Genomic DNA, 56,745 nt, shown 5'->3' with positions numbered 1-56,745 from the left:
TCGGCCGCCGCGACCTGGGTCACGTGGTCGACCATCTGCCGGGCGCGCTCCGGGCCGCCGAACTTGCCGGCCAGTGCCTGCACCAGTGGCAGGGGCTGCGGCACCGGCGACGGGTCGAGCTGGAACGGCCGGTAGCGGACCGTCACCTCGCCCTCGTAGCTGGCGAGGGCCTCATCCAGGCGGCGCTTGCCGATGTAGCACCACGGGCAGATGACGTCCGCGTAGATCTCGATCTCCATGATCGGTGGCAACCTCGCGGTCAGCCGAGTTGTTCCCGGATCTGCCGCTTGAGGCGGCCCAGGATCGCCGTGCCGCCACGGATCCGCAGCGGGCTGATCGCCTGCGCCAGCCCCATCCGCTGATAGAGGTCGTCCGGCACGGCCAGCACCTGCTCGGCGCTCGCCCCGGCCAGCCCCTCGGCGAGGATCCCGGCGAACGCCCGGGTGGTGGGCGCCTCCGGTGGGCAGTCGAAGAGCGTCTCCACTGTGCCTTCCGGGGTCACCCGGGCGCGCAGGAAGAACGCCGTCTGACACTCGGGCACCTGTTCCATGCCCTCGCGCTCCGCGGCGCCCTCCGGCAGCGCCGGGATGACGTCCGCGTACTCCAGGAGCATCTCCAGCACCAGGTCGCGCGGCGCGGCGGCGAACTCGTCGACGATCTCGGCCAGTCGGGCCGGCATGTCAGCCATGCGTCGAGGCTACCGCCGTCGTCCCGAGGGCCCGGTCACACGGTGGGCGACTGCTCGCTGATCTCGCTGAGCGCGCTGGTGGGGTCGAGCTGCATGGCCAGGTCGCCGAGCGAGACGATCCCCACCAGCTTGCGGTCACTGTCACAGACCAGCACCCGTCGGATGCCCCGATCCCGCATGAGCGCCGCCGCCTCACCCGCCGTGCAGTGCTGCTCGATCATGACGACCTCGCGGGTGACGATCGAGCCGATGGTGGTGGCCGCAGGCGAGCTGTTCTCCGCCACGGCCCGCACCACGATGTCCCGGTCGGTGAGCATGCCGGCGAGGCTGGCGCCGTCGGTCACCACCACATCACCGATGTCGGCCTCCTTCATCACCCTGGCCGCCTCGTCCAGGGTGGTCTCGGCCGGCAGGTACACCACCTGCTTGGTCATCACGTCACTGACCCGGTAACCGGTCATGAGAGCCTCCGAAGACGTTTCCACCCGATCCGACAGCACTACCCTGTGACGCGGCAGCTACACCAGGCTCGCACGAGCCTGGCGTACCTCGTGGACGAGTCGATCCACCAGACCGTCCAGCGGTAACTCGGTGCGCCCGTCGCCGGCCCGCTCGCGCAGCTCGACGTACCCCTCGGCGAGCCGGCGGCCGACCACGACGGCCCGGGGGATGCCGATCAGCTCGGCGTCGGTGAACTTGACCCCGGCCGAGACGTGCGTGCGGTCGTCGACAAGCACCCGCAGGCCGGCGGCGGCGAGACGCCCGCCGAGCTCCAGCGCCGCGTCGAGCTGCGGGCCCTTGCCCGCAACCACCAGGTGTACGTCACACGGCGCGACCGCCGCCGGCCAGACCAGTCCCCGGTCGTCGTGGTGCTGCTCGGCCACGGCCGCCACCGCCCGGGAAACCCCGATGCCGTAGCAGCCCATCGTCGGCCGGACCGGCTTGCCGGCCGGCCCGAGCACGTCGACAGCGAAGGCGTCGGTGAAGCGGCGGCCGAGCTGGAAGATGTGCCCGATCTCGATGCCCCGCCGGATGGTCAGCTCGCCGGCGTCGCACTCCGGGCAGGGGTCGCCGGCGCGGACGTCGGCCGCCTCGATGGTGCCGTCCGGGGTGAAGTCCCGTCCGCACACCACGTCGGTCGCGTGTCGGCCCGGCTCGTTCGCCCCGGTCAGCCAGGCAGACCCGGTCACCACCCGAGGGTCGACCAGGTAGCGGATGCCCAGCTTGTCGAGCAGTTGCGGTCCGATGTAGCCGCGAACCAGCTCCGGATGCTCGGCCCACTCCTCGAAGACGGTCACCTGTGCCGGGTGCAGTGCGGCACCGACCCGCTTCAGGTCGACCTCCCGGTCACCGGGCAGCCCGACGACCAGGAGCTCGGCCCGGTCGGCACCCGGCCGACGAACTGACAACACGACGTTCTTCAGGGTGTCGGCGGCGGTCCAGCCGTCCCGACCGCCCAACCGGCGCGCGTTGGCCAACTCCACCAGGCTGGCGATCGTCGGAGTCTCCGGAGTGTCGTGCACCTCGACGGCCGGCTGCGCGCTCGGGTCACCGGCGCTCGGCACCCGGGTGGCCACCGCCTCGGTGTTGGCCGCGAAGTCGCAGGAGGTGCAACCGACGAAGGTGTCCTCGCCGACCGGCGTCGCCGCCAGGAACTCCTCCGACGCGGAGCCGCCCATCGCGCCGGACATCGCCCGCACCACCGTGTAGTCCAGCCCCAACCGATCGAAGATCCGCTGATACGCGGCGCGATGCCGCCCGTACGCCTCCCGCAGCCCCGCCTCGTCCAGGTCGAAGGAGTACGCGTCCTTCATCAGGAACTCGCGGCCACGCAGCAACCCGGCCCGCGGCCGCGCCTCGTCGCGGAACTTCGTCTGCACCTGGAACAGCGTCACCGGGAAGTCCCGGTACGAGGTGAACAGGTCCTTGACCAGCAGCGCCGCCATCTCCTCGTGGGTGGGCGCCAACAGGTGCTCGGCACCGCGCCGGTCGGCGAGGGTGAAGATGTCGTCGCCGTACTCCGTCCACCTGCCGCTGGTGCGATACGGCTCGGCGGGCAGCAGCGCCGGGAAGTGCACCTCCTGGTCGCCGATCGCCACCAGTTCGGCGCGGACGACCTCGGTGATCCGATCAAGCACCAGCTTGCCCAGCGGCAGCCAGGTGTAGCCGCCCGGTGCGGCACGACGGATGTAGCCGGCGCGCAGCAGCAGCCGATGGCTCGGCACCTCCGCGTCGGCCGGATCCTCGCGCAGGGTCCGCAGCAACAGCGTCGACATGCGTAGCAGCATGGGCCGAAGGGTAGAGCCACGCCGACCAGCCGGGCGAGCCCATTCCCCGCGACGCTTGCCCCATGACCTCCGACACGTAGTGGATTCGGGGCGGTGCCGGGCGTTGCTGCGGTGACAGACTGGTCGCCGCAGGCAACGAGCGGCGTGAGGGAGGCGCGGGTGCGCTGGGGCAGTTTTGTCGCGGTCGGGGACAGCTTCACCGAGGGTATGGACGATGCGTACCCGGACGGCACCTACCGGGGCTGGGCGGACCTGGTGGCGACCCGGCTCGCCGCCGACGCGGGGCCCGACTTCCGGTACGCGAACCTGGCCATCCGGGGCCGGCTCTTCCCCAGCGTGGTCGCCGAGCAGGTGCCCTCCGCCGTGGCGATGAAGCCGGATCTGATCAGTTTCGCGGCCGGTGGCAACGACGTGCTGCGGCGCACCTTCGACCCGGACACGCTTGTCGCCCGCTTCGACGAGGTGGTCCGGCAACTGCGCTCGGGCGGCGCGGACGTGCTCCTCTTCCGGTTCGCGGACGTGATGGCCCGACTGCCCGGCCAACGCCTCGTCGCCCCCCGGGTGCAGTTGCTCAACCAGGCGGTCGGCGAGACCGCCGAGCGGCACGGCGCCATCATGGTCGACCTGTACGCCGACGACACGTTCCTCAACCCCATGCTCTGGAGCACCGACCGGCTGCACCTCTCCCCGGCCGGGCATCGACGGGTCGCCGGGCAGGTGTTGAACGCCCTCGGGGTCGGTTGCGACGAGGAGTGGCTGATGGTTCCGCCGCACCCGGCGCCGTCGCCGTGGCTTGCCGCCCGCGCTTCCGACCTGCGGTGGGCCGGTCGGTACCTCGCCCCCTGGGTGAAGCGGCGGTTGACCGGTCGGTCGTCCGGCGACACGGTGACGGCGAAGCGCCCGCAACTCGGCCCGCTCGTCGACTGAGCATGCTCACTCTGCACACGGCGGCCCTGCTGTGCCGCGACCGGGACGGCGAGTCGTTGCCCGACCTCGCCGTACTGGTCAGTGGCGACCGGATCGAGGCCGTCGGCCCGCTGGCCGAGCTGAGTTCGGCGTACGCCAACGCCCGGGTTCGCCGCTGGCCCGGCACGCTGGGGCCGGGTCTGCTGCACGACCGTCCGCTGCCGCCCGCGCCGACCCCACGTGAGCGGGTGCACGCGCTGCTGCGTACCGGGGTGACGGCGGTGCTGGCGGAACACCTGACCGACCCCGCCCTGCGGGCCGCCGCCGAGCGCGGCGACCTGCTGGTGCTGACCACCGCCGTGGCGCCGACCCTGCGGTCGGCTGGGCGGGCCGATCTCGCGGTGCACGGCGTCGACGGGGCCTGCCTGGTGACAGTGGTCGCCGGTCGGATCGTCCATCGTCGCGCCTGAACAGGTCGGGATCTCTCCACTGTGGAACGGGCCGATTGAATCGGGGTCGCCCGATGTCCGCCGTCCTCGATAGCATCCGCTGCCCCCGCTGATCGGAAGGCGGGGACCTCGGGGAAAGGTGGATGAGGGATGACCCTCATACCTGGCACGACGACATCCGCAAGACCGGTCCGGGCACTGCTGGCCATGGGGCTTTCCGTTGCGGTCGCCGCCGGGGCGCTCACGCTCACGACCGCGCCGGCCGCGGCGAACGAGGCGCTCTCCGTCGACGACAACCAGCCGCCGGGTGTGCCGACCGAGCTGCGAACCTCCGACGAGCCGTGCACGACGGCCGAGCCGTACCAGTTGTGGCAGAACGACGACCTGGCGCTCTCCGCCGTCCTGCACGACCCGGACGTCGACGAGAACGGTGGTGCCGACCGGTTGACCGCTACCTTCGCGCTCTGGCCGGTCGACGAGCCGACGGCTCGGATCGAGCGATTCGGGTTCAACGGTCGGGAAGGCGATCGGGAGAGCGGCCTCTTCGAGCGGGAAACGCTCACCCACGACCGGTTGTACGCGTGGCAGGTCCGGGCGGCGGACAGCCAGGCGACCGGCGAGTGGAGTGGCCTCTGCTACCTCCGGACCGACTTCCAGGGCCCGGAGGTCGCGCCGGTCGTCACCTCCACCGACTTCCCGGTCGAGGGCTGGCATCCGGCGCTGTCGGGTCAGTTCACCTTCGACGCGGCGGCGACGCCGGACGCGGTCGGCTTCCGGTACGAGCTGCTCGGCGGCGACGGCGTCCACGCGGTGTCGGCGGACCAGCCCGGCGGCTCGGCCACTGTCACGCTCCGCCCGGATGCGGGGCCCAACACTCTCGTGGTGTGGAGCCTGGACGCGGCCGGGAACAGGTCGCCCGAGGCGCGGTACGAATTCCGGGCCAGTGACGTCGCGCCGATCATCACCGGCAGACTCACCGAGATCGGCGTGCCGACCACGTTCACCGTGCAGCCGCAGATGGCAGGTGTGGTCCGCTACCGGTTCCACCTGGACGGCGACCCCGAGCAGACGGTGGAGGCGGCGGCCGACGGCACCGCCACGCTGACCGTCACCGCGACCCGGGGCGGCAACCGGACGCTCTCCGTGACCAGCGTTACCGCCGATGGCGTGACCGCCACCACAGCGAGCACCTTCGCGCTGTCCACCGCCCCGAAGATAACCGCGACGGTCTATCGGCAGGGCGGCACCAGTGGGGGGCCGGGTGTGCCCGGTGTCTTCACCTTCACCCCGCGCCAGCCTGACGTGGTCAGCTACCGCTACAGCTTCAACACGGTGACCAGCACCGTGGCCGCGGCGGCCGACGGCACCGGATCGGTGACCTGGACTCCGACCAAGGCCGGGCTGACCATGCTCACCGTCTGGAGCATCGACCGGAACGGCACCCAGTCGGGTTCGACGTCCTTCATCTTCTTCGTCGGCAACCTGCCGCCGAGCAACCCGGCCGGCAGCCCGGCTCAGGCCGGCGACCGGTAATCCGCCGCCCGGCCGACCGGCCCACCATCCCGTGCGGGTGGTGGGCCGGTCCAGTTACAGCGGTCGCGGAGGGCGATCCGGCGTACCTTGGGGATCATGTCTGTGCCGAACGATCCCGATCCCCGCCTCCAGTCGTACGCGGACCCGCAGCGGCTGGTCACCACCGAGTGGCTGGCCGAGCATCTGGGCGACGAGGGCCTCGTCGTCGTCGAGTCCGACGAGGACGTGCTGCTCTACGAGTCCGGTCACATTCCCGGTGCGGTCAAGGTCGACTGGCACCTGGAGCTGAACGATCAGGTGACCCGGGACTACCTGGACGCGAAGAGCTTCGCCGAGATGTGTGCCGCGAAGGGCATTGGCCGGGGCGACACTGTCGTCTTCTACGGCGACAACTTCAACTGGTGGGCCGCGTACGCCCTCTGGGTCTTCACGCTCTTCGGCCACGCCGATGTGCGACTGCTCGACGGCGGCCGGCAAAAGTGGATCGCCGAGGGACGCGAGGTGACCCGCGACAAGCCGTCTCGCCCGCGCGCCGACTATCCGGTGCCGCTGCGCGACGACGCGCCGCTGCGGGCCTTCCGTGAGCAGGTCATGGCGCACGTCGCCGCCGGGCGGCCACTTGTCGACGTCCGGTCGCCGGGTGAGTACACCGGCGAGATGCTGCACATGCCGGACTACCCGCAGGAGGGCGCGCTGCGTGGTGGACACATCCCGGGGGCGGTCAGCAAGCCGTGGAAGTCCGCCGCCAACGAGGACGGCACGTTCAAGTCGGCCGACGAGCTGAAGGCGATCTACGCCGACCAGCTCGGGCTGAGCCCGGACGACGACGTGATCGCGTACTGCCGGATCGGCGAGCGGTCCAGCCACACCTGGTTCGTGCTGCGGCACCTGTTGGGCTACCCGCAGGTGCGCAACTACGACGGGTCGTGGACCGAGTGGGGCAACCTGGTCCGGGCACCAGTCGTCAAGGGCGACCAGCCCGGCGGCCTGGCCGTCTGACCAGGTCGTCGTGTGATCGACTCGGGTTTCCTGACGTCGGGCTGTCCCGCTCGCTCGGACACCGCGACATCTACGAGCCCGAGTCGATCACGACGAGGCGACGCGACCCTTGTCAGCTGGCGAGTGCGAACACGCCGCGCAGGTCGCGGACGATGCCGGTGATCTCGCCGGTCTCCGGGTGCCAGCGCGCCAGGGCGGCCGGTTCCAGCCGGAGCAGCACCGCGCCCTTGTTGTCCCAGCCCAGTACGACACAGCAGCCCTTGCTGCGATCCCTGCCCAGGTCGAGCAGGTGGAGCACGGCGCCGGTGCGCGCGTCCAGCACGGCTGCCCCCTCGGCGCCGTCGATCTCGCTGCTGATGATCCAGGCTGCTCGGGCCAGTCGTTCGCCGTGCAGCCAGCCCCGGCCGTAGAACTCGTTGACCTGGTAGGGCGACGGCAGCGCCGAGCGGCTGATCGGCTGTTCGGAGCGGATTTCGCCGTCCCGGGCGGTCCGGGTGCGTAGCTTCAGGCCGGCCCCCTCGCCGTACATGTCGATCAAGGGGGCCTCGCGGCCGGCGGCCGGGTCAGGTGCGATCAACTCCCAGGTCGACACGTCGATCGTGCTGGCCGCCCCGGTGACCCGGTCCACCGCGTACGTCCGGTCGTCGCCCCCGACCAGCACCCGGTCGTGCGCCCACACCACCTGCTCCAGGTAGCCGTCGAGCGGTATCCGGCGGACGGCAGCCGTGGTGAGGTCGATCATGACCAGCTCTTTGGTCTGCGCGAACGCCGCCGACCGGCCGTCCGGCGACAGCACCCCCGGCTTGAGTGCGGGCGCCTCGTTGCCGCCCTCGTCCCGGGTCGGTGCCAGCGTCACCACGTCGAGGCTGCGCACCACGCCGTCGTTGCCGAGCACCCGGACCGGGCCGTTCGCGTGGTACTCCTCGTCCACCGGCTGGAACAGCGCCAGTGCCTGCTGGACCGGTCGCTCGGAGAGCGGCACTGTCGCCGGGTCGCCGAGCTTGGCCAACGGATCGGGCGGGAAGGTCAGCTCGGCGGGCGGTTTCTGCACCGGCCCCGCGTGGGACGGGTCGACGGTCGGGGTGAGCGTGGGGCCGACCGGAAGGACCGGCGCCGGGTCGGCGGGCGGTCGCAGCGCCGCCACGGTGCCGCCACCGACCAGCACCACGGCCAGGGCGACCACTGCGACGGCCCGCCGGGTACGCCGAGTACGCCGAGCCCGCTCCCATCCGGCGGCGGCCGGCTGGCTGGGGAGCACGTCCTCGACGCTGACGGTCAGCAGTCGACGCAGATCCTGCTCGTTCACGGGTTCACCTCCAGGCCGCTGGCCAGATCGGCCGAGCCTCGGCTCGGTCGGGCATCGCGGGCGAGTTCCGGGGCCACCTCGCGGAGTCGGCGCAGCGCCGCGTGGCACTGGCTCTTCACGGTGCCGACTGTCACCCCGAGCGCCTCGGCGGTGGCGACCTCGGTCAGGTCCTCGTAGTAGCGCAACACCAGCACGGCCCGCTGCCGCGGTGGCAGCAGGCCCAGCGCGTCGTGCATCGTCAGCCGTAACGCGCCGTCACGGTCGTGGGCCACCTGGTCCGGCGGCGCGGCGCTGAGCCATTCCCGACGCCGGCGACGCCACCACGACACCGAGTCGCGGTAGAGGATGGCGCGCACGTACGCGGAGGGGTCGCCGTCGCGGACCGAGGACCAGCGCAGCGCCAGCTTGAGCAGCGCGTCCTGGAGGAGGTCTTCGGCCTGATGCCGGTTGCCGCAGATCAGGTAGGCCGCCCGGAGCAGCCGGTGCTGGTGGTTCTCCACGAAGGCGAGGTAGCCGTCGCGTCCGTCGTCCTTCGTCGGCGCCATCCGCCCCCCTCCCGGCCGTCGCGCTGTACGCGTCATCTGGCAGACGCACGGGAGGTGGGAAAAGGTTGGGTCAGCTCGGTGGCGTTCCGGTCAGGTAGCGCTGGAGAGTCGGCGCGATCCAGGCGACCAGCGCTTCCGGCGGGGTGTCCACCATGGGCGGCAGGCGAACGATGTACCGGGTGAAGGCGAGGCCGAGTATCTGACTGGCCACCAGGCCGGCCCGTCGGGCGGTCAGCGCCGGGTCGCTGCCGAACGTGGCCACGGCGGCGGTGAGCTGGTCGGCGAAGATGCCGCGCATGCGTTCGGCCGCGCCGGGGTTGGTGCTGGCGGCCCGCAGCAGCGCCACCAGGGTCTCGTCGCCCTCCCAGCGGGCGAGGAAGTGCCGGACCAGCACCTCGCCGAGTCGAGCGGGCGGCACCGAGGTCAGGTCGGGCAGACGTAGGTCGAACTCGGCCGCCGCCGCGAAGAGCCCCTCCTTGCTGCCGTAGTAGCGCATGACCATCGACGGGTCGATCTGGGCGTCGGCGGCGATGGCCCGGATCGTGGCGCGCTCGTAGCCGTCCGCCGCGAACCGTTCCCGGGCCGCTCGCAGGATCGCCGCCCGGGTGGCGTCGGAGCGGCGGGGCTGGGTCGACTGCGTGGACGGGGTCATGCCAACGACCGTAGGCCAACAGGTGTTGACACGCAATCGGGCGGGCCCTAGCGTTGCCAACACATGTTTGCCAACGGGTGTTGGCAACGGTTTCTGGAGGTGGCCATGAGCACCGACGTCCTGGTGGTGGGTGCCGGCCCCACCGGTCTCGCCACCGCGTTGACGCTGGCCCGGCGCGGGGTCGAGGTGACAGTGCTGGACCGGTTGGCCGTGCCGCCGACGACCTCCCGTGCCGCCGTCGTGCACGCGTACACCCTGGAGGTGCTGGACCGGATCGACGCCGCGGCGCCGCTGATCGCCCAGGCGGTGCGGACGCCGCGTTTCACGGTGCGCGACCGGGACCGGGTGCTGCTGTCGGTGCCGTTCCACGAGTTGCCGTCCCGCTTCCCCTACGCGCTGCTGGTCTCCCAGGCGGTCACCGAGGCCGTGCTCACCGAGAAGTTGGCCGAACTCGGTGTCCAGGTACGACGGCCGTGCCAGCTCACCGGGCTGAGCCGCACCGGTGACGGCATGCTCGCGCAGGTCGACGACGAGGCGCTGCGGGCCCGGTTCGTGGTCGGTGCGGACGGCCTGCACAGCACGGTTCGGCAGTTGGCCGGGATCGGCTTCACCGGCAGCAGCGATGAGGAGTCCTTCGTGCTCGCCGACGTGCGGGTGCGCAGCGTGCTGCCCCGCGACGAGGCGGCGCTCTTCCTCGCCCGCCCCGGGCCGCTGGTCTGGGCGCCACTGCCCGGTGGGGTGGTCCGGTTGGTCGCCGCCGTGGCCACCGCCCCGGCCGAACCGGATGCGGCCTACCTCCAGGCGCTGCTCGACGAGCGCGGCCCGGCGCGACGACCCGACCGGGTGACCGAGGTGCTCTGGGGTTCCCGGTTCCGGGTGCACCACCGGATCGCCGACACCTTCCGAGCCGGGCCGGTGCTGCTGGCCGGTGACGCCGGGCACGTGCACAGCCCGGCCGGTGGGCAGGGCATGAACCTCGGCATCTGCGACGCTGTCGCGCTCGGCACCGCAGTGGCGGACGTGCTCGACGGCGGCCCGGAGACGCTGCTCGACGACTACACCGCCCGGCAGCGGCCGATGGCCGAGGACGTGTTGAGCTTCGCCGCCGGGCTGACCAGGATGGCCGGCGTCTCCCCGGCTCGTCGGCCCGCCCGGGACGTGCTGCTCCGGCTGCTCGGTGCCGTCCCACCGGCCCGCCGACGCATCGCGCTGCGGCTGTCCGGGCTGTCGCATCGGGAGCGGACGCCGGGTTAGCCCGCGCGGCTCGACACAGCGGACGCGGCCGGTCGCAGTGTCCGCCACGCGGCGACGGTGACCAGCGCGAACGTCCCCGCCGCCGTGCCCGCCACCGGCGCCGTGCCGTACGACGCGGCGGCCAACCCGGCGAGCGCCGCCCCGAGCGGTGCGGTGAGCAGACCGACCATCCGCTGGGCCGCGCCGACCCGGCCCAGCAGGTCGCTCGGCACCTGCCGCTGCCCGTACGACGCCCACAGGCTGTTCCATGCCACGGTGCCGGCGGCGAAGACGGCCAGCGCGATCCCGCCCGACACCGGATGCCGAGCCAGCGCGAAGCCGGTCAGCGCCACGGTCTCCACGGCCAGCACCGCACGCAGCGCCGGCACCGTGCCGAGCCGGGCGGCCAGCCGCCCCGCCCCGAGCGCCCCCGCCACGCCCCCGACGATGGCGGCGGCGGCGAACAGCCCGTACCCGGCCGGCGGCACCCGGAGCACGTCCAACGCGTAGAGCACCAGCACCGCAATGATTCCGCTGATCGCCAGGTTGCTCGCGGCGGTGAGCAGCGTGACCCGCCACAGCGTCCGGTGCGCCCGCAGCCAACGCAGACCCTCGACGATCTCGCTCCACACCGAGCCGCGCCGCCGCGCCGTCGCCGGAGTGATGGCGGGAGGCGGACTGAGGGCCAGCACGAGCAGGGCGGCCGCCGCGAAGGTGGCGGCGTCGAGGGCGAACGGGAGGGCCGGGGCGACGGCGAACAGGACACCGGCGGCGGGCGCTCCGAGGAAGCCACCGGCCACCGCCGACCCCGCCTGGAGCCGGCCGTTCGCCCGGGGCAGCGCGTCCGGCGGCACCAACGCGGGGAGCAGCGCGAACGACGCGGAGTCGAAGAGAGTGCCCAACGTGGCGAGCAGGAACGCCGCCACCAGCAGCACCAGCACACTGACCTGGTTGAGCGCGACCACCACTGCCAGCGCCGCCACCACGGCCGCGCGTACCCCGTCGACCAGCGCCATCGTCCGACGATGGTCCCAGCGGTCCGCGTACACGCCGCCGAGCAGGCCGAAGAGCAGCGGCGGCAACTGCCCGGCCACGGTGACCGCCGCGATGATCCGCGGATCGCGGGTCACCGTCGCGGCCAGCAGGGCCAGTGCCGGGGTACGCAGCGCATCCCCGAACCGGGACGAGACGGCCGCGGACCACAGGAGCCGGAAGTCCCGGCCCAGAGCGGAGGAAGTCATGCCGGCGACCGTGCCGGTTCGACCGGGTCGAGGGTCAAGCCGCCGGGCAAAACGGGACCGCACCTGTCGGTGATCATGGGTACGGTGAGCGCCGGCATCGGGACCGGGGAGACAACAGGCGTGGACCACACTTTCCAGGTCGACCTACGTGGCGTGGTTGACCTGCTCAGTCATCACCTCTACGGCAGCCCGCGGGTCTACGTCCGCGAGCTGCTCCAAAACGCGGTGGACGCGATCACCGCCCGACGCAGGACCGAGCCGGACGCGCCGGCGCTGGTACGCATCGAACCCCCGGACAGCACCGGCGACGGCACGCTACGGGTGCACGACACCGGCATCGGCCTGACCGAGGCGCAGGTGCACGAGCTGCTTGCCACCATCGGCCGCAGCTCGAAGCGCGACGAGCTTGGTTTCTCCCGGCACGAGTTCCTCGGCCAGTTCGGCATCGGTCTGCTGTCCTGTTTCCTGGTGGCCGACGAGATCCAGGTGCTCACCCGGCACGGCGACAACCCCACGGTTCGCTGGACCGGGTACGCCGACGGCCGCTACGCGGTAACGGTGGCCCCGCCGGAGGCCGCCCGCGCCGAGCCGGGCACCACCGTCACGCTGGTGCCCCGCCGCGACGCGGACCAGTGGTTCAGCACGGCGACCGTCACCGACCTGGCCCGGCTCTTCGGCGCGCTGCTGCCGGTCACCGTCCGCGTCGGCGACGTCGTCACCACCACCGGGGAACCGCCCTGGCCGACCACGCCGGGTGTGCCACTGGACCGCGCGGCGCTGATCCGGTACGCCCGGGAGACGCTCGGCGTGGACCCGTTCGACGTCCTGCCACTGGCCGTGCCGGAGGCCGGGCTGACCGGTGTCGCCGTCATCCTGCCGACGCCGGTGAACCCGGCGGCCCGGGCCGGGCACCGCGTCTACCTCAAGCGGATGCTGCTCACCGAGAACGCCGACGGGCTGCTGCCGGAGTGGGCGTTCTTCGCGCACTGCGTGGTGGACGCGACCGAGCTGCGCCCGACCGCCAGCCGGGAGGCCCTCTACGAGGACACCCTGCTGACGGCGACCCGGGAGGCGCTCGGCGACCAGGTGCGCGGCTGGCTGGTCCGGTTGGCCCGGCACGACCCGCACCGGCTGGCCGAGTTCCTCCAGGTGCACCACCTCGGCGTGAAGGCCCTGGCGCTGCACGACGACGAGATGCTCCGGCTGGTCGACAGGTGGTGGCCCATGGACACCAACGTCGGCACGCTCACCCTCGCCGAGTTTAGGGAGCGCTACGGCGTGGTCCGCTACGCGGCGAGCCTTGACGAGTTCCGTCAGCTGGCCGCGGTCGCCGCCGCGCAGGACCTGGCGGTGGTCAACGCCGGCTACACGTACGACACCGAGCTGATCGAGCGGCTGCCGGTGGTGGACCGCTCGGTGCTCATCGAGCGGCTGGAGCCGAGCGACCTCACCACCCGGTTCGACGCGCTCGACCCGCAGGTGGAGTTGGCGCTGCGACAGTTCCTCACGGCAGCGCAGCGGGCCGTCGAGCGTTCCGGCTGCGAGGTGGTCATCCGGGCGTACGACCCGGTATCGCTGCCCGCGCTCTACCTGGTCAGCCGGTCGGCGGCGTTCAACGACCAGCTCGCCGCCAGCCGGGACCGGGCCGACGAACTGTGGGGTGGAGTGCTCGACGCGCTCGCCGCAACCGCCCCGCCGGACCGTCCGCAGTTGGTGCTCAACCACCGCAACCCGCTGGTACGACGGGTGACCATGCTGAGCGACCCGGAGCTGGTCGGTCTGGCCATCGAGGCGCTGTACGGGCAGGCGCTGCTGCTCGGCCACCATCCGATCCTCGCCGCCGACGCGGCGTTGCTGAACGATTCCTTCCTCGGCCTGCTCGGCCGGGCTGTCCCGGGACGGGAGTGAGCATGAGCGACGAGGATCTGTGGCGGGTGCTGCGCGGCATCGCCGACATGCCGTACGGAGCGGGGCAGATCGCCGCGCTGGAGCAGTTGCTGCGTCGGGTGGACGCCGCCGACGATCGGCACCTTGCGTTTGTCACCCGGATGCAGGCCACCACCGGCTACATCTACGGCGGTGAGCCGGCCAAGTCCTTCGTGACCTTCTCCTGGTGCCTGTCCGAGTTCGACAGTGACCCGCAGCCGTACCACCAGCGTCACCTGCACAACCTGCTCTGGCACTTCAAGTACATGATCAACGGCCTGCTGAACTTCCCGGAGGTGCCGCTCGACCGCACGTACGCCGTGCTGGACGACATGGAACGCCGCTACCGGGCCGGCGGGCACAGCCTGCAGGCCGTGCACAAGCACCGGTTCCGGGTCGCCGACCACGTGGGCGACGTCGAGGCAGCGGCGCACTGGTACCGGCTCTGGCAGACCACCCCGCGCGACGGCCTGTCCGACTGCGCCGGTTGCGACCCCACGAGCCAGGTGGGCTACCTCGCCGACACCGGGCGGGACGTGGCGGCGGTGGAGCTGGCCGAGCCGGTGCTCGCCGGCCGGCTCAACTGCAACGAGCAGCCGCAGTCGATCCTCACCGCGCTGCTCCTGCCGTACCTGCGGACCGGGCGGACCGAGGAGGCGCGGGACGCGCACCGGGAGGCGTACCGCCGGCTGCGCGGCAACCTCGCCAACCTGTGGGACATCGCGGACCACGTCGAGTTCTGCACGCTGACCGGCAACGAGGCACGGGCGATCGAGCTGGTCGAGCGGCACCTGGACTGGCTGGACCGGCCGCCGTCGCCGGCCGCCGCCATGCACTTCGCGGCGGCGGCTTCCGCCGCGCTGCGTCAGGCCGGCCCGTCGACCGTGTACCGCCGGGCCGCCGAGGGCCGGCCGGCCGCCGAGGTGTCGGCGGCGTCGTTGGCGGACGAGCTGGCCGAGACCGCGACCGGTCTGGCCGCCCGCTTCGACGCCCGTAACGGCACGAGCCACCAGTCGGAGTGGATCGCCAGTCGGCTGGCCGTGCAGGCGAGCGGGGAGCATGTGCCGCTGTCCGCGAGCGTCCGCCGCCGCCCGGCCCGTCCGACCCGTCCGGTCGGGGAGGAGCCCGGCGCACCAGCGTCGTCCACCGAGCGCGCCGAGCGAGGGCGAGGCGGTAAGGGTGAACGACCCGCCGTGACCGTGCCCGCCGACGCCGACCCGGACGATCTGCTGGACCTCGCCGAGCAGAGCTGGGGCCGGCACGACCGGGCCACCTTCCGGGCGGCACTCGTCGCCTTCGACGACCGGTTCGGCTCCGCCGAGCTGCCAGCCCGCACGTCCGCGCACCGGTTGGCGCTACGGGCGTCGGAGCGTGGCGACGAGGACGACATCGATGGTGCGATCACGCTGAATCGGGCGGCGTTGGAGCTGTACCGGGAGGCGGACGACGAGGTGGCCGCCCAGACGGTCGCCGGGCGGCTCGGCGTGTTGTTGACCCGGTCCGACGAGGACACCGAGGAGGGCCTGCTGCTGGTCCGGGAGGCGGCCGACGTCCTGGACCGGCTCGGCGACGCCCAGCAGCGGGCGGCCGGACACGACCGGGTGGCGTTGGTGCTGCTGCACCGAGAGCGTTGGGCGGACGCGCTCGCCGCGCTCGACCGGGTACCGGCCGACGCGGGCGGCGATCGGCACCTGGCGGCCCGGATCGCACTGCACCGGGGGCACCTGCTGGAGCAGTTGGACCGCGTCGACGAGGCCCGCGCCGCCGTCGACGAGGCACGCCGGAGCGGCCGTGAGTTGGGTGTCGGCGAGGTGGTCACGGGCGCCTGCCTGGCGTACGCCAGGCTGGTCGACGACCCGGCGGACGCCGTGGCCGCCTGCGACGAGGCGTTGGAGGCGGCACCGGCGGACGCGGAGCTGCCGGTCCGCGTCACCCGTGCCCGGGCGTTGCTGTCGGCCGGCCGGGCACCGGACGCGGTGGACGACTTCGTCGAGGCGGTGACGCTGTGCGTGGAGCGGGGCGCCGAGGGGGACGCGTTCCTGCGGTGGGAGCTGGCCAACGCGTACCGGATGGTGGGCCGGCTCGCCGAGGCCGCCGAGGTCGCCGAGGAGGCCGTGCTCGGCCTGGATCGGCTCGGCGCCCAGGCGGAGGCCGACCGCTGTCGGCACCTGCTGGCCGGCGTCTACGCCGGACTTGGTGAGATCGATCCCGCGTTGGCCCTGTTGGAGCAGTTGGCCAGCAATCTGGACGGACCGGACAACCTCCCGCACCGGGCACAGGTGCTGGAGGAGGCCGGCGGGATCCTCTACGACGCCGACCGGGACGCGGCGGCGGGCGAGCGGTTCGCCGCCGCGGCTGAGGCGTACCGGCTCGGTGACCTGCCGCTGGACGAGCTGCGTGCTCGCCGGCGGGAGACGTACGCCTGGTTCTGGGCCGACGACCGGGACGCGGCGTCGCGCGCCGTCGAGGTGGTGGACGGGTTGGCGGCGAAGCTGGCCGGGCAGGCCGAACCGCCGGTGCTGTACGAGCTGGCGATGGCGGCCGAGGCCGGAGCGCGAGTGCTCACCGGGGAGGAGCGACTGGACGAGGCCCTGGGCCGGCTCACCGGAGTGCCGGACCGGTTGCGCTCGATCGAGGCGTTCGGCGAGGCCGCCCAGGTGGAGGCCCTGATCGGTGAGTTGCTGCTGCGCCTGGACCGGCCGGCCGAGGCGGAGCCGCTGCTGCGCCGCGTACTCGGTGGGTTGCCGGCCGCGTCGCGGCAGGTCCGCCAGACGGCCTGGCTGCTGGCGCGGGCGCTGGATCTGCTCGATCGGCCCGCGGAAGCCGCAGCGCTGCGCGCGGAGCACGACCTGGACGAGGACGACTGACCTCGGTGGCCGCCCCTGGCCAGGTCAGGGGCGGCCGGGCCCGGGGCGGACGGAACTGACCGGCAACCATCGTGGGCTCCTCGCGGTCTAGGCTTGCCCGGTGACGGTGGAGCAGCAGGCACGGGGTGCGGCGGGTGCGGGCCGGCGCAGGTCCCGCAAGGACGAGATCCTGGAGATCGCGGTAGGTCTGTTCGCGGCGCGTGGTTATCACGGCGTGTCGATGGACGACATCGGCGCGGCCGCCGGGGTCACCGGTCCGGCGCTCTACCACCACTTCGCCGGCAAGGAAGCCATGCTGGCCGCCGCGCTGATTCCGGTCAGTGAGGGGTTGCTGGCCGGTGGGCGGGAACGCGCCGCCGGGCGGTCGGACGACCCGCGTGGCGTGTTGGAGTCGCTGATCGACTTCCACGTCGAGTTCGCGCTGGCCAACCCGGCGGTGATCGCGTTGCACCTGCACGAGCTGGACCGCCTGCCCGAGGAGCCGCGGCGCCGGATTCGTCGCCTGCAGCGGATGTACGTCGAGGAGTGGGTGACAGTGCTCACCGCGCTGCACCCGGGGATGCCCGACGGTGAGGCGCGGGTGCTCGCGCACGCCGCGTTCGGCCTGATGAACTCGACGCCGTTCCTCGGTGGTGAGGTGGACCGGCGACGCCGCGCCGAGCTGCTGCGCGGCGCGACCCTGGCCGCGCTGCTCGCCTGAGCCGACTCGTCAGAACCGTGCCGGTCATGATTCCCTGACATCGTCCCACCATCCGGACGCCGGGAGGAAACATGATCGAGTCACTGCTGGTCGCCAATCGGGGCGAGATCGCCCGCCGGATCATCCGGACCGCGAAGCGGCTCGGCATCCGCGTGATCGCTGTGCACTCGGAGGCCGACGCCGACCTGCCGTTCGTCGCGGAGGCGGACGAGGCGGTCCTCATCGGCCCACCGAACCCGGCGCTGAGCTACCGCAACACCGAGGCGATCCTCGCCGCCGCGAAGTCGACGGGCGCGCAGGCCATCCACCCCGGGTACGGCTTCCTGTCGGAGAACGCCGAGTTCGCCCGTACCGTCGAGGCGAGCGGCCTGATCTGGGTCGGACCCGACGCGGACGCGATCACCGCGATGGGCGACAAGATCAACGCCCGGAACCTGATGGCGGCGGCCGGTGTTCCGGTCGCGCCCGGCACCACCGACCCGGCCGCCGACCTGGACGCCGCCGTGACGGCCGCGGCCGAGATCGGCTACCCGGTGATGGTCAAGGCCGCCGCCGGCGGTGGCGGCATGGGCATGGGCGTGGCGGTCGACGAGGCCGCGCTGCGCACCGAGTACGACAAGGTGCGCGCGTTCGCCGAGCGGATGTTCGGCGACGGTTCGGTGTTGATCGAGCGGTACTTTCCCCGGGTACGGCACGTCGAGGTGCAGATCCTCGGCCTGGCCGACGGCCGGGTGGTGGCGCTCGGCGAGCGGGAGTGCTCGGTGCAGCGGCGCAACCAGAAGCTGGTCGAGGAGTGCCCGTCGCCGGCGGTCTCGCCGGAGCTGCGATCCCGGCTCCTGGCGGCGGCGGTGCGGGCCGGCGAGGCGGTCGGCTATCGCAACGCCGGCACCGTGGAGTGTCTGCTCGACGCAGCCACCGGCGAGTTCTTCTTTCTGGAGATGAACACGCGGTTGCAGGTGGAGCACCCGGTGACCGAGTACGTCTACGGCATCGACCTGGTCGAGGAGCAGTTGCGGGTGGCCTCCGGGTTGGCGCCGACGTTCGACCCGGACGCGTTGACCCCACGTGGCCACGCCGTCGAGATGCGGATCAACGCGGAGGACCCGAAGCGCTTCCTGCCCGGCCCGGGTGTGATCAGGACGTGGGTGGAGCCGACGGGCGAGGGCGTCCGGGTGGACTCCGGCTACACCGAGGGCAACACCGTCACCCCGTTCTACGACAGCCTGCTGGCCAAGCTGATCGTCAGCGGCGCGACCCGCGACGAGGCGCTCGATCGCGCAAAGGCAGCCGTCGCCGCCTTCCAGATCGAGGGTCCGAAGAACAACGTCCCCTTCTTCGCCGAGCTGCTGACCAACGACGAGTTCCTCTCCGGCGCCTACGACACGGGAATCGTCTCCCGCATGCGCTAACGCCCCCGACCCCACTTCGGTGATCAAGAGGTTTCCGTCAGGATTCGCGCCGCGGATGACGCAAACCTCTTGATCAACAGTGGGGTGGCATGCTGGGAGGACCCCCTAAGCACTGCTTTCGTCACAGTGAGGTGACCCCTTATGGCGGACCTGCCGAGTTTCGTCTCGATCCGTGAGGTTGGGCCGCGGGACGGGTTGCAGAACGAGGACCCGATCCCGACCGACGCCAAGGTGCGGCTGCTCGACGCTCTCTCCGGCACCGGCGTACGCCGAATCGAGGCGGTGTCGTTCGTGCACCCCAGGGCGATCCCGCAGATGGCCGACGCCGACGAGGTGTGGCAGCGGGCGGTGAAGGCCGACGGAGTGCGGTACTCCGCGCTGGTGCCGAACACCCGGGGCGCCCAGCGGGCCCTCGCCGCCGGATTCACCGAGATCGAGGTGGTGGTCTCGGCCAGCGACACCCACAACCGGCGCAACGTCAACCGGTCCACCGACGAGTCGCTGGACGACATCGCCGAGCTGATCGACCTGCTGCACGGTGCGTCGGCGCGGGTCGAGGTGATCGTGGCGACCAGCTTCGGCTGCCCGTACGAGGGGGACATCGACCCGCAGCGGGTGGCCGCGATCGTGGACCGGGTCGTCCGCGACGGCGCGGACCGGGTCGCCTTCGGCGACACCACCGGCATGGGCACCCCGCGTCGGGTCCGCGAGTTGCTGACCGCGGTACGCGACAGCAACGCGCACGTGCCGGTCCTGCTGCACTTCCACAACACCCGGGGTACGGCGCTGGCCAACCTGCTGACCGCGTTGGAGCTGGGGGTGACCGAGTTCGACGCCAGCGTCGGTGGCCTCGGTGGCTGCCCGTACGCGCCGGGAGCGAGCGGCAACCTGGCCACCGAGGAGGCCGTGCACATGCTGCACGACATGGGCATCGACACCGGCATCGACCTGCCGGCGCTCATCGAGGTGGCGGAGTTGGCCGAGGAGTTGCTCGGCAAGAAGCTGCCGTCCGGTGTGCTGCGGGCTGGTCCGCGTACCCGGCTGACGCCGCTGCCGAGCTGAGGACGCGACGAAGGGGCCGGCGCACCCGCCGGCCCCTTCCACGTGCCAGGTCGATCAGCTCACTGAGGTGAGCGCGCCCGGCCAGCTGTCGCGGAAGATGTCCGCGCTGCGGTCGGTGGCGCTGAACGTGCCGGCGAAGAGGTTGCTGACCCGGTTCGCCTCGGCGGTGCTCGGGTAGGCGTTGGTGCAGCTGGTGCCGGCGCTGCCGCCGGACATCAGCAGCGCGCAGTTTCCGTTGTAGTTGTCCGGCAGGCCGAGGATGTGCCCGATCTCATGGGTCATGATCCGCAGCACGCTGTACTGGGCGGCCTGCTGGGTGTCGATGTAGACCCGGCCGTTGCCGAGGCTGGTCCGCACGGCGTACGAGCCGCCGCCGGTGATCCGGTAGATGCGCAGGTTGGAGCCGCAGTTGGCGGAGAGCGTCAGGTTGACTGTGGCGTTGTTCCAGATCGAGGCGGCCTGGTTGGCGACGCTGGCGTAGCTTCCGGCCTGGCTGGTGTTGTAGCAGATGGTCATGGCGGCGGACGCGGGCGACGGGTTGGCGACCGTGATGCCGAGGGTGGCGAGTGTCGTCGCGAGCAACGCGACGGCGAGCCGATTGAGTCGTGAGGTCATCGCTGACTCCGATCTGGGAGGAGGGGTGCCAGGAGCCTAGCGATATGTATTCACGTTTTTCAATGTCTTGCTCTCGGCTTCACTGTCTGGTTCGCTCGTAGGTCGCCGACAACCTCGCCGATGCGCTAGCCTAACGATCGTTCAGGTCAGTATGGCGGAGGAGTCGGCGTGACGCTCGACGGTGAGGCACTGGAGCAGCTGCGCAAGCGGGCCCGGTCCGGCGGCGCGGACAAGTACCACGCGGCCAACGCGGCCAAGGGCAAGCTCTTCGCCCGTGAACGGGTCGCGCTCCTGGTCGACGAGGGCTCGTTCGTCGAGGACGGCCTCTACGCCAACACGATGGCCGAGGGGCTGCCCGCCGACGGCGTGGTGACCGGCACCGCCACCATCGACGGCCGACAGGTCTGCCTGATGGCCAACGACTCCACAGTCAAGGCCGGCAGCTGGGGCGCCCGCACCGTCGAGAAGATCATCAGGATCATCGAGCGGGCGTACGGCGCCGGCGTGCCGATGGTCTACCTGGTCGACTCGGCCGGCGCCCGGATCACCGACCAGGTCGATCTCTTCCCCGGCCGGCGTGGCGCCGGCAAGATCTTCTGGAACCAGGTCCGCGCCTCGGGCTCGATCCCGCAGGTCTGTGCGCTGTTCGGCCCGAGCGCCGCCGGTGGGGCGTACATCCCGGCGTTCTGCGACGTGGTGGCGCTGGTCGACGGCAACGCCAGCATGTACCTCGGCTCCGACCGGATGGTCGAGATGGTCACCGGCGAGAAGACCACCCTGGAGGCGATGGGCGGGGCGAAGGTGCACACCGCCGAATCCGGCGTGGGGCACTTCCTCTGCAAGACCGAGGCCGACGCGCTCGACGTCGTGAAGACCTACCTGTCGTACCTGCCGGCGAACTGGACGCAGGGGCCGCCGACCGCACCGGCGGTCGCCGCGCCCGCGAAGGCCGACCTGGCCGCCCTGGTGCCGGCCAGTGAGCGGCAGGCGTTCGACATGCGGCGGTACGTCAAGGGCCTGCTCGACGAGGGTTCCTTCTTCGAGATCCAGGCGCTCTGGGCCAAGGAGTTGACCATCGGCTTCGGCCGTCTCGACGGTCAGGTCGTCGGCGTGGTCGGCAACAACTCGATGTTCAAGGGCGGCGTGCTCTTCGTCGACTCGGCCGACAAGGCCACCCGGTTCGTGCAGCTCTGCGACGCGTTCAACGTGCCGCTGCTGTTCCTCAGCGACGTGCCCGGCTTCATGGTCGGCAGCGCCGTGGAGAAGCAGGGCATCATCCGGCACGGCGCCAAGATGATCACCGCGATCTCCGAGGCGACAGTGCCGAAGATCTGCGTCGTGGTCCGCAAGGCGTACGGCGCCGGTCTCTACGCGATGGCCGGCCCCGGGTTCGAGCCGGACGCGACGATCGCACTGCCGACCGCGAAGATCGCCGTGATGGGCGCCGAGGCTGCCGTGAACGCGGTCTACGCCAACAAGATCGCCGCCATTGCGGACGAGGACGAGCGGGCGGCCTTCGTCGCCGCCAAGCGGGCCGAGTACGAGCAGGACATCGACGTCGTCCGGCTGGCCAGCGAGCTGGTGGTGGACGCCATCGTCGAGCCGCACGACCTGCGCACCGAGCTGGTCCGTCGATTCGCGGCGGCGCGTACCAAGGATCGGCACTTCTCCCGCCGTCGGCACGGCGTCACCCCGGTCTGATCATCGGCTCAGGCCCGCACAGCGACCCGCCCCCGGCGTCACGAGCGCCGAGGCGGACCGTCCTTACAGGAGGATGAGATGGACTTCCGGCTCACCGACGAACAAGCGGCGCTGCGCGAGAGCGTGCGGGAATTCGCCCGCGAGGTGATCGCCCCGGTCATCGCCGAGCACTACGAGCAGCACACCTTCCCCTACGAGGTGATCCGGCAGATGGGCAAGATGGGCCTGTTCGGTCTGCCCTTCGCCGAGGAGCACGGCGGCATGGGCGGCGACTACTTCGCGCTCTGCCTGGCCCTGGAGGAGTTGGCCCGGGTCGATTCCAGCGTGGCCATCACGTTGGAGGCGGCGGTCTCACTGGGCGCGATGCCGATCTACCGTTTCGGCACCGAGGAGCAGAAGGCGACCTGGCTGCCCCGGCTGCTCAGCGGCGAGGCGCTGGCCGGCTTCGGTCTCACCGAGCCGGGCACCGGCTCGGACGCCGCCGGCACGCAGACCCGGGCGGTGCTGGACGGCGACGAGTGGGTGATCAACGGGTCGAAGGCGTTCATCACCAACTCGGGGACCGACATCACGGCCATGGTCACTGTCACAGCGGTGACCGGCACGAACCCGGACGGCTCCAAGGAGTTGTCGGCGATCATCGTGCCGACCGGCACGCCCGGGTTCGCCGTCGCGCCCGGATATTCCAAGGTGGGCTGGACCGCCTCGGACACCCACGAGCTGACCTTCGACGACTGCCGGGTGCCGGCCGCCAACCTGCTGGGCGCCCGGGGTCGGGGTTTCGCGCAGTTCCTGCGGATCCTCGACGAGGGCCGGATCGCCATCGCCGCGCTCGCCGTCGGCCTCGCGCAGGGCTGTGTCGACGAGTCGATCAAGTATGCGAAGGAGCGGCACGCCTTCGGCCAGCCGATCGGCGCCAACCAGGCCATCCAGTTCAAGATCGCCGACATGGAGCTGAAGGCACACACCGCTCGCCTGGCGTACTACGACGCCGCCGCACGGATGCTGGCCGGCGAGCCGTTCAAGCGGCAGGCGGCCATCGCCAAACTGCACGCCAGCACGATCGCTGTGGACAATGCCCGGGAGGCCACCCAGATCCACGGCGGGTACGGCTTCATGAACGAGTACCCGGTGGCCCGGTTCTGGCGAGACTCCAAGATCCTGGAGATCGGCGAGGGCACGAGTGAGGTGCAGCGCATGATCATCGCTCGGGATCTGGGCCTCTGAGTGGCCCAGCCGAACTGATCGGCCGGTCGTCCCGGACGGACTGTCCGTACGGCTGTCGGATTTCGGCGAGCGGGCGTCAGTAGCCCGACGTTCGACTGCCGACGGTCGGAGTCCATCCGTACTCTTCGTGCCCATGACTCCGGATCATGACTGGTCGCGGAGCCCGGCCGGACGTACCACTCTGCCGGAGCTGCTCCGCGGGCATCGACGCGCCGCCGGCCTCACCCAGGCCGAGCTGGCGTCCCGGGCCGGGGTGGGTGTGCGGACGGTGCGTGACCTGGAGCGTGGCCGGTCGATCCGCCCACAACGCACCACTGTCGAGCTGCTCGCCGGGGCGCTGGCGCTGACCGGCACCAGCCGGGCGGTGTTCCTGGCCGCGGCCCGCGGTGCCGGTGCCGAAGCGGCCTCGCCGGACGCCACCTCGACGGCGTTCGCGGTCGGCGGCAACGCCACGTCGGCGGCCGCACCCGCCGACCCGTCGGTCGCGCTCCCGCCGCCGGTCGCGTTGATCGGCCGGGAGCGCGACCTCACCGAGCTGGCCGGGATGCTGACCGCGGAGCGAGGGCCCCGGTTGGTGAGCCTCGTCGGGTTGGCCGGCGTCGGCAAGACCGCCCTGGCGACGTCGGTGGCGCACCTGGTGGCCGCCGCCCACCCGGCCGGTGTCGCCGGGGTGCTGGTGGGCGAGGGCGCGGACGGTCCGGACGTGCTCGCCGCATCGATGTCAGTGCTCGGCGTGGCGCGCCTGCCCGAACTCGTGGCGTTGCTCGCCGGGCGGCCGACGCTGCTGGTGATGGACGCGGTGGAGCGCGCCCCGGGCCCGGTGGCCGCGACAGTGCACCGGTTGCTCGGCGCACTGCCCTCGCTGCGGGTGCTGGTCACCGGGCGACACCCGGTCGGGTTGCCAGGCGAGCGGGTCTGGCCGGTCGCGCCGCTCGACGTGCCACCACCGGAGGCCGAGCACTCCGGACTCGAATCGTGGCCGGCGGTCGCGTTGTTCACCGCCCGGCTCGCCCAGGTCCGCCGTGAGCCACCCACCCCCGTCGAGCTGCCCGCGCTCGCCGCGTTGGTGCGCCGGTTGGGCGGGCTGCCGTTGGCCATCGAGCTGATGGCCGCCCGGGGCCGTCTCCTCGACCTCACCGAACTGCTCGACCGGTACGGCGACCGGGTGCTCGACCTGGCCACTCCCGCCGACGCGTCCGCCCACCCGGCCTGGGACGCACCGGAGGCTCTCGGCAGTCGGACGAGCGGACCCGACACCCGTGCGGCGGCCTCGGTCGCCGTCACCCTGCGGGACGCGGTGGCGTTCAGCTACCGCCTGTTGGCGTCGGACGAGCAGGCCGCGCTGCGGCAGCTGGCCGTCTTCGGTAACCGGTGGTCGGTCGAGTTGGCCGAGGAGATGCTCGCCGACGAGGCCGACCGGGACGGCGCGGTGGCGATCGACCCGGTTCCACTGTTGGACCGCTTCGTCGAGTTGGGGCTGCTGAGCGTACGCGGCACCGGGTCGTTCCGGTTCCGGCTGCTCGACGCGGTCCGTGACTACGCCGTCGAGCAGGCGGCCGGTGGAGGTGAGCTGACCTGTATCCGGCGTCGACACGCGGAGGTCATCGCGCGCCTGGTGGCCCGTACCGCCAGCGACCTGATCGGCCCACGGCTACCCGACGCGGTGCACCGGCTGGACGAGATGAGCAGTGACATCAGCTCGTCGTTGGCCCACGCGGCTACCGACGACCCGTTGACAGCGCTACGGCTGGCGGCCTGTCTGACCCGCTGGTGGCGGTTCCGCGGACGCGACGTCGCCGGGCGGCAGTGGCTGCGGCGGCTGCTGGCGGACCCGCGGACCGCCGACGCCGATCCTCTTCTGCGTGGCTGGGCCGCACTCGGGGTCGCCCGGCTGGCGACGGAGCACGGCGCGGGTGCCGAGGAGTTGTCGACGGCCCGTGCGGCGTTGGACACCTTCCGGCAGGCCGGCGACGTCACGGGGGAGTTGGAGGCGCGAAACGTGCTCGGCACCCTGCTGATCTCCGTGGGGCGGCAGGACGAGGCTCGCGAGCAGGCCGAGGCGCTGCTGCGGTTGGCAGCCCGCAACGGGCGGACCCGGGACCTGGCGGTGGCCCAGAACAGCCTCGCCTGGCACGAGATCCGCGCGGGCGATCTGGCCGCGGCCCGCCGCCGGCTCGCCGCGGTGGACCGACTCGCCGCCGAGAGTGGGGAGCAGCGACTGCGGGTGCTGGGCTGGGCCAATCGAGCCGAGGTCGCCCGACTGGAGGGCTGGTACGCGGACGCCATCGATCGTGGCCGGCGGGCGATCGCGGCCCTGTCCGAGCTGGGTGATCCCGGGCGTCGCCGTCGGGTACTCGGGACCGTCGGGCTGGCGCTCGCCCAGGACGGGCGGGCCGCGGAGGCGACCGAGGTGCTGACCGAGTTGCGCGCCGGGGGCATGGAGGCCCTGCCGGCGCGGCCGGCCGTCCCGCGACCGCGCTCGGACGACGCGGCGCTGGCCTGGGGTGGCCCGGAGGCCGGGCTCTGTGCGCTGATCGAGGGGAACCTGGCGCTGCACCGGGGCGACCGGGAGTTGGCTGCCGAGTGGTTCGCGGCCGCCGCCGACCATGCGGGGCAGGATCGCCGCGACGTGGTGGAGGCGCTGGTCGGGCTGGCTGCGAGCACCGCGGACCCGTCGGTGCTCGATCGACTGGACCGGGTCTGTGTGGAGGGCGGCATCCGGCTGTTGCCGCAGGAGTCGGGCCTGCTCTACGCGCTGATCGCCGCCCGGGGCGGACCGGCTCGGTAGCCTGCGCTTTCTCCGAGTCGATCGCGACGGGAGAGTGGCGCGGACGAAGAGCCCCCTTGGTGCTACCCCTCGCTGATCGCCCGCGCCGTCACCCCCCGGTGATCCCCGGTGCAGGAAGCCTGCCACCGATGCGGTGGCAGAAAGTCGGCTTGGACCGAATCCTCCAGCTTGGCTGGGTCAGTTCTGCCGGTCTTTCTGCCGCTGCCGCCGCCCGACGGCGGGTGCTGATCAGTGCCGTCGGGTGGCGTTGTCGGTGGCGGCGACCTGCTCCGGGCTGACGTCGTCACTGCCTGCGGTGGCGCACGGATGCGCGGCGTCGCGGACCCGCCGCAACCCGTCGAGGAGGGCCGCCAGCGCATCGGGGTCGAGCTGCCCGGTGAACCACTGCTCGATCATCTGCAGATGCCCGGGCAGCGTCTCGTTCAGACGTTGCATCCCGGCGGCGGTGACCACCGCGTACGAGCTGCGTCGGTCGTTCGGGCAGGCCCGGCGGGTGAGCAACCCGTCGCGCTCCATCCGGTCGACCACCCGGGTCACTCCGCTGGTCGACAGGGAGGTCTGTGCGGCGAGGTCGGTCATGCGTAGTTGGTTGCCCGGCGAGCGGGCCAGTCGGGTGATGACCTCGAACTCGACCGCGGAGAGGCCGTGTTCCTCGAGTTGGGCGTTGAACCGGGCTGACAGCCCGGCGTGTGCCTCGAAGAGCAGGCCGACGGCGGTGATCCGGGGATCGTCGAAGACGTTGGTCACCCGTTCATCATACCAGTGCTTGACACGGGGAATGTTGCAACAGTTATAGTTGCTCAAGCAGTCGTTGGGCTACTAAACAATCTCCTGGAGGACAGCACCATGACCAGCAGCATCGATGCGGTTACCCGCGACTGGGACAGCCTCACCATCCCGGCGGCCGGCACCTACGCGCTCGACGTGGCGCACAAGCGGGTCGGCTTCGTTGCCCGGCACATGATGGTGAGCAAGGTTCGCGGTGAGTTCAACGAGGCCACCGCCACCATCACCGTCGCCGAGGACCCGCTGCAGTCGTCGGTCGTCGCCACCATTCAGGCCGCCAGCGTCGACACCACCCAGGCCGACCGGGACGCTCACCTGCGCAGCCCCGAGTTCCTGGACGCCGAGAAGTTCCCGACGCTCGAGTTCCGCAGCACCGGGGTCAAGTCCCGTCGCGGCAGCGAGTTCGTGCTCACCGGTGAGCTGACCATCAAGGACGTCACCCGCCCGGTCGAGCTGGAGGTGGAGTTCGAGGGTGTCGGCCGCAGCCCGTTCGGCCAGGACATCTTCGGCTTCTCCGCGAGCACCGAGATCGACCGCGAGGAGTTCGGCCTGACCTGGAACGTCGCCCTGGAGACCGGGGGCGTGCTGGTCAGCCGCAAGATCAAGATCGAGATCGAGGGCGAGGCCGTCCGTCAGGCCTGATCCCCAGGGATCGCCGGAGGGTCAGGTGGGGGAATCCTCCCGGCGATCCGGTACGCAGGGCCCGCGCCGCACGTCGGCGCGGGCCCTGCGTCGTTCCCGCTGGTGGTAATTGTCACGGGTTGTTCGCACCGCAATCGGGTCCAGTCGGTCGACGACGGGGTACAGATGGCGCCACGAGCGCGTCCTCCCGGTCGACGTCGCATCACTGCCGTCGGCCTCTGGCCCCGGTCAGGTGGGCGCTCTTACCGTGGATGCTTCACAAAGCGCTTCCGGGACGGCATGATCCCGACCGCGCCGGCCGTCGGGAGGACACATGGGCAGGGACGTCTCAGAGGGCGCCTTCACCCGGGATGATCGCGTCCGATATCGGCAGAAGGTGCGGCGGTGCCTGGACGTCTTCGCCCTGATGCTTGACGACTTCGGCTTCGACGCCGACCGGCCGATGACCGGCCTGGAGATCGAACTCAACCTGGTCGACTCGGCCGCCGAGCCGGCGATGCGCAACGAGGAGATCCTCGCCGACATCGCGGACCCCCTCTTCCAGACCGAGTTGGGGCAGTTCAACCTGGAGCTCAACGCCGAGCCCCGACTGATCGAGGGCACCGGCTTCGCCGACTACGAGCACGACCTGCGCGGCAGCCTCTCCCGGGCCGACGAGCGCGCCGCCAGGTCCGACGCGAAGATCGTCCTGGTCGGCATCCTGCCCACCCTCACCGAGGGGCACCTGGTCGAGGACAACCTCTCCACCAACGAGCGTTACCGGGTGCTCAACGACCAGATCGTCGGCGCCCGGGGCGAGGACATCGAGCTGGACATTCGCGGCGTCGAGCAGTTGCGCACGCACACCGACTCGATCGCCCCCGAGGCCGCCTGCACGAGCCTCCAGTTCCACCTCCAGGTCGCCCCGGACAGCTTCGCCGACTACTGGAACGCGTCCCAGGCCATCGCCGGCGTGCAGGTGGCGGTCGGGGCGAACAGCCCCTTCCTGTACGGCCGCCAACTGTGGGCCGAAACGCGGATCGCGTTGTTCCAGCAGGCCACCGACACCCGCCCGGACGAGCTGAAGGCCCAGGGCGTACGGCCGCGGGTGTGGTTCGGCGAACGGTGGATCACCTCGATCTTCGACCTGTTCGAGGAGAACGTCCGGTACTTCCCGCCGCTGCTGCCGATCTGCGAGGACGAGGACCCGGTGGAGGTCCTGCACGCCGGTGGTGTGCCACAGCTCGGGGAGCTGCGGTTGCACAACGGCACCGTCTACCGCTGGAACCGTCCGGTCTACGACATCATGAACGACCGTCCCCACCTGCGGGTGGAGAACCGGGTGCTGCCGGCCGGTCCGACCGTGGTGGACATGCTGGCCAACGCGGCCTTCTACTTCGGGCTGGTACGCGGTCTGGCCGAGGCCGACCGACCGATCTGGAGTCAACTCACCTTCAGCTCCGCCGAGGAGAACTTCCACGCCGCCGCCCGACGTGGCCTCGACGCCGTGCTGCACTGGCCCGGGCTCGGCGACGTGCCGGTCACCAAGCTGGTCCTGGACCAGCTGCTGCCCACCGCCGCCACCGGCCTGGACGGTTTCGGTGTCGCCCCGGCGCAGCGGGACCGGCTGCTCGGCATCATCGAGCAGCGCTGCCGTACCGGCCGCAACGGCGCCGTCTGGCAGACCGAGGCGGTCTGGGCGGCGGAGCGGCACCAGGGCATGGACCGGACGGCCGCGCTACACCACATGGTCCAGCGCTACGCCGAACTCCAGCGCACCAACCAACCCGTCCACACCTGGCCAACCACCTGACCCCACCCACCCAAACCCCCACCCCGAACGCGTTGATCATGAAGTTATTGCCATGACACGCCGAGTGAGGTGGCAATAACTTCATGATCAACAGGTTGGTTCGGGGGGCCAGGGTGGGTTGGGGGTGGGGTGGGGGCTAGTCGGTGGTGGGGCGGGTGGGGCGGCGGGCTGCTCGGGTGCGCCGGCTGGTGGCGGTGAGGTCCGCTGCCGCTGTTGCTTCGGTGGGACGACCGGCCGGATCGGCGAGGTCCGGGTCCGTACGCGGGGCGGGAACCTGCGGCGCGGTGGTGACGTCGCCCGGCAGCGAGCCCGTCCGGGGCGTCTGCGCTGGGGCGTCGGCCCTCCTGCGCCGCGCTGCGGTTCCGGCCGTCGAGGCTGAGGTTGCGGCCGTCGGGCCGGGAACTGCCGGCGCGGGCTCGGTCTCGGCGACCGGGGCCGGGTCGGCCACCGTGTCCCGAGCGACCGCACTCGGCTCGGCCGAACGGCTCTGTTGGGCCGGGCGGTGCCGTTCGCCTCGCTCGCCGAGGCGGGCGGCCAGCACCGAGCCGCCGATACCGGCGATCACCGCGTACGGGGCGATCAGCTGGGTGGACAGCTGTGCGGGGCCCAGCGTCGACCAGTGCGGCAGGGTGGTCAGGTAGGCGAGCGCGACGAGCACCGGGCCCGCCGCGCCGGAGGCCGCCGCACACACGCGGTGCCCGCCCGAACGGGCGGACCGCCGGGCGGCCAGTACGCCGATCAGCAGCGCGGGCACCAGTGCCAGCAGCGCACCGGGCCAGTAGAGCTGGCCCCCGATCCAGTACCGGGCGTGGTCCGGGTCGAACTGCCAGGTGCCGAGTTGCGCGCCGGTCAGCCCTCGTCCGACGCGTACCCCGTCGATCACGGAGATCACCGCGAGCAGCCAGAGCCAGGCGGCCGTCGCTGTCACGTTGACCGCGGCGGCTCGGGAGCGAAGCGCCCAGATCGCGACGAGGACGCCGATCAGGATGCCCAGCGTCGCCTGTACGGCGGCCGTCCGTTGCGGAGCGCCGGTGTCCGCGCCGGTCGCGACCCGCGCGGGTACCGCGATCAGCAGCACCGTGACCAGCCCGCCCAGCCCGGCGCCAAGCGCCAGGGCCACCCGGCGCAGCAGGCCACCTCGGTCGTGGACCGGCGGCTCGGCGACCGGTGGTGGCGTGCCCGCCACCTCAGGCCGGCCGGTGTCGACGGCCGGTGAAGGCCCGTCGACCTGGCTCTCGTGCTCCGGCCTACGGTCGTCGAGCTGCTGGCCCTCGTGGCCGGCAACACCGTCGGGCGACGTTTCCGGAGAGGTCACGGTCTTCGCCGGGGCGCTCCGTTGGTGCAGCCGCTGCGCGCAGACCGCGCCGAGGACCGTCGAGCTGGCGGCGAGCCAGGTGGCCCAGGCGAGGCCGTCCGCCCAGGCTGTATCGGTCGCACCGGCATCGGTGGGCGTCCAGGTGATGACGCCGAGCCCGTAGCCGAAGCCCAGTTGTGCGGCACCTGCGCCGGCAGCGACCCCGATTGCCGTCGCGATCGACACTCCCCAGCCCTGTCTGGCCATGCCGGGCAGCGTAACGTCCCGTCGTCGGCGCGGCGAGTCGCAAAGACCCGCCGGTGTGGACCGCCGGTGCGGGCGGATTGGGCGGCGGGCGGTACGGTCGCCGGTGATGAGGCGGTGGGCGTAATGACGGACACGAACACGGGCCAGCAGAATGCCGCCGGTGGCGGTGCGGGCCGGGCCAGCGTCGTGCTCGGTGGTGGGTTGGCGGCGGTCCTGCTCGCCGCCGTGGGCGCGACCGGCGGCTGGTTGCTGGCCGGCGAGGACGACGCACCCTCTGGTGACCCGCTGGCCGTTGCGACCACGGCTGGCGCGTCGACCACCCGGGCCACCGCACCCCGACCGAGCAGCGGCCGGCCCACACCGTCGGCGGTCCAGACCTCCGCCACCTCGACCAAGGGGGCCGGCCTGACCGTGCCGCCGGTGATCGGCACCGACTTCGAGCAGGCCCGGGACACGCTGCGCAAGCAACGGCTGGGTTGGCGGCTGGTCTTCGGTGGCGGGGTCGGCCGTACGGTCGAGAGCACCACACCGGACGTGGGCACCGAGGTCGCCCGGGGGACGACGGTGCAGCTACAGGTCGCCGGGCCGGCGCCGGCCGCCGAGGTGCCGGACGTGGTCGGCAAGAGTTGCGCCGACGCCGCCGACGAGTTGGTCGACGAGGGCCTCTACCCGCGCTACCTCAGCGGACGTACTGGGAAGGTCAGCCGGCAGGAGCCCGCCGAGGACGGCCCGGCCCGGTGGAACGACCAGGTCAGCATCTGGTGTGGCTCCGACGGCCAGCCGACCACGAAACCCACGCCCTGATTCCGGGCCGGCGGGTTCGAGCCTCCCGGCCCGTACCCGCCGTTCTGTCCCGCCGACAGCCGGCGCGGCTCGGCACGCTGATCCCCACCCATGGCGGTGTGGGCGACTAGGTTGGCGGTCGAGGGCCATGACGCCCGTCCGGGTTCGGGAAAGGACGTGCGATGAGCGACGACCGCCAGGAGCCGCCCGCCGGCGAGCACGACGACGACCGGACCCGGCCCCTGCCCTCCGCCGCTGACCGGCCGGCCCCGACCGGGCCCGCCGCCGACCGTCCGGCCCCGCCCGGCCCCGCCGTCGACGGCCCTGAGCCGACGCAGCCGACGCCAGCCGCCGCCGACCCGGACGAGACGGCACCGATCGACCGGACTGTCCCGGCTCGTCCCGACCTGTCGCCCGACCAGACCATGCCGATCGACAGGTCCGCCGGCACCGGGCCGGGTCCGCCGGCCGACCGGACGGCGCCGATACCGCCAGCCTGGTCCGGTCGGGCCGAGGTGCGCTCGCCCCGACCGGATGACCCCGGCGGTGAGTGGTACGTCGAGGAGCAGGGCGGTCGGCGGTGGTGGTTGCCGATCCTCTGGGGCGTACTGGCGCTGTTGCTCGCGGCCCTGCTCGGGGGCGCGCTCTGGTTGGTGCGTGGCCAGCAGGAGGACGACCGCGACGATCCGGGGCCCACGCCGTCCCCGCCACCGACCAGTGCCCCCAGCACCCCGCCGACCAGTGCAGCCGCCACGTCGGCGGCGCCCACCAGTGAGTCGCCGAGCAGTTCGCCGACCACTGACGCGCCGGACGAGCTGCCGGTGCCACCGCTCGCCGGCCTGCCGCAGGCCACCGCCGAGGGGCTGTTGGCTCGGCTCGGCCTGGCCTACCGGGTGGTGTACCGCCCGTCGGAACTGCCACCCGGGACGGTGGTGGGCACCGAGCCGGAGGCGGGCACGTCGGTGTCGACCGACGACGAGGTGTTGTTGATCATCTCGCAGGCCGAGCCGCCGACCGGGGCGAGCCCGACCACGCCGAGCACTACTGTGACGAACACGCCGTGACCGCTGGTCACCACATCCGGCGGCGGGTGCCGACGAGACCGATGCCGGCCAGGGAGATGGCGAGGCCGAAGATGCCGGACCAGAAGAGGGAGCGGCGGATGTCCGTGGCGCTGTGTCCGGCCGGAGCGGCTTCGGTGAGTTCCTGGGGGCCGTCGGACTGGCCGCCGGCACCAAGGCCGGACACCGGCCCGGTCGGGTCGGCACCACCAGCGCGGTCGGCCGGGGTGCCGGTGTCGATCCAGCCAGGTTCCTCGTAGACCGACTGGCCGTCGCCGGTCGGTGGGTCGGAGTCGAGCACGGTGATCTCCGGTGCGGGCACCGGTGCGGTCAGCCGGGTGGACGACATCGCCGGGTCGCGGACGAGGACCAGGAGTGTCGCCATCGCCCCGAGGAGGGCGAGGAGTCCGAAGGCACAGGCGATACGGGAGCGGTGGTGCCGCCGCAGGGCGGGCTGATTGACCATGACCATCCCAGGGTCAGGGTCCTGGACGAGCGGGTGGAACGGTGCCGGGGTGGGCGTACCGATTCTATGGCGGCGGCACGCCCACCGGCGGCGGTTCGGGTCGGTCAGCCCACCCGGAGCGGGGTACGCGCGACCGGGCGGCGGGCCCGCACTGTGTGCGGACGGGGTTCGGGGGCGGCCTGCAGTTGCTGCAGCCCTTCCCGCTGGACGAAGATCGACCGTCGGGTGACCGCGTCGCCCGCGGCGTTCAACTCGTAGCCGTCGAGCCAGAGCCAGCCGTCATAGGTCGGCCAGTCGAGCACCCGGATCACCCGGAACTTGATCGGCCTGAGGAACTGGACACTCGCCGCGCGTGTCACGTGCAGTACGTCACCGGTGCGGGGAAGCACATGGGCTCCTGGGGAGGATCGGCCGGCGGTTGCGCCGGCGGTGCCTGAACGGGGGACGTCTCGGCCGGTGACGGGGTCGTGCCTCGTGAACCGGTGGTGCGGATGGCGGTGGTCGGGCCGTACCCCGCTGGTGACGTGCCGCCACCCGACCACCACCCGGTTGCTTCCGGGAACCGCGCCCGCCGCCGCAGCTTGCCGGCTTGCAGCGGCGGGGTCCTTACCCCGGAGCAGGTCGCGTTGTCGTCGGCCGGGCCCGCGCCGTGCCCGGCTTCCCCGAAGCGGTGGGGTCACCACTCCGAGGGACCGAACGGAGACGCTGAGTGATCCGTGCCATACGGACAGAGTGCATCAGGGACGTGCTTCATGCAAGTTGCACGTCGACTTTTGCCGATACGTGAGCGTGTCGCGCGAAAGGCCTATTGAAGCCATCCGCGTCCGGGCGGCAGACTGGGGGCCGGTTTCGCCCGTCGCGGCCGGCCGAGGACCGGCACCACCCCTTCGTCGCGAACGCTCGCCGGTCGACGGTCGCGCCCCCGGCGGGTGTCACCAGTGGCGCGTTACCGGAGGTAGCCCGAGTGGGGTCGAGCAGCCAGCGGCGGGGACCAGTGACTCACGGTCACGGGTTGCACGATGAGTGAGCGGCGCAGTCCTACCATCAGACGGCGGCGGCTCGGGGCCGAGCTGCGCCGCCAGCGGGAGTCCGCCGGGATCACCATCGAGGTGGTCGCCGAACAGTTGGAGTGCTCGGCGTCGAAGGTCTCCCGGATCGAGACCGGGCACACCACGGCCACCCCACGCGACGTGCGGGACATGCTGCGGATCTACGGCGTCGTCGGCGCCGAGAGCGACGAGCTCGTGCAGATCGCCCGGGAAGCCCGCCAAAAGGGCTGGTGGCACCCTTACAGCACGGTGCTCGTCGGCGCGTACGTCGGGCTGGAGGCGGCGGCGAGTTCGATCCGGGCGTACGAACAGCAGGTCGTTCCGGGTCTTCTGGAGACCGAGGAGTACGCCGGGGCCATGATCCGTGCCGCTCGGCCGGACTTCACCGCCGATCAGGTGCATCAAAGAGTGCGTGTCCGTTTGGGTCGTCAGTCGTTATTGACCCAGGACGATCCGGTCGATCTGTGGGTGGTGCTCGATGAGGCGGTGGTAAGTCGGCCGGTGGGCGGGGACGAGGTGATGCGCGGTCAACTCAAGCGGTTGGTCGAGGTGGCCGAGTTGCCGAACGTGACGCTGCAAATCCTGCCCTTCGAGGTGGGTGCGCATGCCGGCATGGACGGCACGTTCACGATCCTCAGCTTCCCTGAGCCCGGTGATCCGGATGTTGTGTACGCGGAGAACGCCACGGGTGGGCTTTTCCTCGAGAAGAGCGACGAACTACAGAAGTACAGCTTCATCTTCGATCACATCCGCGCTGCGGCCATACGTCCGGAGGAGTCCGTCGCACACATCGCAAAACTGGCAGAGGAGCCGTTGTGGAAATGGCGACCAAAGGGTTCCCCGTGGACCTGACGCAGGCAGCATGGTTCAAGAGCTCGAAGAGCGGGCCGAACTGTGACAACTGCGTGGAGGTGGCGTACGTGACGGGGGCGGTCGGAGTGCGGGACTCGAAGGACAAGGCGGGCCCCGCCCTGGTCTTCGCACCGGGTGACTGGCACTCCTTCGTTGCCGGCACCCGGGGTGGTGTGTTCGGCGCGGTCTGACCGACTGGTCAATGGAGTCCCCGTCCGGTTCGCCGGACGGGGACTCTGCCGTGTCCGCGGTGGGCGCGGCTGACTGTCGCGTCGCGGCGGGGTCGACGAGGTTCCGTCGGGATTCCCGTCGCCAGAGCGTCCCCGTCTCGTTGAACCGGTCGGTACGGCGCTGGTCGACGACCCGCCGCACCGACCCGCAACCGAGCGAGTAGGCGAGACGGATGACGACGATCGGTTCAGAAAACCTCACCACCGGTCCGGCGAAGCCGGAGCGGTTCGGTGGCAAGTACCGCGGCGCCCGTCGGGACACGGTTCTGACCGAGGTGGTCTCGACCGACCAGGAGTTGAGCGGGCGGGAGGGTGCCTCCGAGACGACGGATCCTCCGCTCTCGCTGCCCTCGCTGGACCCGAACCCGCTGATCGAGCCGTCGTTCCCGCCGGCGGGCTGGCCGATGCAGCCGCCCGAGTCCCTGGCGGACCATCCGTTGCTGCGTGGTCTGCTGATGGAGTTGCCGCCGAAGGGCACCGTGCCCTCGCAGGATTGGCTGGACCGCTGGTTCGAGGCCACCAGGTCGATCCTGGAACTGCTATACGTGCAGAGCGCCAGCCGCCCGCGTTGACCCTGCGACGGCGGGCTGGGCCCGCTCCGCGAAGCGGTTGTGGCGTAGCGCGTGCCGGACCCCGATGGCGATCACCGCGAGCGCGCCCACTGTGATCGCAGGCCCGGTGACGCCGGGGTCGGCTCCGAGGTCGGAGCCGGTGGCGGCGATCAACGCCGGCACCGTGGCCAGGGCGGTGACCTGTAGTGGCAGCCCGACGAGCGGGTGGGCTGCGGCGGCGCGCAGCCCGTGCGGCGCGGGGGTGGCGGGGGCGCTGGCGAACGCGCCCGCACCGGCCCACAGCCGGCGGATCCGTCGTACCGAGCAGACCGTCGCCACGAGCGCCGGGCCGGCGGCCAGGGTGAGCCCGGCGGCGGCCCGGTCGACCGGCGAGGTGCCGGCGCTGAGCAGCCCGCCGCCGAGCACGGTCGCGGTGAGCGCCACGCCGGTGAGGGCCAGCACCAGCAACCATCCGGTACGCCGACGCAGCATGCGGGTGTTGCGCAGCCGGGGAAGGCCGTCGGCAACGACGCCGGCGGCCAGCCAGACGGCGGCGACCGGGAGCAGGATGGTGAGCTGACTCTCCATGCTCGAGAGTCTTTCCCGAATCCTGGCGAGGCGAATCCGGGCGCGTCCCCCGTTCGCCCCGGACGCCGGGTCCGTAGGGGGTCATCACTCGAAGGTATGGCCGTTTCGACATGTTCAACTGACCGACGGCTGACTTACCCTCAGCTAGATCGGCGAGTGTCGATTGATGTTGGGACCGGTGGTCACGTTCCACTGCCGGTCAGAGGGAGGTAGGAGATGGGTCTTCCACGAAGGTCCGTACTGATCGGGGTGGCCGCGGCGACCGTGCTGGCCGTCGGCACCCCAGCCCTGGCCGCCGAACCCGTGGGTGTGGTTCGGGCCGCCGGCGGAGCCACCGCCGTGCCGGACAGCTACATCGTCGTACTCAAGGACAGCGCCGTTGCCCGGGACCGGGTCGGCGACACCGCGAAGCGGCTCTCCGGCCGCCACGGCGGCACTGTGGCCCGCACCTACGGCGCGGCGCTGCGCGGCTTCGAGGCCAATGTGAACGCGAGCGCGGCGGCGCGGATCGCCGCCGACCCGGCGGTGGCGTACGTCGAGCAGAACCACACCGTCTCGATCTCCGGCACGCAGGCCAACCCGCCCTCCTGGGGCCTCGACCGGATCGACCAGCGCAACCGGCCGTTGGACAACTCCTACACCTACCCGAACACGGCGAGCAACGTGCACGCCTACATCATCGACACCGGCATCCGGTTCTCCCACAACGACTTCGGCGGCCGGGCCACCTCCGGCTACGACGCGGTGGACGGCGGGTCGGCCGACGACTGCAACGGGCACGGCACGCACGTGGCCGGCACCGTCGGCGGGTCCGCGTACGGGGTGGCCAAGGCCGTCCAGCTCGTCGGCGTACGGGTGCTGAACTGCTCCGGCAGTGGCACCAACGCCGGTGTGATCGGCGGCGTCGACTGGGTCACCGCGAACGCGATCAAGCCGGCGGTGGCGAACATGAGCCTCGGCGGCGGCGCGAACAGCTCACTGGACAACGCCGTCCGCAACTCGATCGCCTCGGGTGTCACGTACGGCCTGGCGGCCGGCAACGACAACGGCGCCAACGCCTGCAACACCTCGCCGGCGCGTACCACGGAGGCCATCACGGTGGGCTCGACGACCAGCTCGGACGCCCGGTCGTCGTTCTCCAACGTCGGCACCTGCCTGGACATCTTCGCGCCCGGCTCGTCGATCACCTCGGCCTGGTACAACAGCAACACCGCCACCAACACGATCAGCGGCACCTCGATGGCCACCCCGCACGTGGTCGGAGCGGCGGCCCTGGTGGCCAGCGCCAACCCGAGCTGGACCCCGGCTCAGGTCCGCAACCAACTGGTGGCCAACGCCACCCCCAACGTGGTGAGCAACCCCGGCTCAGGCTCACCGAACCTGCTGCTCTACGTCGGCACCGGCAGCACCCCGCCGCCGCCCACCGGCTGCACCGGCACCAACGGCACCGACGTGTCGATCCCGGACGCCGGCTCGGCGGTGACCAGCTCGATCACCATCTCCGGCTGCGGTCGCAACGCCTCCTCGACCTCCACCGTCGCGGTGAACATCGTGCACACCTACCGCGGTGACCTGGTCATCGACCTGCTCGCCCCGGACGGCAGCTCGTACCGGCTGAAGAACAGCAGCACCTCGGACAGCGCCGACAACGTGAACGCCACGTACTCGGTCAACGTGTCCGGTGAGGCCGCCGACGGCATCTGGCGACTCCAGGTGCGGGACACCTACTCGGTCGACACCGGCTACATCAACACCTGGACCCTGACCGTCTGACCGGTCTGTGACGACCGAGGCCCCACCCGGCACGCCGGGTGGGGCCTCGCGTCGTACGGATCGGGCTCAGACCGAGAAGGTGGCCGGCCGCTCGGTGGCCGGGGCCGGCGGGCGGGCCTTCCACAGGCCGATCTTCTGCGCGGCGAGCCGGCTCAGGTAGACCGGGTTGAGGATGACGTAGCGGCGCCAGAGCCGCTTCGGCTCCAGACCGAGGCGCCAGAACCACTCAAGACCGACGCGCTGCATCCACGGCGGGGGCTGGCGCAGCAGCCCGGCGTGGTAGTCGAAGGCCGCGCCGACCGCCATCAGCGGCATGTCGAGCAGCGGCCGCATGGCGTACGCGAAGACCTCCTGGCGCGGGCAGCCGAGCCCGACCAGCACCAACCGGGCGCCACTGGACCGGATCCGGTCGGCGATCTCGGCGTCCTCACCGGGCTGGACGGCACGGAACTTGGACGGCTCCACCCCGGCGATCTTCAGAGCTGGGAACATCCGCTCCAGAGCCGGGATCAACCGGGCGAGAGTCTCCTCGGTCGAGCCGTACAGGTAGACCGGTAGCCCCTCGTCAGCGAAGCGCGACAGCACGTGCAGGGTCAGGGTCGGCCCGTACACCCGGTCGCTGAGCCCGGCGTGGTGCAGCAGGTTGAGTGCCCACCGCACCGGCTGCCCGTCCGGCGTGACCACGTCGAAGGAGTTGAGCCGCGCGTTGTGCGCCGGGTCGAGCACCCCGGTCATCACACCGTGCACGGCCAACGCGGTCAGCGCGAGGGAACGCCGCTCGTGTGCCGCGGTCACCACCGCGTCGGTCGCCGTGGCGTAGTCGGTGGCGTCGACCAGGACGCCGAGCACGTTGCGCTTCGTCCGGGCGGTCATGGCTGGGCCACCCACTTGTCCACGTTGGCCTCGTAGATTTCCCGCAGGATCATCGGCACGTCGTAAGTGATCTTCCAGTCCGGATACTGCGCCTCGAACCGGGCCATGCTGCTGACGTACCACTGGTGGTCGCCGGTGCGGTTCTGCTCGACGTAGTTGATCCGCGCCTCGCGGCCGGTGATCTCCTCCGCGATCCGGAACGCCTCGATGTGCGAGGTGTTGGAGTGCCGGCCGCCACCGAGGTTGTAGACCTCCGCGGATCGCGGGGCCCGGAAGAACGCCTCGAACGCGGTCAGCACGTCGTGCGAGTGGATCGCGTCCCGCACCATCTTGCCCTTGTAGCCGAAGAGGTTGTACGTCCGGCCCTCCATGACGCAGCGCATCAGATAGGCCAGGAACCCGTGCAGCTCGGCCGCTGAGTGCGCCGGGCCGGTCAGCGTGCCGCCCCGGAAGCAGGCGGTCTTCATGTCGAAGTAGCGCCCGTACTCCTGGACCATCACGTCCGCGGCGACCTTGGAGGCGCCGAAGACCGAGTGCAGCGAGTGGTCGATCGACATCTCTTCGGTGATGCCCTGGTACCAGCGGTGGTCCTCGGGCAGCTCGTACCGGGTCTCCAGCTCGATGAGCGGCAGGCTGTTGGGCCGGTCGCCGTACACCTTGTTCGTCGAGCAGTGGATGAACGGCGCGTCGATCGCGTGCCGGCGGGTGTTCTCCAGGATGTTGAGCGTGCCGCCGGCGTTCACGTCGAAGTCCGTGTACGGCTCCTTGGCTGCCCAGTCATGGCTCGGCTGGGCGGCGCTGTGGATCACCACGGCGATGTCCGAGCCGTACTTCTTGAACACCTGCTCCAGGCCGTCCCGGTCCCGGATGTCCACCGCGAAGTGGGTGTACGCGCTACCCAGGTCACGGCCGAGCCGTTCCAGGCTCCACGAGGTGGAGCCGTCCTCGCCGAAGAAGTACCGGCGCATGTCGTTGTCGATGCCGACGACATCCAGACCGAGGCCGGCGAAATGCCGGACCGCCTCGGAGCCGATCAGACCACCCGACCCTGTCACCAACGCGACACTCACACGCCACTCCTGGTCCATCGGAGGCAGAATCCATCGGAGCATAGCGTGACGTCCAGCACGCCCCGATATGACGGAAGGGCCCCGCATGAAGCGGAGCCCTCGTCGGTGGTGGGGATGGGGGGAGTTGAACCCCCACGCCCTTTCGGGCACACGGACCTGAACCGTGCGCGTCTGCCATTCCGCCACATCCCCGTGGCACAACCCGGAACACTCTAGCCGCCCGGCCCCGCTGTCTCCAACGGGCCTCGGGAATACTACGCTGTCCCTGACGCTCGCCACGAGCGATTACCGTTCGTGGCGGACGAAAGATTAGCACGACAGTCGCGGCCCTTCCGAACGGGTCGAGAGCAGCCGGCCGAGCGGCGTGTGAGCTGCGCGCGCGCCGGCCGGATACCATCATGTCCTCGGGACCCGAGGAGGAGCCGGTGAGCGTGCTGCAACGCTTCGAGAAGCGTCTGGAAGGCCTGGTCGAAGGGGCCTTCGCCAAGGTCTTCAAAGGGGTGGTCCACCCCGTGGAGATCCTCAACGCCATGCAGCGGGAGGCCGAGGCGCACAAGGCGATCCTGGCCGGTGGGCGCACGTTGGTGCCCAACCGCTACGTGATCGATCTCTCGCCGTTCGACCACAGTCGGCTGGCGCCGTACGCCGCCGCGCTGGCCCAGGAGTTGGCCCAGTCGCAGGCGGAATTCATCGGCGAGCAGGCGTGGACGGTCTACGGCGACGTGATCGTCGAGATCGAGCGAGGCGAGGGTCTGGACACGGGCATGTTCCGTGTCACGGCCGAGGTCTACACCGGCGGCGAGGTCGCCCCGGTGTCGGCGCCCGGCTACGACGCCGGCCCGCCCGCCTACCCCGCGTACGACCAGGGCGGTGGCTACGGCCCGCCGCCCGGGCACGGTGGCGGTCGCAACGTGCGGCTGGTCTCCGGCGACGGTCGCACCTATCCCCTCCAGATGGGGTCGACGGTGATCGGTCGCGGCGACCAGGCCAACCTGCGTCTGCCCGACGTCGGCATCTCCCGGCGACACGCCCGGCTGGATTTCGACGGCGGCCAGGTCGTGTTGACCGACCTGGGTTCGACCAACGGCACCATGGTGAACGGGCAGCGGGTCTCCGCCGTCGCGCTCAACCCCGGTGACATGGTCCAGCTCGGGACGACGACGCTGACCTTCCGCGTGGACGGCTGACCCGCCTTGCCGGAACTGGTCATCACCGTTGCCCGGTTCGGGTTCCTGATCCTGCTGTGGATCTTCGTGTTCACTGTGGTCGGCGTGATCCGCCGGGACCTCTTCGCGGGCGCCCGGTCCGGTCGTCTGGTGGCCGCACCACGCGCGGTGGGCGCCTCGACGGGGCAGGCGGCCAAGCCGGCGAAGGTGAAACGGGGCAGAGCGGCGCACCAACTGGTGGTGACGGCCGGTCAGCTGGCCGGCACCAAAATCACTCTCGGTGAAGCGCAGATCACCATTGGTCGAGCTGAGGACTCCACCCTGGTCATCACCGACGACTACGCCTCCGCGCGACACGCCCGGCTCGTGCCGCGTGAGGGGCAGTGGTACGTCGAGGACCTCGGCTCGACTAACGGCACGTACCTCGATCGCGCTAAGGTCTCCGGACCAACCCCCGTCCCCCTCGGCGTGCCGATCCGGATCGGCCGCACTTCCCTCGAATTACGGCCATGACTCTGACCCTGCGCTATGCGGCCCACAGCGACCGCGGTCTGATCCGAGACGGCAATCAAGACTCCGTCTACGCCGGGCCGCGGTTACTCGCCGTTGCCGACGGCATGGGCGGTATGGCCGCCGGTGACGTCGCCAGCAACATCGTCATCGGTGCCATGGCGCCGCTCGACGAGGACGTCCCGGGGGACGCTCTCGTCGATGCGTTGCGTTCGGCCGTGGGCACCGCCAACCAACAACTCCGCGACACGGTGGACGCCAACCCGCAACTGGAGGGGATGGGTACCACGCTGACGGCGACCCTCTTCACCGGCAGCAAGCTGGGGATGGTCCACATTGGCGACTCGCGGGCCTACCTGCTGCGCAAGGGCGAGTTCGCGCAGATCACCAAGGACGACACCTACGTTCAGATGCTGGTCGACGAAGGCCGCATCAGCGCCGAGGAGGCGAGCAGTCACCCGCAGCGGTCGCTGCTCACCCGCGCCCTCGACGGTCGGGACATCGACCCGGAATACTCGGTCCGCCAGGTCATGCCCGGCGACCGGTACCTGATCTGCAGCGACGGCCTCTCGGGTGTGGTCAGCGCCGAAACCATCGGCGAGACCCTGCGGGAGTACACCGACCCGCAGCAGTGCGTCGAGCGGCTGGTGCAGCTCGCGCTGCGTGGCGGTGGGCCGGACAACATCACGGTGATCATCGCCGACGCCACGGACCAGGACATCGTCGAGGCAACCCCGATCGTGGGCGGCGCCGCCGCCCGGGACCGCGGCATGGCGACCTCCGCCGACGACTCGACTCCGGCCGCCCGAGCCTCGGCGCTCTCCGCGCCGCGTCCGGCCGCGCCCGAGGAACCGGCGGCCTCCGACGATGACGCCGACCGGCCGAAGCGACGCCCGGTCCGGACCGCCGCCATGGCGCTGGCCCTGCTGGTGATCGTCGGCGGTGCGGCGTTCGGTGGTTGGACGTACACCCAACGGCAGTACTACGTGGGAGCCACCGAAGAGGGCCAGGTTGCCGTCTTCCGCGGTGTCCAGGGTCAGATCGCCGGGATGGACCTGTCCAGCGTGCACCGCCGCAGCGGCACCCGCCTGGACGACCTCACTGTCGCCGCACAGGACACCGTCAAGGTCGGCATCCGGGCCAAGAGTGAGCCGGACGCCGAGCGTCAGCTCGCCGAGCTGACCAGCGACACGCCGAGCAACCCCAACCTGAAGCCGCTCTGCCCGCTCGACCCGACCGCCGCCGGGGTCACCACGCCGACGCCGACGCCCACCCCGATCGGTTCGACGCCGACCCCGAACGGCAGCCCGAGCGCCAACGCGTCGCCGACCCCCAACGGGGTTGTCAGCGCAAGCCCGACCGTCGGTGCCACCACCGCTCTCGGTGGGGCCGGCGCGACCACCACACCCGACGTCACGCCCTCCGACTCGGCCACGCCGGCGCTCGACACGGCCGGCTGCCGGTCTCCTGAGTGAGCGTCGGCTGAGATCCTGAGGACTCCACCCGTGACCGTAGCGGCCACACCGGCACCCTCGCCCGCCACCGCGGGCGAGCAATCCGGCGTACGCCTGGCGCGGTCGCGCCGCAACGCCGAGCTGTACCTGCTGTTGCTCGCGATGGTGCTGGTGGCCGCGTACGGGGCGACCGTCGAGGCGAACCTGCTGGACACGGTCACCCCGGACTTCTGGATGCCGGCCGCCGCGCTCGGCGCGGTCTTCCTCGGCCTGCACCTGGTCATCCGGTTCCTGGCCCCGTTCGCCGATCCGGCGCTGCTGCCGGCGGTGGCCCTGCTCAACGGGCTCGGGGTGGGCTTCCTGCGCCGGATCGACCTGGGCGATGCCCCGGTGACCGAGCGGGAGAGCCTGGCCGTCTTCGCGGGGCAGGGCGGGCGTCAGCTGGCCTGGACGCTCGGTGCGGTGATCCTCGCCGCCGGCCTGCTCGTGATCATGCGAGACCACCGGTCGATCTCGCGGTACGCGTACACCCTGGGGTTGGCCGGCATCGTGCTGGTGATGATCCCGGCGGTGCTGCCGTCGAGCATCTCCGAGATCAACGGCGCGAAGCTCTGGGTCCGGGTCGGCAGCTTCTCCATCCAGCCGGGTGAGTTCGCCAAGCTGGCGCTGCTGGTCTTCTTTGCCTACTACCTGGTACGCAAGCGTGAGGTGCTGTCGCTGGCCAGCCGGCGCTTCCTCGGCATCGACTTCCCGCGTGGCCGCGACCTCGGGCCGGTGGTCGGCGTCTGGCTGATCAGCGTCCTGGTGCTGGTCTTCGAGAAGGACCTGGGCACCTCGCTGCTCTACTTCGGCATGTTCGTGGTGACGCTCTACATCGCCACCGAACGGGTCAGCTGGCTGCTGATCGGCCTGGTCCTGTTCTTCGGCGGCGCGTACCTCGCCTATGTCCTCGGCTCGACTGTCGGCGGGCCGTTCGCCAACTTCTACGTGCGGGCGGAGATCTGGCTCGACCCGTTCGCCGACCCGACCGACAAGGGCTACCAACTCGTGCAGGGCCTGCTCGCCCTGGGCACGGGCGGGCTCTTCGGCGCGGGGCCGGGCGGCGGTCAGCCGGACATCCTGCCCGAGGTGCAGAACGACTTCATCTTCGCCGGCATCGGTGAGGAGATCGGCCTCTTCGGCCTCTCCGCGCTGCTTGTCGTCTACCTGCTGATCGTGGAGCGCGGGTTGCGCGCCGCGCTCGCGGTACGGGACTCGTTCGGCAAGCTGCTCGCCGGCGGTCTGGCGTTCACCCTCGGCCTCCAGGTCTTCGTGATCGTCGGTGGGATCAGCAAGCTCATCCCGCTGACCGGTCAGACCACCCCGTTCCTGTCCGCCGGCGGGTCGTCGCTGATGGCCAACTGGCTGCTCATCGCGGTGCTGCTGCGAGTCTCCGACGGCGCCCGCCGACCGGTGACCGGGGGCAGCGGGGGCAAGGCGGTCCGACCCAGCGGTGGCCCACCCGAGCAGCTGCACGGTGCTCCCACGGAGGTGATCAAGCCGTGAACGCACCGCTGCGCCGTGTCGGCGTCGTCGTCATGGTCCTGTTCGGCCTGCTCTTCGCGAACCTCAACTGGATTCAGTTCCAGAAGGCCGACGAATACCGCACCAGCGACTACAACGGTCGGGTCCAGGTCGCCGACTACAAGCGCAAGCGCGGCAACATCGAGGCCGGCGGCACCGCCCTGGCCACCAGCAAGGAGACCACCGGCAAGCTGAAGTTCCAGCGCTCCTACCCGGGTGGCCCCAAGTACGCCCACGTGCTCGGCTACAAGCCGGTCAACCTGGCCGACCAGGGCATCGAGCAGGTGGAGAACGACTTCCTGGCCGGCACCAGCGACCAGCTGATCGGCGACCGGTTGAAGGACATGTTCACCGGCGACGACACCGGCGGCGGCAACGTGCTGCTCACGCTCTCCAAGCGGGCCCAGGACGTGGCGTACGACCAGCTGGGCAACAACGAGGTGGGCGCGAAGCGGGGCGCGGCGATCGCCGTCGACCCGCGTACCGGCGCCATCCAGGCGCTGGTCTCCATGCCGAGCTTCGACCCGAACCCGCTGGCCAGCCACGACACCAACCAGGCAACCGCGGCGTACAACAAGCTGGAGAAGGACCCGGCCGAACCGCTGAAGAACCGCGCGCTGGCCGAGACGCTGCCGCCGGGCTCCACCTTCAAGATCGTGGTGGCCGCGGCGGCGCTGGAGAACGGCGTCACCAAGACCACCCAGATCCCGGCCGGTCCCAGCTGGACCCCGCCGACCTCCGGCGAGCCAATCCGTAACGCCGCCGCCTCGATCTGCCCCGAGCGACAGGTCACCCTGCTGAAGGCGGTAACCGAGTCGTGCAACACCGGCTTCGCGCAGCTCGGCGTGCGACTCGGCGCCGACATCGTCAAGGAGAAGGCCCGGCAGTTCGGCTTCGAGCAGGAGGACCTGACCGTCGGCCAGCTCGGCGAGGGCGGCCTGCCTACGGCGGCAAGCCGGACCGGGGACATCCAGAACCCGGACGGCAGCACGGACCCGGCCGCGCTGGCCCAGTCCTCGATCGGTCAGAACAACGTCCGGATGACCCCGCTGGAAGGCGCGATGATCGCCAGCGCGGTCGCCAACAACGGCAGTCAGATGCGGCCGTACCTGGTGCGGCAGCTGCTCGCTCCGGACCGGACCACCAGCTACTACACAGCGAAGGCGCGGGAGCTGCGTCAGCCCGTCGAGCCGCAGGTCGCCACCGACCTGCGCGAGATGATGGTCAGCGTGGTCCGGAACGGCACCGGCAAGAGTGCCGCGATCAGCGGCTACACGGTCGGCGGCAAGACCGGCACCGCCCAGTCCGCCCCGGATCGGCCCGACCACGGCTGGTTCATCGGCTTCGCCCTCGACAAGAACGGCAACCCGGTCTCCGCGGTCTGCGTGATGCTGGAGCAGGCCGGCCCCGGTGGTAGCGCCGAGGCGGCTCGGATCGCCGGTCAGATCATGAAGGCCGCCATCGCCGACCCAGGGGGTCGCTGACATGCTCAGCCCCGGCGTGCAGCTCGGCAACCGCTACCGTCTCGACGAGCGGATCGCCAGCGGCGGCATGGGCGACGTCTGGCGCGGCACCGATCAGGTGCTCGGCCGGACAGTCGCGGTGAAGAGCCTGCTCCCCGCCCTGCTCGACGACCCGGACTTCGGTGAGCGGTTCCGCGGCGAGGCCCGCACCATGGCCACCATCAACCATCCCGGCGTGGTGGACGTCTACGACTTCGGCAACGACCAGCAGATCGCCTTCCTGGTCATGGAGTACGTCGAGGGTGACGCCCTGTCGTCCACGTTGAGCCGGGTCGGCCGGCTCACCCCGGCCCGGACGATGGCCCTCGTCGCGCAGGCCGCCGACGCACTGCACGCCGCGCACGAGAAGGGCATCGTGCACCGCGACGTGAAGCCGGGCAACCTGCTGGTCCGGCCGAACGGCACGCTGGTGCTCACCGACTTCGGCATCGCCCGCTCCGACATGGTCGGCCAGCTCACCGCCGCCGGCTCGGTGCTCGGCACCGCCTCGTACATCTCGCCGGAGCAGGCCACCGGCGGCGTGGCCACCCCGGCGTCCGACGTGTACGCCCTCGGCGTGGTCGCCTACCAGTGCCTGGCCGGTCGGCGGCCGTTCGAGGGCGACAACCCCCTCGACATCGCGATGCGGCACGTCCGGGAGACGCCCCGGCCACTGCCGGCCGACATCCCTCCGCAGGTGCGCGCCCTCGTCGAACGGGCGTTGGCCAAGGACCCGGCCGCCCGCTGGCCCAGCGCCGCCGCACTCGCCGGGGTCGCCCGTCAGCTCAAGGCAGCGCTCTCCCAGCAGGCCCGGGCCGGCGCCAACTCCGGGCCGGTCTCCGCAGCGCCCGCCTCACCCGCCGCGCCCGGTCGGGCCCAGGTGCCGCAGGCGCACCAGATGCGTCCGCCGACTGCCCGCCCGCAGGTGGCCGGAGCGAGGCCGACAGCTATCGCACCCGCCCAACAGCCACGCCCCACCGCCGTCGCGCCGGCCGTCCAGCCCGTCCGGCCGCAGGGCGCACCCAACGGCTACCCGCGCGGTGCGGCAGCAGTGCCGTCCGGGCCGCCCCGGCAGGAACACCAGCCGGCGTACGTCCGGCAGGCCGGCCCGGCGACGCCGGCACCCCAGCCCCAGCGGTCCCGGCCGGGAATGGTGCTTCTCGCCATCCTGCTGGCCGTGCTGGTCCTGCTCTGCTCTGGCGTGATTTCCTACAACCTACGGAAGCAGTCGCAGGCCGGTGCATCGGCCGGGCTGGCGCCGCGCACCGTGGCGTCCGGCGCGCTACGACTCGACGGGCGCGACGATCCGACCCGGACGTCGTACCGTCGAGAGGTACGACTCCAGCCGGGCAACGGCGGGACGACGACGAGCGAAGGACGACAGACGCGATGACAGCGCAGGCCCGCCTGCTCGGTGGCAGGTACCAGGTCGGCGAGCTGCTCGGCTATGGCGGCATGGCCGAGGTGCACCGTGGTCGCGATCTCCGGCTCGGTCGGGACGTCGCGATCAAGATGCTCCGCACCGACCTCGCCCGGGACGCGACGTTCCAGATGCGGTTCCGCCGGGAGGCGCAGAACGCCGCCTCGCTCAACCACCCGGCCATCGTGGCGGTCTACGACACCGGCGAGGAGACCGCGCCGACCGGTGAGACGCTGCCGTTCATCGTCATGGAGTTCGTCAACGGGCGGACCTTGAAGGAGGTCCTCGGCGCCGAGGGCCGACTGCAACCGCGCCGTGCGCTGGAGATCTGCGCCGACATGTGCGCGGCACTGGAGTTCAGCCACCGGCACGGGATCATCCACCGGGACATCAAGCCCGGCAACGTGATGCTCACCCAGACCGGCCAGGTCAAGGTGATGGACTTCGGCATCGCCCGGGCGCTGGCCAGCGGTGCGACCACCATGACCCAGACCAGCGCGGTCATCGGCACTGCCCAGTATCTTTCCCCGGAGCAGGCGCGCGGCGAGGCCGTCGACGCCCGCTCCGACGTGTACGCGGGCGGCTGCGTGCTCTTCGAGCTGGTCTGCGGGCACCCGCCGTTCGTCGGGGACAGCCCGGTCAGCGTCGCGTACCAGCACGTACGGGAGACGCCGCCGACGCCGAGCGACATCAACCCGGACGTCACCCCGGCCGTCGACGCGATCGTGCTCAAGGCGCTGTCGAAGAACCCGCTGAACCGCTACCAGAGCGCTGGCGAGATGCGGGCCGACCTGCTCCGCGCCGCCGCCGGCCGGCCCGTGCTGGCCACCCCGGTGCTGCGCGAGGCGGAGACGGTGGCGATGGCCCCGGCCGGCGGTGGGGGCGGCTATCCGCCTTCCGGCCGTGGGCCGCAGACCGGGCAGATCCCGGCCCGGGTGGGCGACCCGCGTCAGCGCAAGGCGTCCTCCTGGCTGATCGCTACGTTCAGCGCGGTCGGCGTGCTGGCAGTGATCGCCCTGGTCGCCGCCCTGCTCTGGAACATGCAGCAGGACGAGGACCTGAAGTCGGTGCCCACCCTCACCGGTAAGACCCGGGAGGCGGCGATCACCGAGATCAACAATCTCGGTTTCAAGCCGCAGGTAGGCGACCCCGTCCTGGCAAATGACTGCACCAAAAACACCATCGCGAAGCAGAGTCCTGCGCCGGGCACCCGGCTGAAGCAGGCGGACACGGTGACCATCCAGATTTGCGACGGCAAGCCGGATGTGAAGATCCCCCCTGGCCTGGTCAACTCCCAGATCGAGAACGTGAAGACCCAACTTGAGGGTCTGGGGTTGACGGTCGAGGAGAAGAAGGTCGACAACCCCGCTCAGGAGGGGATTGTCACCAAGGTGACTCCGCCGTCGGGGACGACCGTGGCGCAGGACAGCAAGGTCGTCGTCGAGATCTCCCGGGGCAACGTCAACAAGGTGCCCAACGTGATCAACTCCACCCGGGACGAGGCCGCCGAGGAACTCCGCGAGGCGGGTTACAAGGTCCAGTTCCGCGATGGTGAAGAGGTGCCGGCCGATCAGGCCGGTCGGGTCCAGAAGCAGAACCCGGTGGGGGGCACCGAACTGGCCAGGAACAAGACGGTCACCATCGAGATTGGTATTCCCGAGCCGGAGACCGACCCGACGCCGACGGTCACGCCGACGACCACGCCGACGGGCACGCCGACCCCTCCCGGCAGCGGGGGCGGCATCGGTCTGCCGTTCCCACCCGCGCCGGGCCGGCCCCAGGACTAGGCCACCCGCGGGCATCGGCATGACGGAGACGGAAGCGTCCCGGGCCGGGCCGATACGGCGGTGGCCTCGCCGCCTTCGCCGCGTGGCCGTCTCGGGCCTCGTCGTGCTGGTGCTCGCCAGTTCCCCGTGGCTGTGGACGACGCTCGCCGCACACGGCCACCTGTACACCGCTGCCGACGCGCCGGCCGCCGACGTGGTGATCGTGCTCGGCACCGAGGTGGCGGCCGATCGGCAGCGGCCGGGTGACCGTCTCGCCGGCCGCCTGGACACCGCCGCCGAGCTGGTGAACAGCGGGCGGGCCAAGGTAGTCCTGGTGTCGGGCGACGGCGGTGGCGCGTCCGGCGACGAGCCGGCGGTGATGACGACGTACCTCGCCGAGCGCGGCGTCGAGAGGCGTCGGGTGGTGGCCGACCCGTTCGGCCTGGACACCTACGACAGTTGCGCGAGAGCGCGCGAGGTGTACGGCGTCGAGCGGGCCCTGATCGTCACCCAGTCGTACCACCTGTCCCGGGCGGTGACGCTGTGCCGGCAGCTCGGCGTCGATGTCGACGGGGTGACCGCCCGCTGCGACGGCTGCGGCGCCGCCCTGCTCGCCGAGAAGTCGGTTCGGGACTACTTCGCCAGTGGCAAGGCGGCCTGGGACGCGGTACGCGACCGACCGCCTGCGGTGCGTTCGCCCGTGAGTTCCGCGGTCGAGGACGCGCTGCGGGGCTGACCCGGCCGGTGCGGGGTCCCGATGATCCGGTGACCGTGCTCTGACGTCCGGCCTCAGGCGGTGGCGAAGGCCGCCCGACGGCGGGCGTCCACCTCGGCGGCCAGCGCGGGCGCGCGCTCCAGCGCCTCGCGGTGACCGCAACTGGCCAGCCAGTTGGCCAGCATCAGGTGACCGCCCTCGGTGAGCACCGACTCCGGGTGGAACTGGACACCCTCGATGGGCAGCGTCCGGTGCCGCATCGCCATCACCACGCCGGATCCGGTCCAGCCGGTGACCTCCAGCTCGTCCGGGAGTGTCTCGGGCAGCACGGCGAGCGAGTGGTACCGGGTGGCGGTGAACGGGTCGGGCAGACCGGCGAGTACGCCGACCGAGTGGTGTCGTACCTCGGAGGTCTTGCCGTGCAGCAGCTCGGGGGCGCGTGTCACTGTCGCCCCGAAGGCTTCGCCGATCGCCTGATGGCCGAGGCAGACACCGAAGATCGGTAGTTGGCCCGCGTACTCCCGGATGACGTCGAGGCAGATGCCGGCCCGGTCCGGGCTGCCCGGCCCTGGTGACAGCAGGATGCCGTCGGCGCCAACAGTGCCCACCTCGGCGACGTCGATCTCGTCGTTGCGGCGGACCTCGCAGTCCACGCCGAGCTGGCCCAGGTACTGCACCAGGTTGAAGACGAACGAGTCGTAGTTGTCGATCACCAGGACGCGCATGGTCACCTGCTCGGGGAGGGGGGCGCGGGGTTGTTCTGATCGGTGTCGTACGGCAGCTCGTGCTCGTCGCCGGCCGGCGTCTCCCCCGTCACCGGGTCGCCGCCGCCACCCGTCTCGGCGGGTACGCCGGACTCGACCTGCACGTCGTCGAAGGGCAGCAGGGGTTCGGCCCACGGGAAGGCGACGTACCACAGCAGGGCCACAGTGGCAGCCACCAGGAGCACCGAGCCGGTCAACTTTCCGACCACGCCGAACGGCAGCTTGCGCCAGATGAACGCGTACATCGGGTCAGCCTCCCAGCTCCGCCGGGCGGCCCGCTGACTTGGGTTGGGTGCGGTCCAGCTCGGCGTGGATGATCAGGCGCTGGTAGTTGTCGAACTTCGGGTTGCAGGTGGTGAGGGTGAGCATCCGCTTGGTCGCCTTCTTGTCCGGTTCACCGGGCACCGGCGCCACCACCTCGACCTGGGTCGGCCGGACGATCCGGGACTGCGACACCCGGTAGACGTACCAGTCGGTCTTGCTCTCGACCACTATCGGGTCGCCCTCATTCAGCTCGTCCAACCGCCAGAAGGTGGCCCGGTTGCGGTGGCCGGCGACGGAGAAGTTGCCCACCTGGCCGGGGAGCGCACTGGTCGGGTAGTGGCCGGGGGCGAAGCGGATGTCCTGCTGAGTGACGCCCTCGACGACGACCCAGTTCTTGTCGAGCTTGGGGATGTAGAGGCCCGCGAGCGGCTTTCCGCGTACCGGCGGGGACGGCTTGACGCTCGGGCCGACCGACGGGGCCACCGTCGGGTCGTCGGTCGGGCCCCACTCCTGGGCCAACTGGTTGTTGAGGTCGTTCTGGTGGGCGTCGACGATGGCCGACTTGCCCCAGACCTCGTAGCCGGCGAATAGCAGGACCACCAGACCGAAGGTGATCAGGATTTCGCCGGAGACGCGGACGCCGGTGCGCAGTCGCGAGCCGAACGACGGGCGGGTCAGCTCGGAGTAGACGCTCTTGTAGCCGTCGCCGGTCTGGTGCGGCCGGAGTTGCACCACCCGCTCGCCGCGTCGGGGTTGGGGAGGGTCGGCGGGGTTGGCGCCGGTCGGCTCGTCCGGGACGGCGGTGCGAGGGACGGCACCCATCAACGCGGTCGAGTCCATTGTCGGCGGCCTGGTGGCAGGAGTGGTGGGCACTGCCGGAATCAACGCGGTGGCGGCCGGGTCGGCGCCGCGATCCCCGCCAGCGCTCGGCGGGACCCGGCCCGGCCCGGTCGGCGGGAAGCCTTCCGGCCCGGCCGCTGCGACGCGCTCGGGGGCGGCCGGGGAGACCGGGGTGGCCGGAGAGCCGGTGGGTCGGCCGGGACGGGCGGTGACCTGCGGAATGTACGCGGTCGGCGAGTCGGCCAGCGGCGGCGTCGAGGGCCCGGAGGAGACAGGCCGGCTCGGCGTGCCGGAGGCCGCCGGTCGGGTCGGCATCGGCATCCCGCCGGGCGTGGCCGGGCGCGTCGGTGCGACACCTGGTGGGTTGCCGGTGGACGGCGGGCGGGTCGGTCCGGCGCCGGGCGCTGTCGGTCGGGTGGACGCGGCGCTGGGGGCGGGGGGCCGGGTCGGGGCGTTGCCGGGGGCAGCGGGCCGAACCGGGCCCTGGTTGCTGGCGGTCGGTCGGCCGGCGGTGCTCGCGGGGGGAACTCCGGCGCCGCCGTGCGAGCTCGGCCCGGCAGCCGCGCTGCCCGGCCAGGGCGGCGGCGCTTCGGCACCCGGGCGGCCCGGGGTCCCGGTCGGCTCGGGTCGAATGGCGCTCGGCGGCGGCTGCTCGGCGCTCGGCGGCTGCTGGGTTCGTGGCGGCTGCCCGGCTCGTGGCGGCTGCAGCACCGGCTCGGGCCAGTTGATGGCCGGGGTCGGTCGGTCCGGTGCCGACTCGGGCCGGTCGAACTTGGGCAGGAAGGCGGTCGGCTCGTCGGTCTGGTCCCGGTGTCGCCCGTCGCGTCGCTCGTCCGGCCCGCTCACTTGGGCACCGTAGCCGAGCGTAGGGCGGTGGAATCCTCGAATGCGGGAACTCGCACCGTGGAGACCGTCTCGTTGTAGCCAAGCTGGTAGTCGTCGACCGCGTCCTTGAACAACCGGACTCCCTGAGAGCTGGCGAGGGCCTGCTGGAGGGCAGCGGGATCGCCGATCGCTACGATCTTGAACGGTGGGGAGTACACCCGGCCGTGCAGTAGCAGGGTGTTACCGACGCAGCGTACCGCGCTGGTGGTGAGCACGCGGACATTCATGATTGACATGGCCTCGGCTCCGCCGGCCCAGAGCGCGTTGACCACCGCCTGTACGTCTCCCTGATGCACCACCAGGTCGTCGTTGCTGGCGTCCGACTGCGTCTGGTCGAGCTGGGGCGCATCGTTCAGCTCGACTGTGACCCCGGGCCCGCTGAGGGCGGTGAACCCGGCGTCCTGGACGCTGCCCTGGGCGCGATTCTGCTGAGCCTTGATCGGGGCGTCCGACCCGGCGAGTGTGTTGGTCCGTTGCTCGACCTCGCCGCGCAGCGTGGCGGCGCGGCGCTCGCTGGCGGCGACCTGTTCGCGGCGGTCCTCGATGAGCTGGTTGAGCTGGGGGCGCCGGTCCTCCCGGAGAGCGGTGCCGCCCGCGGTGGTCGCGGTGGTGGTGAAGAGCAACCCGGCCGCCGCGGCGATCAGGGGCACCCCGATCGACCAGCCCGGACGGCGTTGGCGCGGTCGCCGGGGCAGCAGCCCGGCGGCAGCCCGTCGGAGGACCTTCTGCCAGGAGGTTGCGCCGGATGTGTACTCCACCGAGCGTTCCTTCCGCGTGTCGGGGATCGGTCCGTGCCGGCTGGGCCGGTGATGCGAACAGTCCCGCCTCTTTCGGTCACTCCGTGCACCGGCCTGACCCCATTCGTGGTCCAGGCGGCCAATCGGGACTACGCTAGCTCTCGAACATTATTGGCCATGGACCGTCGCCCCCGCGCCCGGTTGTCAGGCCGGACGAGGTCGTCACCCCTCTGGAGAGCGCCGTGCCCAAGTCTCAGGTCCGTAAGAAGAAGGTGTACACCCCGCCGACGGACGTCCGTCCGACGACGGCGTCGTCGTCGTCGCGCAAGCCTAGCCCGGTGTGGTTGCCGATCACCGCGGTCGCCTTGATCGTCGTCGGGATCGGCTGGCTGGTGCTCTACTACCTGTCCGAGCAGGAGTACCCGGTCATGGCGTGGGGTTACTGGAACCTCGCCGTCGGCTTCGGTGCGATGGTCGCCTCGCTGGCGTTGCTCTCTCGCTGGCGCTGATCCGAGCAGACCGTCGCGTCGGCGGTCCCACGTCACCCCGTCGAGCCCCTGCCCAGCAGGATCGGGTGGGGCCCCCTATGGTGTGCGCAGGCAGCGCGGCCTACTGCGAGATGACTCACGTTACCGCTGGGTAACCTTCGCGTAGGCTGCACTGCATGACCGAGCAGAGCGAGGTCATCAGGCAGCAGACCGGGGAGGCCAACTCGATGGGCAGCGTCCAGATCGTCACCACGATCCTCGCGGTCGCCATCACCGCCGTGGCGGTGTGGCTTGCGGTGCGTGCGGTCCTGAAGATGGTGGCAGTCATCCGGCTCGGGCAACCCGCGCCGGAGCGGTTCTCCGACAAGGTCGCCCGCGCCAGGACGATGCTGGTGGAGACGGCCGGCCACACCCGAATGCTCAAGTGGGGCGTGGTGGGCGCCGCGCACTGGTTCGTGATGGTCGGCTTCGTCGTGCTGTCGCTGCTGGTGCTCGAGGCGTACTTCGAGGTGGGCACCACCGACGGCGGTCTGCCGATCATCGGGCACTGGACGATCTTCGGTCTGGTCACCGAGATCATCGGGGTGCTGAGTCTGGTCGGCATCCTGGTGCTGATGGCGATCCGGCTGCGCAACCGGCCGACCCGCCCGGGCGGGCGGTCCCGGTTCACCGGCTCGACCATGTGGCAGGGCTACTTTGTCGAGTGGATCGTGCTGCTGGTCCTGATCTTCGGCTTCGTGATCCGGGGCTTCAAGGTCGCCACCGACCACTTCGAGTTCCCGTTCTGGGCCACCCCGGTCAGCCACGCGGTCGGTGCGGTGCTGCCCGACTGGGCGGACGGCGTCAGCGTCGCCGCGGCCACCAAGATCATTATTTCGATGACGTGGCTGATCGTCATCTCCCTGAACGTCACGATGGGCGTCGCCTGGCACCGTTTCCTGGCGTTCCCCAACATCTTCTTCAAGCGGGAGCCGGCCAAGCCGGCCGGCTCCGGTCTCGGCGCGCTGCGCCCGATGACGAGCCAGGGCAAGCCGCTCGACTTCGAGGAGGCGGACCCGGAGAAGGACCAGTTCGGCGTCGCCCACGTCGAGCAGTTCAGCTGGAAGGGCCTCCTCGACTTCAGCACCTGCACCGAGTGCGGTCGCTGCCAGTCGCAGTGCCCTGCCTGGAACACCGGCAAGCCCCTGTCGCCCAAGCTGCTCATCCTGAGCCTGCGCGACCACGCGTACGCGAAGGCGCCCTACCTGCTGGCCGGCGGCGGCAAGGACCTGACCGGCGAGGAGAAGGCCACCCAGGCGCAGCTGGCCCACCTGGACGTGCTGGCCCTCGCAGAGGCCGACAAGCCGTTGATCGGCACCGCCGAGGAGGGCGGTGTCATCGACCCGGACGTGCTCTGGTCCTGCACCACCTGCGGCGCCTGCGTCGAGCAGTGCCCGGTGGACATCGAACACGTCGACCACATCGTCGACATGCGCCGCTACCAGGTGCTGATCGAGTCGAGCTTCCCCTCCGAGGCCGGCGTGATGCTGCGCAACCTGGAGAACAAGGGCAACCCGTGGGGCGCCCCGCAGAACACCCGCGAGGACTGGACCAAGGGCCTGGACTTCGAGGTGCCCCGGGTCGGCGAGGTGGACGACTTCGAGTACCTGTTCTGGGTCGGCTGCGCCGGCGCGTTCGAGGACCGGGCCAAGAAGACCACCCGCGCGGTGGCCACGCTGCTCAACGAGGCGGGCGTGAAGTTCGCGATCCTGGGCGAGGGCGAAACGTGCTCCGGCGACCCGGCACGACGGATCGGCAACGAGTTCGTCTTCCAGATGCTCGCCCAGCAGAACGTGGAGACGCTGAACGAGGCGTTCGAGGGCCGGGACAAGGCCAAGCGCAAGATCGTCGCGACCTGCCCGCACTGCTTCAACACGCTGGGCAACGAGTACGGGCAGCTCGGCGGCGAGTTCGAGGTGGTCCACCACACCCAACTGCTCGCGCACCTGGTCGCCACCGGCAAGCTCACGCCGGTGCAGCCGGTCGACGGCGGCGTCACCTACCACGACCCCTGCTACCTGGGTCGGCACAACCGCGTCTTCGCGGCCCCCCGGGAGGTCCTCGGCGACGCCATCGCGGGCGACCTGACCGAGATGCCGCGGAACAGCGAACGCTCCTTCTGCTGCGGTGCTGGCGGCGCCCGGATGTGGATGGAGGAGAAGATCGGCAAGCGGATCAACGTGGACCGCGTCGAGGAGGCCATGGCCACCGGGGCGAAGACGGTAGCGGTCGGCTGCCCGTTCTGCTCGACCATGCTCAGCGACGGGGTCAACGGCAAGGGCGCCGGCGAACAGGTCGAGGTGATCGACGTGGCCAGCGTGCTGCTCCGCTCGGTCAAGCCCGAGCAGCCGCAGGGCGGCAAGGAGACCGCGCCGATCGGCGGCTGAGACGCGTACCCCTGGGATTTGTTCATCGACGGC

51 protein-coding genes and 1 tRNA gene (1 of these 52 only partly in view) are annotated in these 56,745 nt (G+C 71.3%); 31 read left to right on the top strand and 21 right to left on the bottom strand.

Annotation, left to right across the window (positions count from 1 at the left end; translation table 11 throughout):
• The 4 genes in view from PSH03_RS00260 to PSH03_RS00245 are tightly spaced (at most 57 nt apart) and all read right to left on the bottom strand, a layout consistent with a single transcriptional unit that may run on beyond the window.
• A protein-coding gene (locus tag PSH03_RS00260; RefSeq protein ID WP_238687910.1) for a DsbA family oxidoreductase crosses the window boundary here: on the bottom strand, positions 1–239 show its 5' end (the start). The gene continues 403 nt to the left of window position 1, outside the view; only the first 239 of its 642 coding nucleotides appear in the window; it begins with the start codon at positions 237–239; the stop codon falls past the left edge of the window.
• Positions 240–259: 20 nt separating this feature from the next.
• A complete protein-coding gene (locus PSH03_RS00255) occupies positions 260–688 on the bottom strand; it encodes a SufE family protein (RefSeq protein ID WP_124858574.1) in 429 nt (142 codons plus the stop codon).
• Positions 689–723: 35 nt separating this feature from the next.
• Positions 724–1,149, bottom strand: a complete 426-nt coding sequence (locus PSH03_RS00250; protein ID WP_030487636.1) for a CBS domain-containing protein — start codon at positions 1,147–1,149, stop codon at positions 724–726.
• Between the two features lie 57 nt (positions 1,150–1,206).
• Positions 1,207–2,976: a proline--tRNA ligase gene (locus tag PSH03_RS00245; RefSeq protein WP_238687909.1), complete on the bottom strand. Its 1,770-nt coding sequence runs from the start codon at positions 2,974–2,976 to the stop codon at positions 1,207–1,209.
• 159 nt (positions 2,977–3,135) lie between these two features.
• On the opposite strand from PSH03_RS00245, the gene PSH03_RS00240 reads away from it, so the two are divergent.
• The 4 genes from PSH03_RS00240 (at position 3,136) to PSH03_RS00225 (ending at position 6,863) form a co-directional block, all read left to right on the top strand.
• Complete coding sequence (locus PSH03_RS00240) at positions 3,136–3,903, top strand: SGNH/GDSL hydrolase family protein (RefSeq protein WP_238688000.1); 768 nt, start codon at positions 3,136–3,138, stop codon at positions 3,901–3,903.
• Positions 3,904–3,905: 2 nt separating this feature from the next.
• On the top strand, positions 3,906–4,352 hold the full coding sequence (locus PSH03_RS00235; protein ID WP_238687908.1) for an imidazolonepropionase-like domain-containing protein: 447 nt from the start codon (positions 3,906–3,908) through the stop codon (positions 4,350–4,352).
• Between the two features lie 129 nt (positions 4,353–4,481).
• Positions 4,482–5,864, top strand: a complete 1,383-nt coding sequence (locus PSH03_RS00230; RefSeq protein WP_238687907.1) for a gluzincin family metallopeptidase — start codon at positions 4,482–4,484, stop codon at positions 5,862–5,864.
• Positions 5,865–5,960: 96 nt separating this feature from the next.
• Positions 5,961–6,863: a sulfurtransferase gene (locus PSH03_RS00225; protein ID WP_238687906.1), complete on the top strand. Its 903-nt coding sequence runs from the start codon at positions 5,961–5,963 to the stop codon at positions 6,861–6,863.
• Positions 6,864–6,975: 112 nt separating this feature from the next.
• Here the strand turns inward: PSH03_RS00225 and PSH03_RS00220 are convergent, their stop codons facing one another.
• The 3 genes from PSH03_RS00220 to PSH03_RS00210 all read right to left on the bottom strand — a co-directional run bounded on the left by PSH03_RS00220 (position 6,976) and on the right by PSH03_RS00210 (position 9,366).
• Positions 6,976–8,169, bottom strand: a complete 1,194-nt coding sequence (locus tag PSH03_RS00220) for a hypothetical protein (protein WP_238687905.1) — start codon at positions 8,167–8,169, stop codon at positions 6,976–6,978.
• Positions 8,166–8,714: a SigE family RNA polymerase sigma factor gene (locus PSH03_RS00215; RefSeq protein WP_238687904.1), complete on the bottom strand. Its 549-nt coding sequence runs from the start codon at positions 8,712–8,714 to the stop codon at positions 8,166–8,168. The genes PSH03_RS00220 and PSH03_RS00215 overlap by 4 nt, the downstream gene beginning before the upstream one ends.
• Before the next feature lie 70 nt (positions 8,715–8,784).
• Complete coding sequence (locus tag PSH03_RS00210; RefSeq protein WP_238687903.1) at positions 8,785–9,366, bottom strand: TetR/AcrR family transcriptional regulator; 582 nt, start codon at positions 9,364–9,366, stop codon at positions 8,785–8,787.
• Positions 9,367–9,471: 105 nt separating this feature from the next.
• Here PSH03_RS00210 and PSH03_RS00205 point away from each other — a divergent pair, with 105 nt between their 5' ends.
• Positions 9,472–10,620 carry an FAD-dependent oxidoreductase gene (locus tag PSH03_RS00205; RefSeq protein ID WP_238687902.1) on the top strand — a complete coding sequence of 383 codons (1,149 nt, stop codon included), beginning with the start codon at positions 9,472–9,474 and terminating at the stop codon, positions 10,618–10,620.
• On the opposite strand, the gene PSH03_RS00200 is transcribed toward PSH03_RS00205, so the two are convergent.
• Positions 10,617–11,840, bottom strand: coding sequence for an MFS transporter (locus PSH03_RS00200; RefSeq protein WP_238687901.1), 1,224 nt, complete (start codon positions 11,838–11,840; stop codon positions 10,617–10,619). The genes PSH03_RS00205 and PSH03_RS00200 overlap by 4 nt on opposite strands.
• 120 nt (positions 11,841–11,960) lie before the next feature.
• Here PSH03_RS00200 and PSH03_RS00195 point away from each other — a divergent pair, with 120 nt between their 5' ends.
• The 5 genes from PSH03_RS00195 (at position 11,961) to PSH03_RS00175 (ending at position 19,804) form a co-directional block, all read left to right on the top strand.
• On the top strand, positions 11,961–13,748 hold the full coding sequence (locus PSH03_RS00195) for an HSP90 family protein (RefSeq protein WP_238687900.1): 1,788 nt from the start codon (positions 11,961–11,963) through the stop codon (positions 13,746–13,748).
• Positions 13,749–13,750: 2 nt separating this feature from the next.
• Positions 13,751–16,633, top strand: coding sequence for a hypothetical protein (locus PSH03_RS00190; RefSeq protein WP_238687899.1), 2,883 nt, complete (start codon positions 13,751–13,753; stop codon positions 16,631–16,633).
• Between the two features lie 100 nt (positions 16,634–16,733).
• A complete protein-coding gene (locus PSH03_RS00185; RefSeq protein WP_210782166.1) occupies positions 16,734–17,333 on the top strand; it encodes a TetR/AcrR family transcriptional regulator in 600 nt (199 codons plus the stop codon).
• A gap of 71 nt (positions 17,334–17,404) precedes the next feature.
• Complete coding sequence (locus PSH03_RS00180) at positions 17,405–18,742, top strand: acetyl-CoA carboxylase biotin carboxylase subunit (protein WP_238687898.1); 1,338 nt, start codon at positions 17,405–17,407, stop codon at positions 18,740–18,742.
• Between the two features lie 141 nt (positions 18,743–18,883).
• Positions 18,884–19,804, top strand: coding sequence for a hydroxymethylglutaryl-CoA lyase (locus PSH03_RS00175; protein ID WP_238687897.1), 921 nt, complete (start codon positions 18,884–18,886; stop codon positions 19,802–19,804).
• Between the two features lie 54 nt (positions 19,805–19,858).
• On the opposite strand, the gene PSH03_RS00170 is transcribed toward PSH03_RS00175, so the two are convergent.
• Positions 19,859–20,419 (bottom strand): snapalysin family zinc-dependent metalloprotease, encoded by a 561-nt coding sequence (locus tag PSH03_RS00170; protein ID WP_210782173.1) that lies wholly within the window; start codon positions 20,417–20,419, stop codon positions 19,859–19,861.
• Between the two features lie 168 nt (positions 20,420–20,587).
• Between PSH03_RS00170 and PSH03_RS00165 the strand changes: the two genes are divergently transcribed.
• From PSH03_RS00165 to PSH03_RS00155, 3 genes are all read left to right on the top strand, one after another.
• Positions 20,588–22,120: an acyl-CoA carboxylase subunit beta gene (locus tag PSH03_RS00165; RefSeq protein WP_210782174.1), complete on the top strand. Its 1,533-nt coding sequence runs from the start codon at positions 20,588–20,590 to the stop codon at positions 22,118–22,120.
• Positions 22,121–22,198: 78 nt separating this feature from the next.
• A complete protein-coding gene (locus PSH03_RS00160) occupies positions 22,199–23,347 on the top strand; it encodes an acyl-CoA dehydrogenase family protein (RefSeq protein WP_210782176.1) in 1,149 nt (382 codons plus the stop codon).
• Positions 23,348–23,480: 133 nt separating this feature from the next.
• Positions 23,481–26,135 carry an ATP-binding protein gene (locus PSH03_RS00155; RefSeq protein ID WP_210782178.1) on the top strand — a complete coding sequence of 885 codons (2,655 nt, stop codon included), beginning with the start codon at positions 23,481–23,483 and terminating at the stop codon, positions 26,133–26,135.
• Between the two features lie 228 nt (positions 26,136–26,363).
• On the opposite strand, the gene PSH03_RS00150 is transcribed toward PSH03_RS00155, so the two are convergent.
• Positions 26,364–26,882, bottom strand: coding sequence for a MarR family winged helix-turn-helix transcriptional regulator (locus PSH03_RS00150; protein WP_210782180.1), 519 nt, complete (start codon positions 26,880–26,882; stop codon positions 26,364–26,366).
• Between the two features lie 99 nt (positions 26,883–26,981).
• Between PSH03_RS00150 and PSH03_RS00145 the strand changes: the two genes are divergently transcribed.
• Both PSH03_RS00145 and PSH03_RS00140 read left to right on the top strand, forming a co-directional pair.
• Complete coding sequence (locus PSH03_RS00145) at positions 26,982–27,563, top strand: YceI family protein (RefSeq protein ID WP_210782182.1); 582 nt, start codon at positions 26,982–26,984, stop codon at positions 27,561–27,563.
• 313 nt (positions 27,564–27,876) lie between these two features.
• Positions 27,877–29,355 (top strand): glutamate-cysteine ligase family protein, encoded by a 1,479-nt coding sequence (locus PSH03_RS00140; protein WP_210782184.1) that lies wholly within the window; start codon positions 27,877–27,879, stop codon positions 29,353–29,355.
• A 136-nt stretch (positions 29,356–29,491) separates the two neighbouring features.
• Here the strand turns inward: PSH03_RS00140 and PSH03_RS00135 are convergent, their stop codons facing one another.
• A complete protein-coding gene (locus PSH03_RS00135; protein WP_238687896.1) occupies positions 29,492–30,916 on the bottom strand; it encodes a hypothetical protein in 1,425 nt (474 codons plus the stop codon).
• Between the two features lie 123 nt (positions 30,917–31,039).
• On the opposite strand from PSH03_RS00135, the gene PSH03_RS00130 reads away from it, so the two are divergent.
• Both PSH03_RS00130 and PSH03_RS00125 read left to right on the top strand, forming a co-directional pair.
• Entirely contained in the window at positions 31,040–31,720 is a 681-nt protein-coding gene (locus PSH03_RS00130) for a PASTA domain-containing protein (RefSeq protein WP_210783103.1), read from the top strand.
• Positions 31,721–31,881: 161 nt separating this feature from the next.
• Positions 31,882–32,763, top strand: coding sequence for a PASTA domain-containing protein (locus PSH03_RS00125; RefSeq protein WP_238687895.1), 882 nt, complete (start codon positions 31,882–31,884; stop codon positions 32,761–32,763).
• 7 nt (positions 32,764–32,770) lie between these two features.
• Here the strand turns inward: PSH03_RS00125 and PSH03_RS00120 are convergent, their stop codons facing one another.
• The gene (locus tag PSH03_RS00120; protein ID WP_372494694.1) at positions 32,771–33,226 is read right to left on the bottom strand and encodes a hypothetical protein; all 456 of its coding nucleotides are present in this window, start codon (positions 33,224–33,226) and stop codon (positions 32,771–32,773) included.
• Positions 33,227–33,330: 104 nt separating this feature from the next.
• Positions 33,331–33,615: a hypothetical protein gene (locus tag PSH03_RS00115; protein WP_091396374.1), complete on the bottom strand. Its 285-nt coding sequence runs from the start codon at positions 33,613–33,615 to the stop codon at positions 33,331–33,333.
• A gap of 630 nt (positions 33,616–34,245) precedes the next feature.
• On the opposite strand from PSH03_RS00115, the gene PSH03_RS00110 reads away from it, so the two are divergent.
• The 3 genes from PSH03_RS00110 to PSH03_RS00100 all read left to right on the top strand — a co-directional run bounded on the left by PSH03_RS00110 (position 34,246) and on the right by PSH03_RS00100 (position 35,929).
• Positions 34,246–35,127, top strand: a complete 882-nt coding sequence (locus PSH03_RS00110) for a helix-turn-helix domain-containing protein (protein WP_091396372.1) — start codon at positions 34,246–34,248, stop codon at positions 35,125–35,127.
• Positions 35,097–35,318 carry a DUF397 domain-containing protein gene (locus PSH03_RS00105; RefSeq protein ID WP_091396369.1) on the top strand — a complete coding sequence of 74 codons (222 nt, stop codon included), beginning with the start codon at positions 35,097–35,099 and terminating at the stop codon, positions 35,316–35,318. Before PSH03_RS00110 ends, PSH03_RS00105 begins: the two co-directional genes overlap by 31 nt.
• 212 nt (positions 35,319–35,530) lie before the next feature.
• Positions 35,531–35,929 (top strand): hypothetical protein, encoded by a 399-nt coding sequence (locus PSH03_RS00100; protein ID WP_238687893.1) that lies wholly within the window; start codon positions 35,531–35,533, stop codon positions 35,927–35,929.
• On the opposite strand, the gene PSH03_RS00095 is transcribed toward PSH03_RS00100, so the two are convergent.
• Entirely contained in the window at positions 35,897–36,496 is a 600-nt protein-coding gene (locus PSH03_RS00095; RefSeq protein ID WP_238687892.1) for a hypothetical protein, read from the bottom strand. The genes PSH03_RS00100 and PSH03_RS00095 overlap by 33 nt on opposite strands.
• A 216-nt stretch (positions 36,497–36,712) precedes the next feature.
• On the opposite strand from PSH03_RS00095, the gene PSH03_RS00090 reads away from it, so the two are divergent.
• Positions 36,713–38,269 carry a S8 family peptidase gene (locus PSH03_RS00090; RefSeq protein ID WP_210783093.1) on the top strand — a complete coding sequence of 519 codons (1,557 nt, stop codon included), beginning with the start codon at positions 36,713–36,715 and terminating at the stop codon, positions 38,267–38,269.
• 66 nt (positions 38,270–38,335) lie between these two features.
• On the opposite strand, the gene PSH03_RS00085 is transcribed toward PSH03_RS00090, so the two are convergent.
• From PSH03_RS00085 to PSH03_RS00075, 3 genes are all read right to left on the bottom strand, one after another.
• Positions 38,336–39,142 carry a WecB/TagA/CpsF family glycosyltransferase gene (locus tag PSH03_RS00085; RefSeq protein ID WP_210783091.1) on the bottom strand — a complete coding sequence of 269 codons (807 nt, stop codon included), beginning with the start codon at positions 39,140–39,142 and terminating at the stop codon, positions 38,336–38,338.
• Positions 39,139–40,254, bottom strand: coding sequence for an NAD-dependent epimerase/dehydratase family protein (locus PSH03_RS00080; RefSeq protein ID WP_238687891.1), 1,116 nt, complete (start codon positions 40,252–40,254; stop codon positions 39,139–39,141). The genes PSH03_RS00085 and PSH03_RS00080 overlap by 4 nt, the downstream gene beginning before the upstream one ends.
• A 64-nt stretch (positions 40,255–40,318) precedes the next feature.
• A tRNA-Leu gene (locus PSH03_RS00075) sits at positions 40,319–40,404 on the bottom strand.
• Positions 40,405–40,610: 206 nt separating this feature from the next.
• Here PSH03_RS00075 and PSH03_RS00070 point away from each other — a divergent pair.
• The 8 genes from PSH03_RS00070 to PSH03_RS00035 all read left to right on the top strand — a co-directional run bounded on the left by PSH03_RS00070 (position 40,611) and on the right by PSH03_RS00035 (position 50,329).
• Positions 40,611–41,399, top strand: coding sequence for an FHA domain-containing protein (locus PSH03_RS00070; RefSeq protein WP_007454122.1), 789 nt, complete (start codon positions 40,611–40,613; stop codon positions 41,397–41,399).
• Between the two features lie 6 nt (positions 41,400–41,405).
• Positions 41,406–41,891, top strand: a complete 486-nt coding sequence (locus PSH03_RS00065) for an FHA domain-containing protein FhaB/FipA (RefSeq protein WP_030487599.1) — start codon at positions 41,406–41,408, stop codon at positions 41,889–41,891.
• Positions 41,888–43,363: a PP2C family protein-serine/threonine phosphatase gene (locus PSH03_RS00060; RefSeq protein WP_210783087.1), complete on the top strand. Its 1,476-nt coding sequence runs from the start codon at positions 41,888–41,890 to the stop codon at positions 43,361–43,363. Before PSH03_RS00065 ends, PSH03_RS00060 begins: the two co-directional genes overlap by 4 nt.
• 30 nt (positions 43,364–43,393) lie before the next feature.
• Positions 43,394–44,887: an FtsW/RodA/SpoVE family cell cycle protein gene (locus tag PSH03_RS00055; RefSeq protein WP_210783085.1), complete on the top strand. Its 1,494-nt coding sequence runs from the start codon at positions 43,394–43,396 to the stop codon at positions 44,885–44,887.
• Entirely contained in the window at positions 44,884–46,389 is a 1,506-nt protein-coding gene (locus PSH03_RS00050; RefSeq protein WP_238687890.1) for a peptidoglycan D,D-transpeptidase FtsI family protein, read from the top strand. Before PSH03_RS00055 ends, PSH03_RS00050 begins: the two co-directional genes overlap by 4 nt.
• A 1-nt stretch (position 46,390) precedes the next feature.
• Positions 46,391–47,800 (top strand): serine/threonine-protein kinase, encoded by a 1,410-nt coding sequence (locus PSH03_RS00045; protein ID WP_238687889.1) that lies wholly within the window; start codon positions 46,391–46,393, stop codon positions 47,798–47,800.
• Entirely contained in the window at positions 47,797–49,614 is a 1,818-nt protein-coding gene (pknB, locus tag PSH03_RS00040; RefSeq protein WP_210783079.1) for a Stk1 family PASTA domain-containing Ser/Thr kinase, read from the top strand. The genes PSH03_RS00045 and pknB overlap by 4 nt, the downstream gene beginning before the upstream one ends.
• An 82-nt stretch (positions 49,615–49,696) precedes the next feature.
• Positions 49,697–50,329 (top strand): SanA/YdcF family protein, encoded by a 633-nt coding sequence (locus PSH03_RS00035; RefSeq protein ID WP_238687888.1) that lies wholly within the window; start codon positions 49,697–49,699, stop codon positions 50,327–50,329.
• A 53-nt stretch (positions 50,330–50,382) separates the two neighbouring features.
• Here the strand turns inward: PSH03_RS00035 and PSH03_RS00030 are convergent, their stop codons facing one another.
• The 4 genes from PSH03_RS00030 to PSH03_RS00015 are packed head-to-tail and all read right to left on the bottom strand — an operon-like array spanning position 50,383 to position 53,819.
• Entirely contained in the window at positions 50,383–51,033 is a 651-nt protein-coding gene (locus PSH03_RS00030; protein ID WP_238687887.1) for an aminodeoxychorismate/anthranilate synthase component II, read from the bottom strand.
• Positions 51,034–51,035: 2 nt separating this feature from the next.
• The gene (locus PSH03_RS00025) at positions 51,036–51,317 is read right to left on the bottom strand and encodes a hypothetical protein (RefSeq protein ID WP_238687886.1); all 282 of its coding nucleotides are present in this window, start codon (positions 51,315–51,317) and stop codon (positions 51,036–51,038) included.
• 4 nt (positions 51,318–51,321) lie between these two features.
• Positions 51,322–53,022, bottom strand: coding sequence for a class E sortase (locus tag PSH03_RS00020; protein WP_238687885.1), 1,701 nt, complete (start codon positions 53,020–53,022; stop codon positions 51,322–51,324).
• Positions 53,019–53,819, bottom strand: coding sequence for a DUF881 domain-containing protein (locus PSH03_RS00015; protein WP_210783069.1), 801 nt, complete (start codon positions 53,817–53,819; stop codon positions 53,019–53,021). Before PSH03_RS00015 ends, PSH03_RS00020 begins: the two co-directional genes overlap by 4 nt.
• 221 nt (positions 53,820–54,040) lie before the next feature.
• On the opposite strand from PSH03_RS00015, the gene PSH03_RS00010 reads away from it, so the two are divergent.
• Both PSH03_RS00010 and PSH03_RS00005 read left to right on the top strand, forming a co-directional pair.
• Positions 54,041–54,307, top strand: a complete 267-nt coding sequence (locus tag PSH03_RS00010; RefSeq protein WP_238687884.1) for a cell division protein CrgA — start codon at positions 54,041–54,043, stop codon at positions 54,305–54,307.
• Positions 54,308–54,513: 206 nt separating this feature from the next.
• Positions 54,514–56,712, top strand: coding sequence for a (Fe-S)-binding protein (locus PSH03_RS00005; protein ID WP_238687999.1), 2,199 nt, complete (start codon positions 54,514–54,516; stop codon positions 56,710–56,712).
• Positions 56,713–56,745: the final 33 nt, after the last annotated feature.

The organism is Micromonospora salmantinae, assembly GCF_022230905.1.
Classification (GTDB): Bacteria; Actinomycetota; Actinomycetes; order Mycobacteriales; family Micromonosporaceae; genus Micromonospora; species Micromonospora salmantinae.
Note: the sequence above shows the minus strand (reverse complement) of the source record. Positions and strands in the feature narration are given on the sequence as shown.

What these genes read in the sequence shown, in the direction of transcription:
- PSH03_RS00030 (WP_238687887.1), bottom strand. Translation starts at nt 51,033, where the DNA reads ATGCGCGTCCTGGTGATCGACAACTACGACTCGTTCGTCTTCAACCTG.
- PSH03_RS00235 (WP_238687908.1), top strand. Translation starts at nt 3,906, where the DNA reads ATGCTCACTCTGCACACGGCGGCCCTGCTGTGCCGCGACCGGGACGGC.
- PSH03_RS00130 (WP_210783103.1), top strand. Translation starts at nt 31,040, where the DNA reads ATGACGGACACGAACACGGGCCAGCAGAATGCCGCCGGTGGCGGTGCG.
- PSH03_RS00215 (WP_238687904.1), bottom strand. Translation starts at nt 8,714, where the DNA reads ATGGCGCCGACGAAGGACGACGGACGCGACGGCTACCTCGCCTTCGTG.
- PSH03_RS00245 (WP_238687909.1), bottom strand. Translation starts at nt 2,976, where the DNA reads ATGCTGCTACGCATGTCGACGCTGTTGCTGCGGACCCTGCGCGAGGAT.
- PSH03_RS00160 (WP_210782176.1), top strand. Translation starts at nt 22,199, where the DNA reads ATGGACTTCCGGCTCACCGACGAACAAGCGGCGCTGCGCGAGAGCGTG.
- PSH03_RS00045 (WP_238687889.1), top strand. Translation starts at nt 46,391, where the DNA reads ATGCTCAGCCCCGGCGTGCAGCTCGGCAACCGCTACCGTCTCGACGAG.
- PSH03_RS00140 (WP_210782184.1), top strand. Translation starts at nt 27,877, where the DNA reads ATGGGCAGGGACGTCTCAGAGGGCGCCTTCACCCGGGATGATCGCGTC.
- PSH03_RS00060 (WP_210783087.1), top strand. Translation starts at nt 41,888, where the DNA reads ATGACTCTGACCCTGCGCTATGCGGCCCACAGCGACCGCGGTCTGATC.
- PSH03_RS00095 (WP_238687892.1), bottom strand. Translation starts at nt 36,496, where the DNA reads ATGGAGAGTCAGCTCACCATCCTGCTCCCGGTCGCCGCCGTCTGGCTG.
- PSH03_RS00120 (WP_372494694.1), bottom strand. Translation starts at nt 33,226, where the DNA reads ATGGTCAATCAGCCCGCCCTGCGGCGGCACCACCGCTCCCGTATCGCC.
- PSH03_RS00135 (WP_238687896.1), bottom strand. Translation starts at nt 30,916, where the DNA reads ATGGCCAGACAGGGCTGGGGAGTGTCGATCGCGACGGCAATCGGGGTC.
- PSH03_RS00230 (WP_238687907.1), top strand. Translation starts at nt 4,482, where the DNA reads ATGACCCTCATACCTGGCACGACGACATCCGCAAGACCGGTCCGGGCA.
- PSH03_RS00105 (WP_091396369.1), top strand. Translation starts at nt 35,097, where the DNA reads ATGGCGACCAAAGGGTTCCCCGTGGACCTGACGCAGGCAGCATGGTTC.
- PSH03_RS00250 (WP_030487636.1), bottom strand. Translation starts at nt 1,149, where the DNA reads ATGACCGGTTACCGGGTCAGTGACGTGATGACCAAGCAGGTGGTGTAC.
- PSH03_RS00025 (WP_238687886.1), bottom strand. Translation starts at nt 51,317, where the DNA reads ATGTACGCGTTCATCTGGCGCAAGCTGCCGTTCGGCGTGGTCGGAAAG.
- pknB (WP_210783079.1), top strand. Translation starts at nt 47,797, where the DNA reads ATGACAGCGCAGGCCCGCCTGCTCGGTGGCAGGTACCAGGTCGGCGAG.
- PSH03_RS00070 (WP_007454122.1), top strand. Translation starts at nt 40,611, where the DNA reads ATGTCCTCGGGACCCGAGGAGGAGCCGGTGAGCGTGCTGCAACGCTTC.
- PSH03_RS00255 (WP_124858574.1), bottom strand. Translation starts at nt 688, where the DNA reads ATGGCTGACATGCCGGCCCGACTGGCCGAGATCGTCGACGAGTTCGCC.
- PSH03_RS00155 (WP_210782178.1), top strand. Translation starts at nt 23,481, where the DNA reads ATGACTCCGGATCATGACTGGTCGCGGAGCCCGGCCGGACGTACCACT.
- PSH03_RS00085 (WP_210783091.1), bottom strand. Translation starts at nt 39,142, where the DNA reads ATGACCGCCCGGACGAAGCGCAACGTGCTCGGCGTCCTGGTCGACGCC.
- PSH03_RS00175 (WP_238687897.1), top strand. Translation starts at nt 18,884, where the DNA reads ATGGCGGACCTGCCGAGTTTCGTCTCGATCCGTGAGGTTGGGCCGCGG.
- PSH03_RS00145 (WP_210782182.1), top strand. Translation starts at nt 26,982, where the DNA reads ATGACCAGCAGCATCGATGCGGTTACCCGCGACTGGGACAGCCTCACC.
- PSH03_RS00110 (WP_091396372.1), top strand. Translation starts at nt 34,246, where the DNA reads ATGAGTGAGCGGCGCAGTCCTACCATCAGACGGCGGCGGCTCGGGGCC.
- PSH03_RS00210 (WP_238687903.1), bottom strand. Translation starts at nt 9,366, where the DNA reads ATGACCCCGTCCACGCAGTCGACCCAGCCCCGCCGCTCCGACGCCACC.
- PSH03_RS00225 (WP_238687906.1), top strand. Translation starts at nt 5,961, where the DNA reads ATGTCTGTGCCGAACGATCCCGATCCCCGCCTCCAGTCGTACGCGGAC.
- PSH03_RS00090 (WP_210783093.1), top strand. Translation starts at nt 36,713, where the DNA reads ATGGGTCTTCCACGAAGGTCCGTACTGATCGGGGTGGCCGCGGCGACC.
- PSH03_RS00125 (WP_238687895.1), top strand. Translation starts at nt 31,882, where the DNA reads ATGAGCGACGACCGCCAGGAGCCGCCCGCCGGCGAGCACGACGACGAC.
- PSH03_RS00180 (WP_238687898.1), top strand. Translation starts at nt 17,405, where the DNA reads ATGATCGAGTCACTGCTGGTCGCCAATCGGGGCGAGATCGCCCGCCGG.
- PSH03_RS00005 (WP_238687999.1), top strand. Translation starts at nt 54,514, where the DNA reads ATGGGCAGCGTCCAGATCGTCACCACGATCCTCGCGGTCGCCATCACC.
- PSH03_RS00190 (WP_238687899.1), top strand. Translation starts at nt 13,751, where the DNA reads ATGAGCGACGAGGATCTGTGGCGGGTGCTGCGCGGCATCGCCGACATG.
- PSH03_RS00205 (WP_238687902.1), top strand. Translation starts at nt 9,472, where the DNA reads ATGAGCACCGACGTCCTGGTGGTGGGTGCCGGCCCCACCGGTCTCGCC.
- PSH03_RS00200 (WP_238687901.1), bottom strand. Translation starts at nt 11,840, where the DNA reads ATGACTTCCTCCGCTCTGGGCCGGGACTTCCGGCTCCTGTGGTCCGCG.
- PSH03_RS00170 (WP_210782173.1), bottom strand. Translation starts at nt 20,419, where the DNA reads ATGACCTCACGACTCAATCGGCTCGCCGTCGCGTTGCTCGCGACGACA.
- PSH03_RS00100 (WP_238687893.1), top strand. Translation starts at nt 35,531, where the DNA reads ATGACGACGATCGGTTCAGAAAACCTCACCACCGGTCCGGCGAAGCCG.
- PSH03_RS00080 (WP_238687891.1), bottom strand. Translation starts at nt 40,254, where the DNA reads ATGCTCCGATGGATTCTGCCTCCGATGGACCAGGAGTGGCGTGTGAGT.